This is a genomic window from Pseudomonadota bacterium (assembly GCA_030859565.1).
Lineage (GTDB): Bacteria > Pseudomonadota > Gammaproteobacteria > JACCXJ01 > JACCXJ01 > USCg-Taylor.
Map to the genome: position 1 here is coordinate 1 of JALZJW010000004.1, position 54,676 is coordinate 54,676.

General features: G+C 59.2%; 62 protein-coding genes, 1 tRNA gene and 3 pseudogenes (1 of these 66 cut by a window edge). 48 read left to right on the forward strand and 18 right to left on the reverse strand.

All coding sequences use genetic code 11. From position 1 onward, the window contains the following. Positions 1–161: 161 nt before the first annotated feature. A complete protein-coding gene (hemA, locus tag M3436_01200) occupies positions 162–1,430 on the reverse strand; it encodes a glutamyl-tRNA reductase (protein MDQ3562795.1) in 1,269 nt (422 codons plus the stop codon). Between the two features lie 462 nt (positions 1,431–1,892). Here hemA and M3436_01205 point away from each other — a divergent pair, with 462 nt between their 5' ends. The 10 genes from M3436_01205 to M3436_01250 all read left to right on the forward strand — a co-directional run bounded on the left by M3436_01205 (position 1,893) and on the right by M3436_01250 (position 11,322). Next, entirely contained in the window at positions 1,893–3,659 is a 1,767-nt protein-coding gene (locus M3436_01205; GenBank protein MDQ3562796.1) for a tetratricopeptide repeat protein, read from the forward strand. Then, on the forward strand, positions 3,656–4,258 hold the full coding sequence (gene lolB, locus M3436_01210) for a lipoprotein insertase outer membrane protein LolB (protein ID MDQ3562797.1): 603 nt from the start codon (positions 3,656–3,658) through the stop codon (positions 4,256–4,258). Before M3436_01205 ends, lolB begins: the two co-directional genes overlap by 4 nt. A gap of 3 nt (positions 4,259–4,261) precedes the next feature. Further along, positions 4,262–5,143 carry a 4-(cytidine 5'-diphospho)-2-C-methyl-D-erythritol kinase gene (gene ispE / locus M3436_01215; GenBank protein ID MDQ3562798.1) on the forward strand — a complete coding sequence of 294 codons (882 nt, stop codon included), beginning with the start codon at positions 4,262–4,264 and terminating at the stop codon, positions 5,141–5,143. Further along, positions 5,134–5,208, forward strand: a tRNA-Gln gene (locus M3436_01220). Before ispE ends, M3436_01220 begins: the two co-directional genes overlap by 10 nt. A gap of 24 nt (positions 5,209–5,232) precedes the next feature. After that, positions 5,233–6,186 carry a ribose-phosphate diphosphokinase gene (locus M3436_01225; GenBank protein ID MDQ3562799.1) on the forward strand — a complete coding sequence of 318 codons (954 nt, stop codon included), beginning with the start codon at positions 5,233–5,235 and terminating at the stop codon, positions 6,184–6,186. A gap of 65 nt (positions 6,187–6,251) precedes the next feature. Continuing rightward, positions 6,252–6,914 (forward strand): 50S ribosomal protein L25/general stress protein Ctc, encoded by a 663-nt coding sequence (locus tag M3436_01230; protein ID MDQ3562800.1) that lies wholly within the window; start codon positions 6,252–6,254, stop codon positions 6,912–6,914. Between the two features lie 12 nt (positions 6,915–6,926). Beyond that, positions 6,927–7,523: an aminoacyl-tRNA hydrolase gene (gene pth / locus M3436_01235; protein ID MDQ3562801.1), complete on the forward strand. Its 597-nt coding sequence runs from the start codon at positions 6,927–6,929 to the stop codon at positions 7,521–7,523. Between the two features lie 8 nt (positions 7,524–7,531). Next, the gene (gene ychF, locus M3436_01240; GenBank protein ID MDQ3562802.1) at positions 7,532–8,623 is read left to right on the forward strand and encodes a redox-regulated ATPase YchF; all 1,092 of its coding nucleotides are present in this window, start codon (positions 7,532–7,534) and stop codon (positions 8,621–8,623) included. Positions 8,624–8,859: 236 nt separating this feature from the next. Beyond that, positions 8,860–9,396: a hypothetical protein gene (locus M3436_01245; protein MDQ3562803.1), complete on the forward strand. Its 537-nt coding sequence runs from the start codon at positions 8,860–8,862 to the stop codon at positions 9,394–9,396. A gap of 1,497 nt (positions 9,397–10,893) precedes the next feature. Then, complete coding sequence (locus tag M3436_01250) at positions 10,894–11,322, forward strand: group 1 truncated hemoglobin (GenBank protein MDQ3562804.1); 429 nt, start codon at positions 10,894–10,896, stop codon at positions 11,320–11,322. 113 nt (positions 11,323–11,435) lie between these two features. Here M3436_01250 and M3436_01255 read toward each other — a convergent pair. Further along, positions 11,436–11,964, reverse strand: a pseudogene (locus M3436_01255) (transposase). A gap of 22 nt (positions 11,965–11,986) precedes the next feature. Between M3436_01255 and M3436_01260 the strand changes: the two are divergent. The 5 genes from M3436_01260 (at position 11,987) to M3436_01280 (ending at position 13,569) form a co-directional block, all read left to right on the forward strand. Continuing rightward, positions 11,987–12,136: a hypothetical protein gene (locus M3436_01260; protein MDQ3562805.1), complete on the forward strand. Its 150-nt coding sequence runs from the start codon at positions 11,987–11,989 to the stop codon at positions 12,134–12,136. Positions 12,137–12,215: 79 nt separating this feature from the next. Then, on the forward strand, positions 12,216–12,470 hold the full coding sequence (locus tag M3436_01265; GenBank protein ID MDQ3562806.1) for a hypothetical protein: 255 nt from the start codon (positions 12,216–12,218) through the stop codon (positions 12,468–12,470). 31 nt (positions 12,471–12,501) lie between these two features. Next, entirely contained in the window at positions 12,502–12,858 is a 357-nt protein-coding gene (locus M3436_01270; protein MDQ3562807.1) for a hypothetical protein, read from the forward strand. Continuing rightward, positions 12,858–13,109: a hypothetical protein gene (locus M3436_01275; GenBank protein ID MDQ3562808.1), complete on the forward strand. Its 252-nt coding sequence runs from the start codon at positions 12,858–12,860 to the stop codon at positions 13,107–13,109. Before M3436_01270 ends, M3436_01275 begins: the two co-directional genes overlap by 1 nt. A gap of 115 nt (positions 13,110–13,224) precedes the next feature. After that, on the forward strand, positions 13,225–13,569 hold the full coding sequence (locus M3436_01280; GenBank protein MDQ3562809.1) for a hypothetical protein: 345 nt from the start codon (positions 13,225–13,227) through the stop codon (positions 13,567–13,569). Positions 13,570–14,068: 499 nt separating this feature from the next. Here the strand turns inward: M3436_01280 and M3436_01285 are convergent, their stop codons facing one another. Further along, positions 14,069–14,305 carry a thioredoxin family protein gene (locus M3436_01285; protein ID MDQ3562810.1) on the reverse strand — a complete coding sequence of 79 codons (237 nt, stop codon included), beginning with the start codon at positions 14,303–14,305 and terminating at the stop codon, positions 14,069–14,071. Between the two features lie 130 nt (positions 14,306–14,435). Here M3436_01285 and M3436_01290 point away from each other — a divergent pair, with 130 nt between their 5' ends. The 6 genes from M3436_01290 (at position 14,436) to M3436_01315 (ending at position 17,737) form a co-directional block, all read left to right on the forward strand. Then, positions 14,436–14,804, forward strand: coding sequence for a helix-turn-helix transcriptional regulator (locus tag M3436_01290; protein MDQ3562811.1), 369 nt, complete (start codon positions 14,436–14,438; stop codon positions 14,802–14,804). A gap of 259 nt (positions 14,805–15,063) precedes the next feature. Continuing rightward, positions 15,064–15,294 carry a CopG family transcriptional regulator gene (locus M3436_01295; protein MDQ3562812.1) on the forward strand — a complete coding sequence of 77 codons (231 nt, stop codon included), beginning with the start codon at positions 15,064–15,066 and terminating at the stop codon, positions 15,292–15,294. Beyond that, positions 15,281–15,553 carry a type II toxin-antitoxin system RelE/ParE family toxin gene (locus tag M3436_01300; GenBank protein ID MDQ3562813.1) on the forward strand — a complete coding sequence of 91 codons (273 nt, stop codon included), beginning with the start codon at positions 15,281–15,283 and terminating at the stop codon, positions 15,551–15,553. The genes M3436_01295 and M3436_01300 overlap by 14 nt, the downstream gene beginning before the upstream one ends. A gap of 289 nt (positions 15,554–15,842) precedes the next feature. After that, entirely contained in the window at positions 15,843–16,244 is a 402-nt protein-coding gene (locus M3436_01305; protein MDQ3562814.1) for a VOC family protein, read from the forward strand. 211 nt (positions 16,245–16,455) lie between these two features. Beyond that, positions 16,456–17,343 (forward strand): alpha/beta hydrolase, encoded by an 888-nt coding sequence (locus tag M3436_01310; GenBank protein ID MDQ3562815.1) that lies wholly within the window; start codon positions 16,456–16,458, stop codon positions 17,341–17,343. A gap of 73 nt (positions 17,344–17,416) precedes the next feature. Then, complete coding sequence (locus M3436_01315) at positions 17,417–17,737, forward strand: DUF1820 family protein (protein ID MDQ3562816.1); 321 nt, start codon at positions 17,417–17,419, stop codon at positions 17,735–17,737. Positions 17,738–17,740: 3 nt separating this feature from the next. Here M3436_01315 and M3436_01320 read toward each other — a convergent pair whose 3' ends face one another. Next, positions 17,741–17,947: a DUF6494 family protein gene (locus tag M3436_01320; GenBank protein MDQ3562817.1), complete on the reverse strand. Its 207-nt coding sequence runs from the start codon at positions 17,945–17,947 to the stop codon at positions 17,741–17,743. Between the two features lie 183 nt (positions 17,948–18,130). Here M3436_01320 and mobA point away from each other — a divergent pair, with 183 nt between their 5' ends. Both mobA and M3436_01330 read left to right on the forward strand, forming a co-directional pair. After that, positions 18,131–18,763: a molybdenum cofactor guanylyltransferase gene (mobA, locus tag M3436_01325; GenBank protein ID MDQ3562818.1), complete on the forward strand. Its 633-nt coding sequence runs from the start codon at positions 18,131–18,133 to the stop codon at positions 18,761–18,763. After that, positions 18,760–20,025 carry a molybdopterin molybdotransferase MoeA gene (locus M3436_01330; protein MDQ3562819.1) on the forward strand — a complete coding sequence of 422 codons (1,266 nt, stop codon included), beginning with the start codon at positions 18,760–18,762 and terminating at the stop codon, positions 20,023–20,025. The genes mobA and M3436_01330 overlap by 4 nt, the downstream gene beginning before the upstream one ends. Here the strand turns inward: M3436_01330 and M3436_01335 are convergent. Continuing rightward, a complete protein-coding gene (locus M3436_01335) occupies positions 20,022–20,456 on the reverse strand; it encodes a molybdenum cofactor biosynthesis protein MoaE (protein MDQ3562820.1) in 435 nt (144 codons plus the stop codon). The genes M3436_01330 and M3436_01335 overlap by 4 nt on opposite strands. A 132-nt stretch (positions 20,457–20,588) precedes the next feature. Here M3436_01335 and M3436_01340 point away from each other — a divergent pair, with 132 nt between their 5' ends. Together M3436_01340 and M3436_01345 are read left to right on the forward strand one after the other, a co-directional pair. Continuing rightward, positions 20,589–21,851, forward strand: coding sequence for a valine--pyruvate transaminase (locus M3436_01340; GenBank protein ID MDQ3562821.1), 1,263 nt, complete (start codon positions 20,589–20,591; stop codon positions 21,849–21,851). Next, on the forward strand, positions 21,848–22,609 hold the full coding sequence (locus M3436_01345) for an SDR family oxidoreductase (protein MDQ3562822.1): 762 nt from the start codon (positions 21,848–21,850) through the stop codon (positions 22,607–22,609). The genes M3436_01340 and M3436_01345 overlap by 4 nt, the downstream gene beginning before the upstream one ends. A 187-nt stretch (positions 22,610–22,796) precedes the next feature. Here M3436_01345 and M3436_01350 read toward each other — a convergent pair whose 3' ends face one another. The 4 genes and pseudogenes from M3436_01350 to M3436_01365 all read right to left on the reverse strand — a co-directional run bounded on the left by M3436_01350 (position 22,797) and on the right by M3436_01365 (position 28,758). Next, positions 22,797–24,548 (reverse strand): CocE/NonD family hydrolase, encoded by a 1,752-nt coding sequence (locus M3436_01350; protein MDQ3562823.1) that lies wholly within the window; start codon positions 24,546–24,548, stop codon positions 22,797–22,799. Beyond that, positions 24,538–25,695: a hypothetical protein gene (locus M3436_01355; GenBank protein MDQ3562824.1), complete on the reverse strand. Its 1,158-nt coding sequence runs from the start codon at positions 25,693–25,695 to the stop codon at positions 24,538–24,540. Before M3436_01355 ends, M3436_01350 begins: the two co-directional genes overlap by 11 nt. Continuing rightward, positions 25,692–27,904: pseudogene (locus M3436_01360) on the reverse strand (GH3 auxin-responsive promoter family protein). Before M3436_01360 ends, M3436_01355 begins: the two are co-directional and overlap by 4 nt. A gap of 401 nt (positions 27,905–28,305) precedes the next feature. Next, the gene (locus M3436_01365; GenBank protein ID MDQ3562825.1) at positions 28,306–28,758 is read right to left on the reverse strand and encodes a hypothetical protein; all 453 of its coding nucleotides are present in this window, start codon (positions 28,756–28,758) and stop codon (positions 28,306–28,308) included. A 425-nt stretch (positions 28,759–29,183) separates the two neighbouring features. Here M3436_01365 and M3436_01370 point away from each other — a divergent pair, with 425 nt between their 5' ends. The 4 genes and pseudogenes from M3436_01370 (at position 29,184) to M3436_01385 (ending at position 32,868) form a co-directional block, all read left to right on the forward strand. After that, positions 29,184–29,837, forward strand: a complete 654-nt coding sequence (locus M3436_01370) for an XRE family transcriptional regulator (protein MDQ3562826.1) — start codon at positions 29,184–29,186, stop codon at positions 29,835–29,837. Positions 29,838–30,259: 422 nt separating this feature from the next. Beyond that, positions 30,260–30,449: pseudogene (locus M3436_01375) on the forward strand (hypothetical protein). A 474-nt stretch (positions 30,450–30,923) separates the two neighbouring features. Further along, a complete protein-coding gene (locus M3436_01380; GenBank protein MDQ3562827.1) occupies positions 30,924–32,276 on the forward strand; it encodes a transporter in 1,353 nt (450 codons plus the stop codon). A gap of 274 nt (positions 32,277–32,550) precedes the next feature. Then, positions 32,551–32,868: a hypothetical protein gene (locus M3436_01385; GenBank protein MDQ3562828.1), complete on the forward strand. Its 318-nt coding sequence runs from the start codon at positions 32,551–32,553 to the stop codon at positions 32,866–32,868. Between the two features lie 119 nt (positions 32,869–32,987). Here M3436_01385 and M3436_01390 read toward each other — a convergent pair whose 3' ends face one another. Continuing rightward, a complete protein-coding gene (locus M3436_01390) occupies positions 32,988–33,473 on the reverse strand; it encodes a sel1 repeat family protein (protein ID MDQ3562829.1) in 486 nt (161 codons plus the stop codon). Positions 33,474–33,605: 132 nt separating this feature from the next. On the opposite strand from M3436_01390, the gene M3436_01395 reads away from it, so the two are divergent. The 9 genes from M3436_01395 to serS all read left to right on the forward strand — a co-directional run bounded on the left by M3436_01395 (position 33,606) and on the right by serS (position 44,035). Next, the gene (locus tag M3436_01395; GenBank protein ID MDQ3562830.1) at positions 33,606–34,601 is read left to right on the forward strand and encodes an oxidoreductase; all 996 of its coding nucleotides are present in this window, start codon (positions 33,606–33,608) and stop codon (positions 34,599–34,601) included. A 23-nt stretch (positions 34,602–34,624) separates the two neighbouring features. Then, positions 34,625–36,025: a 3-isopropylmalate dehydratase large subunit gene (gene leuC, locus M3436_01400; GenBank protein MDQ3562831.1), complete on the forward strand. Its 1,401-nt coding sequence runs from the start codon at positions 34,625–34,627 to the stop codon at positions 36,023–36,025. Between the two features lie 53 nt (positions 36,026–36,078). Beyond that, positions 36,079–36,768: a 3-isopropylmalate dehydratase small subunit gene (gene leuD / locus M3436_01405; protein MDQ3562832.1), complete on the forward strand. Its 690-nt coding sequence runs from the start codon at positions 36,079–36,081 to the stop codon at positions 36,766–36,768. A 139-nt stretch (positions 36,769–36,907) separates the two neighbouring features. After that, on the forward strand, positions 36,908–37,348 hold the full coding sequence (locus tag M3436_01410; protein MDQ3562833.1) for a plastocyanin/azurin family copper-binding protein: 441 nt from the start codon (positions 36,908–36,910) through the stop codon (positions 37,346–37,348). A 142-nt stretch (positions 37,349–37,490) separates the two neighbouring features. Further along, complete coding sequence (locus tag M3436_01415; protein MDQ3562834.1) at positions 37,491–38,348, forward strand: quinoprotein dehydrogenase-associated putative ABC transporter substrate-binding protein; 858 nt, start codon at positions 37,491–37,493, stop codon at positions 38,346–38,348. A 65-nt stretch (positions 38,349–38,413) separates the two neighbouring features. Then, positions 38,414–40,696, forward strand: coding sequence for a DNA translocase FtsK 4TM domain-containing protein (locus M3436_01420; protein ID MDQ3562835.1), 2,283 nt, complete (start codon positions 38,414–38,416; stop codon positions 40,694–40,696). A gap of 30 nt (positions 40,697–40,726) precedes the next feature. Further along, positions 40,727–41,356: an outer membrane lipoprotein chaperone LolA gene (gene lolA, locus M3436_01425; GenBank protein ID MDQ3562836.1), complete on the forward strand. Its 630-nt coding sequence runs from the start codon at positions 40,727–40,729 to the stop codon at positions 41,354–41,356. A gap of 48 nt (positions 41,357–41,404) precedes the next feature. Then, a complete protein-coding gene (locus tag M3436_01430) occupies positions 41,405–42,736 on the forward strand; it encodes a replication-associated recombination protein A (GenBank protein MDQ3562837.1) in 1,332 nt (443 codons plus the stop codon). Positions 42,737–42,763: 27 nt separating this feature from the next. Continuing rightward, positions 42,764–44,035 carry a serine--tRNA ligase gene (gene serS / locus M3436_01435; GenBank protein ID MDQ3562838.1) on the forward strand — a complete coding sequence of 424 codons (1,272 nt, stop codon included), beginning with the start codon at positions 42,764–42,766 and terminating at the stop codon, positions 44,033–44,035. A gap of 55 nt (positions 44,036–44,090) precedes the next feature. Here the strand turns inward: serS and M3436_01440 are convergent, their stop codons facing one another. Next, a complete protein-coding gene (locus tag M3436_01440) occupies positions 44,091–44,762 on the reverse strand; it encodes a Bax inhibitor-1/YccA family protein (GenBank protein MDQ3562839.1) in 672 nt (223 codons plus the stop codon). A 237-nt stretch (positions 44,763–44,999) separates the two neighbouring features. Between M3436_01440 and M3436_01445 the strand changes: the two genes are divergently transcribed. Both M3436_01445 and M3436_01450 read left to right on the forward strand, forming a co-directional pair. After that, the gene (locus tag M3436_01445; GenBank protein MDQ3562840.1) at positions 45,000–45,395 is read left to right on the forward strand and encodes a hypothetical protein; all 396 of its coding nucleotides are present in this window, start codon (positions 45,000–45,002) and stop codon (positions 45,393–45,395) included. A gap of 18 nt (positions 45,396–45,413) precedes the next feature. Continuing rightward, a complete protein-coding gene (locus M3436_01450) occupies positions 45,414–45,824 on the forward strand; it encodes a hypothetical protein (protein MDQ3562841.1) in 411 nt (136 codons plus the stop codon). On the opposite strand, the gene M3436_01455 is transcribed toward M3436_01450, so the two are convergent. Beyond that, on the reverse strand, positions 45,821–46,657 hold the full coding sequence (locus tag M3436_01455) for a site-specific integrase (protein ID MDQ3562842.1): 837 nt from the start codon (positions 46,655–46,657) through the stop codon (positions 45,821–45,823). The two genes, M3436_01450 and M3436_01455, sit on opposite strands and share 4 nt — an antisense overlap. Before the next feature lie 654 nt (positions 46,658–47,311). Here M3436_01455 and M3436_01460 point away from each other — a divergent pair. Together M3436_01460 and M3436_01465 are read left to right on the forward strand one after the other, a co-directional pair. Then, positions 47,312–47,707 (forward strand): hypothetical protein, encoded by a 396-nt coding sequence (locus M3436_01460; GenBank protein MDQ3562843.1) that lies wholly within the window; start codon positions 47,312–47,314, stop codon positions 47,705–47,707. Position 47,708: 1 nt separating this feature from the next. Continuing rightward, positions 47,709–48,395, forward strand: a complete 687-nt coding sequence (locus M3436_01465; GenBank protein ID MDQ3562844.1) for a hypothetical protein — start codon at positions 47,709–47,711, stop codon at positions 48,393–48,395. Positions 48,396–48,915: 520 nt separating this feature from the next. Here M3436_01465 and M3436_01470 read toward each other — a convergent pair. From M3436_01470 to M3436_01485, 4 genes are all read right to left on the reverse strand, one after another. After that, a complete protein-coding gene (locus tag M3436_01470; protein ID MDQ3562845.1) occupies positions 48,916–49,182 on the reverse strand; it encodes a BrnA antitoxin family protein in 267 nt (88 codons plus the stop codon). Further along, a complete protein-coding gene (locus M3436_01475) occupies positions 49,166–49,459 on the reverse strand; it encodes a BrnT family toxin (protein ID MDQ3562846.1) in 294 nt (97 codons plus the stop codon). Before M3436_01475 ends, M3436_01470 begins: the two co-directional genes overlap by 17 nt. A gap of 85 nt (positions 49,460–49,544) precedes the next feature. Next, entirely contained in the window at positions 49,545–49,760 is a 216-nt protein-coding gene (locus tag M3436_01480; protein ID MDQ3562847.1) for a hypothetical protein, read from the reverse strand. Next, positions 49,736–49,891 carry a hypothetical protein gene (locus tag M3436_01485; GenBank protein ID MDQ3562848.1) on the reverse strand — a complete coding sequence of 52 codons (156 nt, stop codon included), beginning with the start codon at positions 49,889–49,891 and terminating at the stop codon, positions 49,736–49,738. Before M3436_01485 ends, M3436_01480 begins: the two co-directional genes overlap by 25 nt. Between M3436_01485 and M3436_01490 the strand changes: the two genes are divergently transcribed. Together M3436_01490 and M3436_01495 are read left to right on the forward strand one after the other, a co-directional pair. Beyond that, entirely contained in the window at positions 49,877–50,326 is a 450-nt protein-coding gene (locus tag M3436_01490) for a hypothetical protein (protein MDQ3562849.1), read from the forward strand. The two genes, M3436_01485 and M3436_01490, sit on opposite strands and share 15 nt — an antisense overlap. A 2-nt stretch (positions 50,327–50,328) precedes the next feature. Beyond that, on the forward strand, positions 50,329–50,517 hold the full coding sequence (locus M3436_01495; protein ID MDQ3562850.1) for a hypothetical protein: 189 nt from the start codon (positions 50,329–50,331) through the stop codon (positions 50,515–50,517). A gap of 3 nt (positions 50,518–50,520) precedes the next feature. Here the strand turns inward: M3436_01495 and M3436_01500 are convergent, their stop codons facing one another. Then, positions 50,521–50,712 carry a helix-turn-helix domain-containing protein gene (locus M3436_01500; GenBank protein ID MDQ3562851.1) on the reverse strand — a complete coding sequence of 64 codons (192 nt, stop codon included), beginning with the start codon at positions 50,710–50,712 and terminating at the stop codon, positions 50,521–50,523. After that, a complete protein-coding gene (locus tag M3436_01505) occupies positions 50,690–51,010 on the reverse strand; it encodes a hypothetical protein (protein ID MDQ3562852.1) in 321 nt (106 codons plus the stop codon). The genes M3436_01500 and M3436_01505 overlap by 23 nt, the downstream gene beginning before the upstream one ends. 60 nt (positions 51,011–51,070) lie before the next feature. Here M3436_01505 and M3436_01510 point away from each other — a divergent pair, with 60 nt between their 5' ends. From M3436_01510 to M3436_01525, 4 genes are all read left to right on the forward strand, one after another. After that, positions 51,071–52,696 (forward strand): S49 family peptidase, encoded by a 1,626-nt coding sequence (locus tag M3436_01510; protein MDQ3562853.1) that lies wholly within the window; start codon positions 51,071–51,073, stop codon positions 52,694–52,696. A gap of 150 nt (positions 52,697–52,846) precedes the next feature. After that, positions 52,847–53,404: a cytoplasmic protein gene (locus M3436_01515; protein ID MDQ3562854.1), complete on the forward strand. Its 558-nt coding sequence runs from the start codon at positions 52,847–52,849 to the stop codon at positions 53,402–53,404. 35 nt (positions 53,405–53,439) lie between these two features. Further along, entirely contained in the window at positions 53,440–54,381 is a 942-nt protein-coding gene (locus M3436_01520) for a Mu-like prophage major head subunit gpT family protein (GenBank protein MDQ3562855.1), read from the forward strand. Then, positions 54,381–54,676, forward strand: the 5' portion of a protein-coding gene (locus tag M3436_01525; GenBank protein MDQ3562856.1) for a hypothetical protein. Its footprint extends 88 nt past the window's final position; 296 of the gene's 384 nt are visible here — the first part of the coding sequence; the start codon lies at positions 54,381–54,383; its stop codon lies beyond the right edge, outside the window. The genes M3436_01520 and M3436_01525 overlap by 1 nt, the downstream gene beginning before the upstream one ends.

Sequence of the window (54,676 nt, forward strand, 5' to 3'; positions counted from 1 at the left end):
CCGTTACACTGTGTTTCCATAAGGCCGTCCTCGTCATTGTGCATAACATGCTGATCGAACACATATTATGCCACGAGATACGGCCTTTTTCTTGGCTATCGGTGAGAAATCCGGGCTAGATTGCGGCCGCATCCGCGCATCCCGCGATCGCCGAACGAGGATTAAATGGATGGGTCCGGCGGGCTTATATCGAAGATCTCTTGTGCCGCCCTTAGCACTTCTAGCCTTCCGGCGGCGCTCGCTTCACGCATTCTCACGCTCGGGATGTGAATTAGTTTATTGGTCAACTGATGGGCCAGAGACTCGATGACCGCCGTGGCGTCCGCCCCGCTTTCCAGGCGCTGGCGGGCGAGCTGCACTGCTTGTTCGCGGACGGTCTCGGCCTTGCCGCGTAAGGCGCGCACGCTCGCCACCGCATCCAAAGACTGCACCCAGTCCAGGAAGCGGTTGACTTGGGTGGCGATAATTTCGTCCGCCTGCGCGGCCGCCGTCTGCCGCAGCCGGAGGTTATCCTGAATGACGACTTCCAAGTCATCGACGGTATAGAGATACGCGTCGGCGAGCGTGGCGACTTCAGGCTCGATATCTCGGGGTACGGCTAAATCGGCTAGAAACATGAGGCGGTGTTTGCGGGACTGCAATGCCTCTTCGACCAAGGCCTTGGTCACGATCGGTTGCGCGCTGGCCGTGGCCGAAAGCACGATGTCCGCCTCTTTCAGATAATGGCGGAGGTTCGCCAGGTTGACCGGATAGGCGCCGAAACGCCCCGCCAGCGCTTCGGCGCGGGTAAGTGAACGGTTTGCGATCAGCATGTGCCGGATCCCGCGTTCGTGGAGATGTTGGGCGGTCAGTTCAATGGTATCCCCGGCGCCGATGAGGAGCGCCGTGCGCGCGCCGAACTCACCGAAAATCTGTTGCGCAAGGCGGACCGCCGCGAACGCCACGGACACCGGGCTCGATCCGATTGCGGTATCAGTCCGCACCTTCTTGGCGACAGAAAAAGCATGCTGAAACAATCTGTTCAGTAATTTGCCCAGGGTTTGATAGCGGCGCGCGATGCGATAGGCATTCTTGATCTGTCCGAGGATTTGGGGTTCTCCCAACACCCTCGACTCAAGTCCGCACGCGACCCGTAGCAGGTGGCGGACGGTGTCTTCTTGCGGTAAAGAAAACAGATAGCGTTTGATCTCCGCCGCATCGAGACCCTGATACCCGGTGAGCCATGCGAGGGGGCTGTGGGTATCGGGGTGAGTCTGGTGACAGTATACTTCCGTCCGATTGCAAGTGGACAAGATAAGGGCCTCGTTGACGCCTTCGACACGGCGAAATTCCGCGAGCGCTTGCGGGAGCCGATCGGGCGTGAACATGACGCGCTCGCGAATGGCTATCGGCGCCGTCTTATGATTGATTCCCACTACCAGGAGCGGCATGGGCTTCCCGGCTGCGATGGAGGCCGTGCTTGGCGGAGGAGGAAATTGAGTCTATGCATGCTGACTGGGCGATGGGCTCCACGAACCAAAGAACCCTCGCTTCTTAGTAATTACTAATACGAATGCAGTAGAATAGCAACATTAGCATAATCCCGGGGTTGGTCGAAGTCGCCATTCTGAAGTGCTGCCGAGATTTCGGACAGCCGTTTGCAAAACCTTACCAGGGGCGGTCAACGCGTTCTTCAGCCCACTGCTAAACCATGGATCTAGTGTTCTGTAACTCAAATAAGCCAGAATATACCGTCGGCGTCGAAAATCAGATTCGTCATTCCCGCGGAAGCGGGAATCCAGCGTCGGCCTATGCTCCGCATGGATTCCGGCTCGCGTCCGCTGCGCGGACTTGGTCGGAACGGGTCTGTGTTCTGCGGCGTGTTTCTGTGACAATCCACTAGCCATTCAGCCATGCTGTCTTCGCGTGATTCCTTGACGTTCGCGCCGTTTAAGCGGCGCCAATCTCCGTGCCCTGGGCTTGTGTGCCTACTCGCGGCGTGGCTCGCCGGTTGCGCTACGAGCCAGGTTCAGCCCCAGCCGGGGCCGCAAGCGGTGATGATCCCTTCCGCGAGCGCCGCTGCCGCCACGCCGAGGATCGAACTCACCGAAGAGATGTTATACAAGCTGCTGGTCGCTGAAATCGCCGGGCAGCGGGGGCATCCCGAGATCGCGGCAGAAAATTATTTAGAGATCGCACGTACAGTAGCCGATGCGCGCGTCGCGGAGCGTGCGGCCCGCATCGCGATTTTCGCCAAACGCGAACACGACGCGCTGGAAGCGGCCGAGCTCTGGGTCGCGCGCGCCGGGGATGATCCGGAGGCGCGGCGGGTGCTGGCGGCGTTATTGATTCGCGGAGGCCGGCTTGACGAAGCCTTGAAACATCTCGAAATCGTGACGGACTCGGACGATGAGCAGGCGAGTCATAACCTGCGGCTGATCGCCAATTTACTCAGCACCGAAAAGGACCAAGCCGCGGCGCTCAAGGTGATGGAGCGGCTGGTGGCGACGCGCCAAAATGACCCACAGGCCTTGTTCGCTTATGCGTGGTTGGCGCTTCGCGCCGACGAGGTTCAGGTAGCGCGGGAAACCATGGAGCGGGCGCTGAGACTTCCTCCTTTCGACACCAACATGGCGGTGGCCTATCTCGGGATCTTGCAAAAGCAGGGCGACATGCAAACCGCGTTGACCTGGATCGAGGAGGCCGTGAAGGAACATCCCGGGAACTTTCATCTGCGCATGGCTTACGGCAGGCTGCTCGCCGACAATAAGCGTTTCGATGCGGCCCGCGACCAATTCGAGATCCTTGCCAAAGAGCAACCCGAAAACCCCGATGTCCGCTTTGCGCTAGGGCTGCTCTACCTCCAAGGCCAAGACCTGGCCAAAGCCGAGCAAAGTTTTATGCGCATCGCGCGGAGCGGACAGTACACCGACGATGCGCGTTATTACTTGGGACAAATCGCCGAAGCGAAAAAGGATTACGCCTCGGCGCTCCATTGGTACTCATCGGTTGAGGAAGGACCGAATCATTTCGACGCGCAACTGAGCATCGCGCTGGCGCTGGTTAAGGACGGTAAGGTGAAGGACGCCGAGCGCCATCTGGCGACGATCAAACCCTCGAACGAGCAGCAGAGGATCAAGGCAATCCGGATCGCGGGGGAAATACTCACCCACCAAAGCCGGTACACCGAAGCCATGAAGCTTTATGACCAAGCGCTGGCCGGGGGCTATGATTCGGAACTGCTCTATACCCGGGCGATGCTCGCGGACAAGATCGGCCGCATCGATCTCCTGGAGCGCGATCTGAAGCACATTCTGGCGCGCGAACCCAAGAACGCCCAAGCCCTCAACGCCCTCGGCTATTCGCTCGCCGATCGCACCACCCGTTACCAAGAGGCTTATGCGCTCATTAAACGAGCGCTGGAATTGACGCCGAATGATTTTTTTGTCCTCGATAGCATGGGGTGGGTGCTTTACCGTTTAGGGCGCTTGGATGAGGCGGAAAGCTATCTTCGACGCGCGCTCCAGATCCGCAATGACCCGGAGGTAGCGGCGCATCTCGGGGAGATCTTGTGGGTGAAGGGCGACAGAGCCGAGGCGCGGCGGGTTTGGGACAACGCGCTGCGGGTAACGCCGGGGGACCCGAATCTACTGAAAGTGATGAGGCGGCTCAACCAGTGAAAGCAAGGCATGCCGCGCTTGGGCTGCTGTTGCTCACCGCATGCGCGCAGATGCCCGTCTACCACTTGGGGGGAAACGCGGCCATCGACCAGGCTTGGCAACGCCACCGCGGCGAGATCGATGCTTTGCGGCGCTGGTCGCTCCATGGGCGCGTCGCGGTGCAAACACCCCGAGACGGTTGGCAGGCGGGTTTGCAGTGGCGGCAGGCGGGTGAAGGTTTCTCGCTGCGAATCGTCGCCCCGCTGGGACAAGGAACCTACGGTCTGGATGGCGATGCGAGTGGCGTCGTCATGCGTACGCCGGACAATAAATCGTTAACGGCCCGCGATGCCGAGACCCTGCTCTCGGAGCAGCTCGGGTGGACCTTGCCGGTCGGGGGTCTGCATTACTGGGTGCGCGGGATCCCCGATCCCGAGGCGCCGGTATCCCGGCTTCAGTTGGATCCCTTGGGCCGCATGATCGATCTAGAGCAGTCCGGGTGGCGCATCAGTGTTCTGAGCTATGGCCGCAGCGGGGCGGTCGATCTCCCGCTCAAGCTCTTCTTGCACAGCGATCAGCTCAAGGTACGGATGGTCGTGCAAAGCTGGGAGATGGGTTGAAAAATGCTCGCCACACCCTGGCCCGCACCAGCAAAGATCAATCTTTTTCTCCACATTACCGGGAGGCGCGGGGACGGCTATCACGAGTTACAAACCGTATTTCAATTCCTGGATAGAGGCGATAGCATCGAAATCCATCCGCGCGAGGACGGCCGGATCCGACGTCTGTCGGAGCTGCCGGGCGTGCATGCCGACGATGACTTGGCGGTCAAGTCCGCGCGCTCTCTACAGGCGGCCACCGGTAGCCGCTTCGGCGCCGATCTCAGGGTTAAAAAGCGTTTGCCGATCGGCGCCGGACTCGGCGGAGGGAGCTCCGATGCCGCAACCACCCTCGTCGCCTTAAACCAATTATGGGGACTTGGATTGCCCGCCGAGCGCCTGATCGAATTAGGAGTAAAACTCGGCGCCGATATTCCCATTTTTATCCGTGGCCAGGCGGCGTGGGCGGAAGGCGTCGGAGAAAAGCTGACGACGCTGTCGCTCGATGAGCCCTGGTTTTTGATCATCCAACCCCCCTGCATGGTATCGACCGAGAAGGTGTTCGCCGATCCGCATTTGACACGGGATTCGACTGCCATCACAATCGCCGATTTCATCAACTCGGGCGGCCGCAACGACTGCGAACCCGTGGTGCGGGCGCGTTACCCGGAAGTGGCAAGAGCGTTGGACTGGCTTAACCAATGGGGCGACGCCCGGCTAACAGGAACCGGCGCCTGCGTATTCGCGCGCTTTAGCGCGGAAGGCCAAGCGCGCGATGTAATTCGGGCCTTGCCTGATGATTGGCAAGGGTTTGTAGCCAGGGGGTTAAACCGCTCTCCGTTGTTGGATCGGCTCGCCGAAGAGCACGCGCGGGGCTCGCATCGAGTAGGTGCTATTGGGGTGTAGCCAAGCGGTAAGGCACGGGGTTTTGATCCCCGCATTCCCAGGTTCGAATCCTGGCACCCCAGCCATGTTTAGGTGACCAAGGGGCAGGCATGTCGTTTGATTCGGTGATGCTGTTTACGGGCAATGCCAATCCTGCTTTGGCGCAGGCCGTGGCCAACCATCTGCAGATCCCCTTGGGGAAGGCGACGGTGGGCCGTTTCAGCGACGGCGAGGTGATGGTCGAGATCACGGAGAACGTGCGCGGGCGCGATGTCTTCGTGCTACAGCCTACCTGCGCCCCGACCAATGATCACTTGCTCGAACTTTTGGTGATGGCGGACGCCATCCGGCGCGCTTCGGCGTATCGCATTACCGCGGTCATGCCCTACATGGGCTATTCACGCCAGGACCGGCGCCCGCGTTTTGCGCGCGTGCCGATCACCGCGAAAATGATCGCCAATATGATTGCGAGCGTGGGGACCGATCGGGTCATGACGGTCGATCTCCACGCTGAGCAGATCCAAGGATTTTTCGATATCCCGCTCGACAACATCTACGCCTCGCCGGTGCTGCTCGGCGATGTGTGGAAACACGAATACCCGAGCGTAATGGTGGTCTCCCCCGATGTGGGCGGCGTTGTCAGAGCGAGAGCACTGGCCAAGCGGCTCGATGATGCGGATCTCGCGATCATCGACAAGCGCCGTCCCAACCCCAACGAAGCCCGGGTCATGAATATTATCGGCGATGTCGAGAGCCGGACCTGTGTCATGATCGATGACTTGGTGGATACCGCCGGAACCCTGTGCGAGGCCGCCAAAGCGCTTAAGGACCACGGCGCCACACGGGTTTTAGCCTACTGCACGCATCCGGTGCTTTCGGGCAATGCCGTCGAGCGTATTCAGTCGTCCGCCTTGGATGAGCTGGTGGTGACCGACACCATACCGCTAGCACCCGTGGCGGCCGCATGCCCGCGGATCCGCCAGCTCAGTGTCGCTGGGCTGCTCGCTGAGAGCATACGCCGGATCGCCTCGGGAGAGTCCTTGAGCTCGATGTTTATGGATTGATGGCCTCCCGGTCGCAGGGGCGCATGGCCAACCGCTAAAAACCGCAAACGAAAGGGGAAATCCAAGTGAAACAGTTCGAAATCAGCGCTGAAAACCGTGCCGGCGCCGGGAAAGGTGCGAGCCGCCGCCTGCGCCGCGCGGGCAAGATCCCGGCTATCCTATATGGCGCCGGTAAAGACCCGGTGATGCTGCAGTTGAGTCACGACGAGATGCAAAAACATCTGGCGCAGGAAGCGTTCTATTCGCATATTCTGAGAGTGAACCTGAACGACGCGATGGAGAAAGTGGTGCTCAAGGATCTGCAACGGCATCCCTATAAGCCTCGCATCATGCATGTCGATCTGCTGCGTGTGAGCGAGCATGAGAAGCTCACGATGCGGGTGCCGATTCACTTCGTTAACGCGGACAAGTGTGTCGGCGTTAAACAAGGCGGCGGCGTCATCAGCCACTTGATGACCGAGGTCGAAGTCGTGTGCTTGCCGAAAGACCTGCCGGAATTTATCGCTGTTGATCTTGCGGACATATCGGTCGGTACGACATTGCACCTCTCGGACCTGAGCCTGCCCGCCGGTGTCGAGGCCGCCGGGCTCCTGCATGGAGGCGATCCGGCCCAGCCCGTGGTCTCGGTGCATATCCCGCGGGTGGTCGTGCCCGAAGGCGAGGCTCTAGCGGAGACCGCCGAGGAGCCTGCGGCCGCGGCGGCGGCCGAACCGAAACCGAGCGCTTGATCTGGCTCGGACGTGTCGGACCACGCGGGGATCGATCTCATCGTCGGTCTTGGCAACCCGGGCCCCGAGTACGCGGAGACGCGCCACAATATCGGTTTCTGGCTGCTGGATCGGATCGCGCGCTCGTGCCGCGCCGAATTTCAGGAACAAAGGCATTTTTTTGGCCACATCACCCGGGTCCGTCTCGCGGGCCGTGAGTGTTGGTTGCTGAAGCCCATGGCGTTCATGAACCATAGCGGGCGCAGCGTCGCCGCGTTCACGCACTATTATCGAATGCCGGCGGCATCGGTATTGGTGGCCTACGATGAGTTGGATCTCCCCCCCGGAACGGTGCGCTTGAAATGCGGCGGGGGTCACGGCGGGCACAACGGCCTGCGGGATATTTTGGCCTGCGTGCCCGATCCCGGTTTCATTCGCCTGCGCGTAGGAGTTGGACACCCGGGAGCGCGCGAGCTGGTCACGCCGTTCCTCTTGAGCCGGCCCTCGAGCGCTGATCGGGAAGCGATCGGATCGGCGCTCGACGCCGCCCTCGATCTGCTGCCCCGGATCGTTAGCGGTGATCTTCCGGCGGCGATGAATCGTCTGCATCAGCGCGGTGACAAGCTTTAACTTTCCTGATGGGGTTTAAATGCGGCATCGTGGGTCTGCCGAATGTCGGTAAGTCCACGCTGTTTAATGCGCTCACCAAAGCCTCGATCGCGGCCGAGAATTATCCTTTCTGCACCATCGACCCGAACATCGGTCTGGTCGCCGTACCCGACCCTCGCCTAACGGCGCTCGCGGACATCGTCAAGCCGCAAAAAATCGTTCCGACCCAAGTGGAATTTGTCGATATCGCAGGCCTGGTGGCCGGGGCCTCCAAGGGCGAGGGCTTGGGCAACCAGTTCCTGGCCCATATCCGGGAAACACAAGCCATGGCCCAGGTCGTGCGCTGCTTCGAGGACGATAATGTGGTGCATGTGGCAGGTCGCGTCGATCCTCTGTCCGACATCGAGACCATCCATACCGAGCTTTGTCTCGCGGACCTCGAGGCGGTCGAGCGCGCCCTGGAGCGCGTCATCAAGCGCGCCAAAATCGGCGACAAGGAAGCCTCGGCCGCGAGGGAGGTTTTCGAGACCGCGCGCAGCCGCCTCGATGCGGGTCAAGCGCTGCGGTCGGTGGACTCGACCCCCCAAGAACGCGAGCTTTTGCGCGATCTGCACCTGTTAACGATGAAGCCCACGATTTATATCGGGAACGTCAAGGAGGCGGAGCTTCGCGGGAATCGCTGGACGGAGGATCTCGCCCAGCACGCCGCGCGTGAAGGCGCGGCCAGTCTCGTAGTTTGCGCCGCGTTAGAGGCGGAGCTCGTGTGCTTGAGCGAGGGCGAACGCCGCGAGTACTTAACGGCGCTCGGCCTCGAGGAACCCGGCCTCAATCGTTTCATCCGCGCCGGCTACGCGTTGCTGGGCTTACACACCTTTTTTACCGCCAGCCCGAAAGAAGCGCGCGCCTGGACGATTCCGGTGGGAGCGACGGCGCCTCAGGCGGCCGGGGTCATTCACACGGACTTCGAGCGCGGGTTCATCCGCGCCGAGGTCATCGCCTATGACGATTTTCTAACCTACCGCGGCGAGAACGGGGCGAAGGAAGCCGGCAAGTGGCGGCTGGAAGGCAAGGAATACGTCCTTCGTGACGGCGATGTCGTGCGTTTCCGCTTCAAGGTTTAGTGCACACTCGGACTCATTACTCGGTTTGGCGGAATTAAGCAGTTGTTAACCTGACCCTGAACTTCGTGCGTCATGAACACCACGATGTTGGGCTGATATAACTATAAACGCGCTGGCACTAAGGTTACTATGTATATAAACAAGTTTATAAACGTAGAAGCTGTTTCTACATATATATAACGAGGTCGAATTCTAGTTAAGTCTTTCCAGCTACCGGCTCCAGTAAGTTTCGCCCCATGACAAATTGGCGCTACGTCGCCCTTCTTCACAACCTTCAACTCGAGGAGGGCATCGGAAACGAGTACATCGCGGTAGTTCCGTCGGCCGACGAGCGGCTTTCCCACGAGCAGACGCAGTCAGGATTTCGAACGTTCGTCTCTCGTTTCCGAGATCAATTCGGCCGCAAGGTATGCCCTAGCGTCTTGATCGTCCGCGAAGACGTCAAACGAGACCTTGACTTGTTGGTGGGATTCAGAAACGCGCTCGCGCTGACCGCAGTGGTCCAGGCTTGGATGAAGTTCCTCTCTCACGGCGCCCAGCTCCAGTATTTCAACGTCTCCGACTACTTCTCGCTGTATCCCTACGTATTAATCAACGACGGGCAGCACGTCTTTGTCAACTCCCCTGCATTGCTTGGCCTGGACGGGGTCGAAGATTTCCACGGGCAAACCACGCCTGGGATTCCAACGGCCCCCCCCCACAAAGCAGTTCTACGACGCTTATTTGCTCGAAGCGTTGCTCGGCCGGTGGAAGAAAAGGTTCATTACCCGTAGTAATACGTGGGGAGAGACCGCACTCTTTCGATCGCTACAGATGGCGTATTGGGCGAGCGCGATGCCCTTTCAAAACAATGCCACCTTCTACGACTATGGCGCCCAGCTATCTCTTTGGGTAAGCGCCCACGAAATCCTTACCCGGCCGAAACAGGCTCAAGTAGGTCTCCCCGAAGTGCTGCGCGTCTTGGAAAGTGCACGATTCCTTCACCCACCTTCGCGCGCGAAGCGGTACTCCGCGATACTCCGCAAGAATCGGGTACGAATGACTCTTGTGCAAAAACTTTATTACGAGATGTACCAATCTCGCAATCACTTCCTGCACGGAAATCCGGTGACCCCGAAGGATATATTTCCGTGGTCGCGCCGCGATCGCGATCCCCTTACCTGTTTTGCGCCCGTTATCTACCGCTGCGCGCTTTACTCTTTCTTGGGACTTTGGAACCAAGACGTCAATACCCCAGAAATGGCGACAGAGCGTGATAGGCGAGCGATGTACGAGGACGCGCTTATTGCATCGACCAAGCCGGCAGCTAGGAGACGTGGGAAGCGAGCGTCGGGCGCGTGTCCGCGCCAACTCATGCGCCGAAGTCAGCACCGTTGAGTGGTTCAATGTTGCTTCCCCAATTTTCTGGCAGCCACCCCTGTTTGACATACCGATGGAAGCTCGAATACGGCCATGGCTCACCTGCGCCACGTACCCATGCTTCAATAATCTTCAACGAAAATCTGTCCAACTAATCGGAGCCACTTCTGTAATCGATATGCCGGTTGAAGTCGGCCTCATCGCCGATGAGATGTTCCCAAAATCGATGCTGCCATAAGGGTGCTTTGGTTCCGTTTACTGCGACGCGCGTTCATCCATTCGGTCGATTGAGTCTGGTTTGGCAGCGCTGCGTGACCATTCGCTTGATGACACGCCAGCGGTGGGAGAAATCCTCATCTCCGGGAGGCAATGTCCAGAGGGCATGCATGTGGTCAGGCAGCAACAGCCTCGATCACAAACGGATGGGTCAAACGAAGCGTTCCGATCGCATCCCGCAGGACGGATAGGTGTTGACGGTGAAAAAATAGCTGCCGCCCCGGCACATGGGTGCGGCGATAATCAGGCATGACGGAATCATAAAGCCAATGAATGGCGCGGGCACGCGCCCTACTCTTGCTATACCCCGCAGACCGATACCCCTCCAATCCGGTTCATCTCCCTGAGCCGACAATCCCTCTTGGCCACTCGCTTAAGACGCCATAATCCCCCCGATACTTGGAGAACCCAGTCGCCCAATTGCCCGATAATTCACCGATGCCGGACCGATACCGCGCACGTTTGACAGCCTACAGGTCCAGTCATATCCTCGCTCCTGAGGAAAAAGGGCTTTTGAAATTCTTATTCTCTTGTTTCATCCAAACTGCCGCTTAGCGCGAAGAGCCCGTGGCACCGGATGCGAAATAAGTTGTTTCCCAAGACAAATCCATCAATTAGTAACCGGAGGAAAAAAAATGCATCGCATTATATTGACCGTAATAGTCATGTTACTGGCCGCGTGCGCCGAGGAGCGGCGGCCCGACGCGCAAGCCAGTCTCTACGAGCGGCTGGGGGAGAAGGAAGCCATCGTCGCTGTCGTCGACGATTTCGTCGCTAATGTCGGCAATGACGCGCGGATCAATCATTACTTCGATAACACCGATATTCCCAATCTGAAAGCCAAGCTCGTCGATCAGATTTGCCAGGCATCGGGCGGCCCCTGCACGTATACCGGTCGCGACATGAAAAGCACGCACGCGCACATGGGCGTTTCGGAAGCTGATTTTAATGCCCTCGTCGAAGACCTCGTCCAGAGTCTTAATAAATTCAATGTAACACAGCGAGAACAGGACGATTTGCTCGCGCTGCTCTCACCGATGAAACCTGACATCGTTAGCCGGTGAGGCCCTGATCCACCAAGCGGGACTCAAACGTACCGAAGCGACACCGGCGCCGTCACGCTTATACAGCGCGCGAGGAAGGGAATAAGCGAGCGTAGGCGCGTGCCCGCGCCAACTCATTCGCCGAAGTCAGCGCCGTTGAGTGGTTCGATGTTGCTTCCCCAATTTGCTGGCAGCCACCCCTGTTTGACATACCGATGGAAGCTCGAATACGGCCAAGGGATCTCATGCTTCACCGGGTTCCAATGGATGTAATCGATATGCCGGTTGAAGTCGGCCTCATCGCGGATGAGATGTTTCCAAAATCGATGCTGCCATAGCGTGCTTTGGTTCCGTTTTCTGCGACGCGCGTTCATCCCTTCAGGTCGATTGAGTCTCGTTTGGCAGCGCTGCGTGACCATTCGCTTGATGACACGCCAGGCGGTGGAGAAATCCTCATCTCCGGGAGGCAATGTCCAGAGGGCATGCATGTGGTCAGGCAGCAACAGCCGCGATCACAAACGGATGGGTCAAACGAAGCGCGCCGATCGCTTCCCGCAGGACGGAGCGCACATTGGCATCGGTGAGAAACGTTTGGCGCCGATAGGTGTTGACGGTGAAGAAATAGCTGCCACCCGGCACATGGGTGCGGCGATAATCAGGCATGACGGAATCATAAAGCCAATGAATGGCGCGGGCACGCGCCCTACGTTTGCTCTGTCTCGCGGATTTCGAGACGGTCGAGCGCGCCTTGGAGCGCGTCGTCAAGCGCACCAAGATCGGCGACAAGGAAGCCTCGGCCGCCAAAGAGGTTTTCGTGACCGCGCGCTGGCGCTGAGATTTCTATGTATATCAACAAGTTTATAAAGTAGCTGTTTCTATATGGACAAACGAGGTCGAATTCAAGTTAGTGCACTATGAAAGACATTGCCGCCACACTCCTTAGATTCAGCATGTCTTTTTTACCAATCATGGCAATGTTTATTTTTGCACTACTGATTGCTGCGGTGGTCATTTATCTAAAGTTCCGTATTACTCCTGACGGTTCACGTCGTTCGATAGTTCAATTTGCTTTGGGTGGCTTAGCTGTTGGCATTGTGGCTGGTTGTTTAGGTATGGGTACAGGAATAGCATTCTTTTGCTCGTATTCAAGAAATGGAAAAGTACCCTAACTCTGCGTTAGGCCCGGAGGATTAGCGAACCATGAAAGAAAACTCATCAAGACTGGCCTATGGAATTGCGATTGTCGCGGGCACGGTTCTATGGCTTACCACGTCGGCAATCGGCGGGAGGGCTGAGCCTTGGGATTCGTCTATCTACTGGACAGTCGCCTATCCGGTCGCCATCGTGCTTGCTGGGCTTCTCGGCTATGTATTCCCACAAAGACCGTGGCGTTGGGCGGTGGTCGTGATATTTATGCAGGCAGCGGTCATGGTCATTGCTGGCTCCGGTTTCGGGCTGCTGCCATTGGGGTTGATTCTCTTGACCGTTCTTTCATTGCCGGCCGTAGCGCTCGCACGGATGGCAGCCAAAGTTCGCCTGCGCAGAGGGGATGTTTGATGGCGATTTTTCAGGGTGCGATGTTTCTCTTCTTCGGCGTCGGGCTATTGCTCACGAACTATCGTTCGCTCACTACGGGATGGTTGCCTTGCGGGCCAAACGGATTCAAGGGACGACTGGAGTTCAAGAGGAGTGAACAACCGATCGGATTCTGGCTGATGCTCGCCTTGTATGGCGCGGGTGGGGTATGGCTGTTGGTTTTTGGCCTGCGTCTGCTCGCAGGCCAGGTCGAGCCGCTGCCGCTGAACTAGAAGCCGAACAAACCGGCTCTCAAACCGGACGGGGTATTTAGTTAGCAAGGGGATGAATGGGTCAGGCATTGAAATATCAGGTCTCTCGTTCATTCACGATCTTGCTGACCGTGTAGTGCAAGCCCTGGTAGCGGGCGATGTCGCTCAAGGTATAGGCGTATTGGAGATGAGCCTGGCGGATACGCTAGTTGCGTTGCCACGACTCCGTGGCGGGCGCGGCTTAGCCGGCGTCGTTGGGCATCGGAGTAGCCAGTGGTACACTATTTACATGTCGAGGGCAGACCGCCTCAAGGAAGAAATCGGTTGGCTCAAAGTCGCCTTCGGAATCGCTGTGGCACTTGATGCGTCGCTCGTCGCGTGGCTTGCCGAGAACTATCATAATGGGAGCCGGCTTGATTGCTGTGTTGATCATCGCCGTCATGATCGTACTTATCAACCGTCGGGCGTACAAACGCATTGAGGAACTGGAGAACGTGTAATGGAGTGGATAGTCGTTATCGCACTGGCCGCGCTCGTAGGAGCACTCTGCTTGGTTGTGCGGGAAACCTCTCTGCACGGTCGCGAGTAGCGCCCAACCAAATGATGGGGCAGGTCTTGAAATATCAGGTCTCTCGTTCATTAACGATCTTGCTGACCGTGTAGCGCATGCCCTGGTAGCAGGCGATGTCGCTCAAGGTATAGGCGTATTGGAGATGGGCCTGGCGGATACGCTGGTTGCGGTTTCTGGGATTCTGATCCTCCCTGACAGCGTCTCCAGGCTGGGCCGATGGAGCGGGCCGCGAGTTGCCGAACGAGACTCCTCGCGCGCAAAGCGCCCTCGAGATCTCGTTCGCGTGGCACCGCCACGCTTACGGCTTCGGGCCAATGACGCGGTCGGAGCGTTCGCGTTCCCTCCGTCAACGAAAGAGGGCGCCTGCCGTAAGACAAGCGCCCTCGACGCTGCAACATGGATGAAGCGGTTATTTCAATGCCTCGATGCTGGCGCCAAAGTTGATGTGAAACGCGGTCCCATCCATAACGAGGGCAGGGACGGATTTGACACCAACGGCTTGCGCTTCTTTCAGACGCGATTTATCAGTGCCGAGATGGACGATTTCCAGCTCATATCTCGCAGGATCAAATGCGTTGGCTACATTTTGTTCCGCCGCGACGCACACAGGGCACCCAGCGTGGTAGAAAATGGCTTTGGTTTTCATAATAGGCTCCATATAGATGTTGGTTACGGGTTAGTGCTGCAGCACGCTAGACATAGTAGAAAAAACGCTATGTGCCGTATAGGAGGCACTTTTCGGTTCACCGGTAACCTTTTCGTGTAACTTGAGGAAAATGCAAGAAATAAAAAAATCATCGCCCCCGCTGCGAGCCACCTATCAGAAACTCGAAGACGTGGTAGGTTGCAAGTGGTCGGTATCGGTACTACAAGCCGTCGCCGCTGGAGTCACGCGCCCGGGAGCTTTGGAACGCCACATAGAAGGAATTTCCACCAAAGTTCTTTCCGAGCGGCTGCGCAAACTGACCGACTACGGCTTGCTGTCGAAGCATGTCTATGTAGAAGTGCCGCCCAGAACAGAATATTCACTCTCCCAAAACGGGCAGCAACTGGTCAACATCGTTGAGCAGATAAAACGCTTGGACGATGAAATCAGAATCGTCGAACAATACGCTCCAGCGGACGCCAAAAAGCGGCGTCGCTGAGCTTGGTTAGCCGTATGACAAGGGAAGGGAATCGTGAAGGTACAGTAGTACATAGACCACGAGACGGCATTAGCCCCTATCCACCTGGATGACGTCCTGGGCGAGAAGGATCTCGTGTTGCCATGGGGCAGACATCCAATGGCCGATACGTTCGCGTAGATATGTCCCGGATCCAGAACCCGACAGCGTTTTCGTGGTATCTGCCTATGAACTTCTGCGATGACTTGACGTTCCAACGTCTGGACGTTAGGCTAAGCCCATGGAAACTCAAAAGCGTGCCACCGTTTATTTTGATGCCGAGGTCCATCAAGCTCTTCGGCTGAAAGCCGCAGCTTCCCATCGCTCCATTTCCGAAATGGTTAACGAGGCGGTCAAAGTCATCCTAGCGGAAGATGCTGAAGACCTCTCAGCTTTCGAGGAGCGCAAAGGCGAGCGCAGCATTTCCTTCGAGTCCTTCGTACAAGATTTGAGACAGCGTGGCCGAATATAGGCTACTCATCAAGCCGTCGGCCGCGAAGGAGATTGATGCCATTGGCTCCAGGAGGGATCGCCGACGCATCATTGCTCGAATTGCGGCGCTCTCAGAGGAACCTCGCCCCTTGGGCAGTGAGAAGCTTGCAGGTTCCGAGAGTCGATATCGTGTTCGCCAAGGCAACTACCGTGTGGTGTACGCTGTAGATGACGCTGCGCGGGTCGCAGAGGTGGTCAAAGTCGGTCATCGCCGTGAGGTCTATCGCAAAGGCACCTAACTCCCGCCCCTGTGGGATCCCCACAAATATTGCACGAAAATTAGCCAGGCCAGCAGTGGCTCCGTATGATTTCATCGAGGGCTTTTATAGCGAGCGTATATATCAATCCTCACCTTGCAAACCGGGAGGAGTCCGGAGTCCATATATACGCTTGCTAAATGCCTAATCGGGTAGCCGGGCGTGTTTAACCTCCAGACCGGGTCACCGGCATCCCTATCGTAGAGGCATGTCGCTGTCAGTTGCATGCGGATATCATGGTTATACTTCAAATCAGTCAGGAGAATCTGAAGTGGCGGATGAAAACCCTACTATCCTTTCTCATATTTCAGTTGGCACCAACGACTTCGAGCGCGCCGTTGCATTCTACGACCAGGTGCTCCTCACGCTAGGTTGTAAACGAATCATGGAACACCCGGGCGCTGTCGCTTACGGCAAGCAATACCCAGAGTTTTGGGTACAAACACCAGTCGATGATAGACCGGCGTCAGTTGGCAATGGCACACACGTTGGCTTTATCGCACCAACAAGAGAAGCGGTACACGCTTTTCACGAGGCTGCTATAGGTGCTGGGGCTATGGATAACGGTGCACCTGGGCCTAGACCCCAGTATGGTGCTCCCTACTATGGTTGTTTTGTTCGCGACCTGGATGGGCACAACGTTGAGGCTGCATTTTGGGACGAACGAGCTTAGGTTTTGAGTGTGTACAAAATCGAGGGAAGATCCCGGGCCGCAAGCGGCCCGCCCCTCACTGTAAACGTTTATGTGCTCATGAAAGCTCCTGGAAAAGAAGGGGTGGGTATTGCCGAGGACACAGGGCAGTCATCATCTCTACGTTAAGGAGGGTAATCCGGCGCGTATTTCCGGTGACTCTTAGGCCGACGAAAAAACTCAACGCAATCCGATGCAAAACCTGTTGGTCACGTTTTTTACGATCCTGGTCATCACGTGGTTGCTGCTGACGTTCGCCTTGTACGCGCTTCAACCCAATTTCATCTATTTTCCCACGAAAAAACTGGTCGCGACGCCGAAGCAAATCGGGCTTGCGTATGAATCGGTTTATTTAAGCACCGGCGACGGCGCGCGCATCCATGGCTGGTATGTGCCCGCGGACAAAGCGCGCGCTACGGTACTCTACCTGCACGGGAACGGCGGGAACATCTCTCACCGGCTCGCGGCGCTGCAAGCATTCCACGCCCTGGCGCTCAACATTTTCATCATTGATTATCACGGCTATGGCTTGAGCGAGGGCGATCCGAGCGAAGACGGCACCTACCAAGACGCCGAGGCCGCCTGGGAACACCTGATGCGCACGCGCGGCCTCGCGCCCGAGGAAATCATCGTCTTTGGCGAATCGCTGGGCGGGGCCGTCGCAGTCTGGCTGACCACCCGCGGCCGGCCGGCCGGTGTCATTCTCGAATCGGCCTTTACCTCCTTGCGGGATCTGGCAAAGCGTTACTATCCGTTCGCGCCGGTGGACCTGTTACTGCGGTTCCACTACCCCACCTTGGAACGCATCACTAAAGTCGCTTGCCCCATACTCATCGCCCATAGCCGCGACGATGAGATCGTACCCTTCGAGCACGGCGAGCGGCTGTATAAAGCGATCACCGCCCGCAAGATGTTTCTAGAACGCACCGGCGGGCACAACGACGCCTTCAGCGCGGACGTTAATCACTACATGCCGGCCCTCGACCGTTTTATCACCGGGGTGCTCTCGCGTCCGCGGACGACGCGAGCACGGTGCCGTCTTCTTTACCCTAGATGCGTTGCGGCACCGGTTTTGCCTTAGATGCCGGTAGCGGTTGTGCTACAATCGGCCGCGAAACTCGCTCCTGTTCATTACGCCCATGCGGAAACGTCGTATGTATAAGGTGATCTTTCATAACCAAGGCCGGGTCTACGAGATATACGCAAAGAACGTCGTGCAGAGCGGTATGTACGGGTTTATCGAGGTCGATAAGCTCGTGTTCGGAACGCGCTCTACGCTGGTCGTCGATCCTTCCGAAGAGCAATTGAAATCGGAATTCGGTGGCGTCAACCGCACCTATATTCCGCTGCATGCCATCATTCGTATCGATGAGGTCGATAAGGAAGGCCAGGTTAAGGTGACACAGGCAGACGCCGACGGTGCCAATGTTACCCCGTTTCCAATATTCACTCAAAAGGACACGACGAAACGCTGAGAGCTATTCAAGCGCGATGGTGTCGGCAATCGTGTGGCGTAGTCCCAATCCGCCCACCTCCAAGGTCATCGTCACCGCTAGCCGCTCCGCACCACTGAGTTCACCCGCGGCGATGCCCTCCCGCACGGCGCGCTCGAGCTCGCGTTGGGAGCTAACGCCGACCTTCTTTAGAAACTTCCGCACTTCCAGGTTGAATGTGTCCTCGTTCATGACTGGCCTCCGAGTTCGTGAATAAATCTACTGCGCATCCCGATCGCGACGATTGATTCACCACCTTACCGCAATCGTCTATACCCGTTCGAACGGGGTTTTCTTGTCAATCCCGCCCCCTCAACCAATAATAGCGCATGGCCACCGGCACGCACCTAAAACGCTGTCTACGATTTGCCTGAAATGACCGAAACTCGCACCCAGATCACGGGACTGATCCTGGCCGGCGGGCGCGCGCAGCGGATGGGAGGGCAGGACAAGGGGCTGTTGCCTTTGGCGGGCCAGCCGCTGGTTGCTCACGTCATCGCGGCGCTCGCGCCCCAGGTTTGCGACATCGTCATTAACGCCAATCGCAATGCGCAGGCGTACTCGAGCCAAGGCTACCGCGTCTTTGCGGATGCGGTCGGCGGGTATTGCGGACCCCTGGCGGGGATCGAAAGCGGCCTGGGCCTCATGGCCACCCCCTATCTGCTGAGCGTGCCGTGTGATTCTCCGTTCTTGCCCCCGGTGCTTTGTCAGCGGCTTTATGCCGCCCTCCTTGATGCGGACGCCGAGATTGCGGTGGTCCACGACGGCGAGTGGATGCAACCGGTATTCGCGCTCATCACGCGTGGCTTGCATTCGTCTTTGGCGCGTTTCCTCGCGAGTGGTGGCCGTAAAATCGACCGCTGGTACGCGCAGCACCGGCTTGCGATTGCGGACTTCTCCGATGCCCCCGAGGCCTTTGTCAACCTCAACACCCCCGAGGAACTCGCGGCCGCCGAAGTAACGCTGGCCGGCCGGCGGCCGGCCGCGGCCGGAGCTATACAACCATGAGCGCGAAGACCCCGCTGCCGCCAAGCTGCGCGGATGACCACGATCCGGACTCGCTGGCGCCCGATCTGGCGCTCAAGCGCATTCTGTCGGAAATTACGCCCTTAAAATCGCCCGAAGTCGTCCCAGTGCGCAGCGCGCTCGGACGGGTATTAGCGCGCGAAATCGTGTCCACCCTCGACGTGCCTGCGCACACCAATGCCGCCATGGACGGCTACGCGCTCAAAGCGGCCGATCTGCCCCGCGCGGGCGTCGCGGCGCTCAAACTTCGCGGCACTGCCTGGGCCGGCAAACCTTTCGAGGGCGAGGTCACGGCCGGTCATTGCGTCCGCATCTTCACCGGGGCGCTCATGCCTGCCGGCGCGGATACCGTCGTCATGCAAGAACAGGTCGAAGCCGCCGGCGATGTGATCCGGGTGCGCCCGGGTCAAAAACCGGGTCAGAACGTGCGCCCGGCCGGCGAGGACATTGCGCGGGGCGAGCATGTGCTCAGTGCCGGAAAACGGCTCATGCCCGCCGATCTCGGGCTCATCGCATCCTTGGGGATGGGCGAGGTCGCGGTCACGAGGCGGCCGCGGGTGGCTTTTTTTTCGACCGGCGATGAGCTGCGTTCGATCGGCGAGCCCCTGTCTCCCGGAGCGATCTACGACAGTAACCGCTACACACTCCACGGGGGTTTGACGCGCCTTGGCGTCGATCTCATCGATATGGGCGTGGTCCGGGACGTGCGCGAGGCATTGGAGCAGGCCTTCGCCGAGGCCGCGGCGAGCGCGGATGTTCTCATTACGACCGGCGGGGCATCGGTCGGAGAGGCGGATTACATCACCGAGACGCTACGGAGCGCCGGCCGGGTAGCATTCTGGAAAGTAGCCATAAAGCCCGGCCGCCCGCTCGCCTTCGGGCGCGTGCACGGCGCGTATTTCTTCGGTCTCCCCGGCAATCCCGTGTCCGTGATGGCGACGTTTTATCAATTGGTCCAGCCGGCGCTTCGCTACCTCATGGGTGAAACCGAAATCACCCCCTTGCTCATCAAGGCGCGCTGCATGAGCCCGCTCAGAAAAAAACCGGGACGGGTGGAATACCAGCGCGGGGTGGTCGAGCGCGGCGACCAGGGCGAGCTCGTGGTCCACAGCACCGGATCCCAGGGCTCGGCGATCCTTCGTTCCATGAGCGCGGCCAACTGTTTTATCGTGCTCCCCACTGATTGGGGCCGCGTCGAGCCGGGAACGCTGGTCGACGTGCAGCCGTTTTTCGCGTTGGTCTAGCCGGTGTTTTTTTCGACCCAGCGGGCGCCTTCCGCCAATGTCTCCTTCTTCCAAAAAGGCGCGCGCGACTTGAGGTCTTCAATTACGAACCGGCAGGCTTCGAAGGCCGCCGACCGGTGCGCGGACCACACCGCGATGACGACGATCGGATCGCCCGGTTGCACCTCCCCGACCCGATGAATGATGAGGCCATCGAGGATCGGCCAGCGCGCCTTCGCCTCCTGGCCAATCTGTTCGAGATGATTTTCGGTCATCCCGGGATAATGCTCAAGCGTCATGGCGCGGACGGAGGTGTCTTCGTTGAAGTCGCGCATCGTGCCCGCGAAAACGGCGCACGCGCCGTAAGAACCCCGTTCTCGCGCCAGCACCTGCTCGTAACGGGTCACCTCGGCCCAGGGATCGATCGCTTGATGACGTATCTCGATTTTCACCAGATTTCAGCAGCAACGATTCGCGGCGAGCGAAGCCCGGCGCGGCGATCCATTATAGGCCAGGATTTCAGGAGTTGCGCGGCCCCGGATCGGCGCCGGAACCCGCGCTGACAGTGCGTTAATATTTCGGCGATGCGGCTTTCACTGTTCGGACATCGGTTTACACAGCCTTCGGGGATCCTCCGGCTCATGGAAGATCTCGGGCAGGCGCTCGCCGTCAACAAAGGCATGTTGATGCTGGGCGGCGGTAATCCTGCGCATATCCCGGAGGTCGAGTCCGTGCTCAAATCCAGGATGCAAAACCTACTCGATGCACCGGGGGCGCTCGGCCGGGTGATTGGCGACTATAGCCCGCCCCAAGGAGATCCCGCGTTCATCGAGGCCGTGGCCGATCTCCTGCGCCGCGAGTACGGTTGGAACATAGGGCCACGGAATGTCGCTTTAACCGGCGGCAGCCAGTGCGCTTTTTTCATGCTCTTTAATATGTTCGCGGGCGCCGCGGAAGACGGACGGAACAAGAAAATCCTGTTACCGATGGGCCCCGAATATATCGGTTACTCGAACCTTGGCCTCGGGCCCGATTTCTTCGCCGCCAGACTTCCGAGCATGGAGCTCATCGACAAGCATACGTTCAAGTACCATGTCGCTTTAGACAGCATCGAGTGGGCGGATGAAATAGGCGCTATCTGCGTATCGCGACCGACCAATCCCACCGGTAACGTCCTGACCGACCGCGAGATGCAAGCCCTGATCAAACTTGCACGGGCGCATGACATCCCCCTCATCGTGGACAGCGCCTATGGCGCGCCGTTTCCGAACATCCTCTTCAGCGAAGTGCAACCGCTATGGGACGAGTCCGTTATTCTGACGCTGAGCCTCTCGAAGTTCGGGCTTCCGGGGACGCGCACCGGCATCGTCATTGCCCGCGAGGAGGTGATCGATGCCATCGCGCGCATTAACGCGATCATCAACCTGGCTCCGACCAATGTGGGATCGGCGTTGATGCTCGATCTGTTCCGGAGCGGCGAGGTGTTGCGGCTCGGCCGCGAAGTGATCAAACCCTACTATGAGTCCAAGGCTAGGGAAGCGGTCGCGCAACTGACCGACGAGCTGGATGCATACCCTTTTCTCCTGCATAAGCCTGAAGGCGCGATCTTCCTTTGGCTGTGGTTCAAGGATCTCCCGATCACGAGCGAGATCCTGTATCAGCGGCTCAAGGATCGGGGTGTTCTCGTCGTCCCCGGACACTATTTTTTCCCGGGGATGGGGACGGAGGCCCAGCAGGGCCGGGAATGTCTACGGATAACCTATGCGCAAGCACAAGAGGTGGTTGAGCAAGGGCTTGCGATCGTCGCGGACGAAGTGCGTAAGGCCTATGCCGAGAGACGAGCATGAGCAGCCAGCGGCTTCTCAATAAAACCGCCGTCATCACCGGCGCCAGCTCCGGGATCGGGCGAGCCATCGCTCGCCTGTTCGCGCGGCATGGGGCGCGGGTGGTAGTGAACTATCGGCGCTCGCGTGCCTTGGCCGAGGAGTTGGTGCGCGAGATCACGGCGGGGGGCGGGGAGGCCCACGCCCTTCAGGCCGACGTTTCCAGCCCCGATGAAGTCGCCCGCTTGATCGAGAGCGCGCGTGCGCTCTTCGGCCGCATCGACATCTGGGCCAACATCGCCGGGGCCGATATCCTCACCGGCGAGGGCGCGTCACTACAACCATCGGATAAACTCGAGCGGCTGATCGAGGTCGATCTCAAGGGCACGATTTACTGTTGCTGGGGTGTTGCGCCGCTCATGAAGGCCGCGGGATCGGGGATCATCCTCAACATGGCCTGGGACCTCGCGCTCCATGGCATGGAAGGCCGCAATCCGGAGATGTTCGCCGCGGTCAAGGCCGGGGTTCTCGGTTTCAGCAAGTGTCTGGCGCGATCCTATGCGCCCGAGGTGCGAGTCAACGATCTTGCGCCTGGCTGGATCGAGACGGCGTTCGCAAAAGAGACCATGCACCCGGATGCCTACGAACTGGTCATCGAACGCACCCCCTTGCGGCGCTTCGGCGCCCCGGAGGACGTCGCCAACGCCGCGCTCTATCTGGCCTCCGACGAGGCCGCGTTTATCACCGGTCAGACCTTGCGCGTGAACGGCGGACTCGTATAATCGGATAGGAATTCCAATCTCTTCAACGGCCCTCAATGGCGTGTTTGGGCCCCAGCCAAAATCGTAGCCAGGGTGTCGTGTTACGAATGGCTTCGGGCAGTCTGCTATAGAGCCAAAATTCCTATACCCCCGACACCTTTAGCCGGGAGTATCGGCAGTAACTGTGATCTGGGCCGGTTTTTGTTAATCAGCGTGGAATAATGGGCAACAGGATGTGCGACGCAGCACCGGGACGATGAAATACTGTTTGATTCGCCGTTAAAGGATTGCTTTCAGTAGCCATGAGTCGACCCGTATTCGGATTGCGATCGTAACGCGGAAAATTGCTGCTGGTGATTTCGACACGTACGCGGTGGCCCATTCGGAACAAGGTACTTGTCGGCCATAGATCGATGCTGATCCTGGTTGGCTGATTTCGAGAGTTTTCTCCAGTCTCATAGTTTCGACGCAAGATCCCGTCAGACACGTTGTATGCCCGCCCATCCGGATAGACATCAACCAGCTTGACCGTGAAATCCGTACTCGGTACTGAGGTGTACACGAACAACTCAGCCTTGATCGGTCCTGTTACTTCCATTTCGTGCTGCAATACATCGGTGGTGTAGACGAGCACATCAGGACGACTTTCCACGTCCTCCTGCAAATGAACCCCGGCGCGTGGACCCAGAATCGCGCCACCTCGCGTAGGAACCGGTGAATGGGGATCGTAGCGATAAAAATCGGGCGGCTCAGAGTCCGTAGGCGGCATCACCGTGAGTTTTCCATCTCCCGAAATAGAATTGGCGCCGCCTCGACTGCTCAAATAGTACGGCGTATAGACCGTTCGCTTGAGCGGCCATTCCTGTTCATCGCGCCATTCATTTTCACCCAGCACAAAAAGGCGAATCGGCGCATGAAATTGCGATTCAAGAGGTTCCCCGCGCAAGTGATGATCAAACCAGGCGATACTCGGTGCCAGGCTCGCCTGGCGGTAGCTACCGGCATCACCGCCATCCGGAAAACGGATCGGGTCAGCGTGTGTCCATGGGCCAATAATCAGACGAGTGCCACTCGCGACTTTCGGATTGGCGTACCGCTGGATCTCGTCGAAATCCCGCAGTTGCGTCGGCAGGAACGGATCACTCCAGCCCGCCATCAACAACACCGGCGCTTTGAGCGTTCGTGCACGCTGATCGCCATCAATTGCCAGCCAGTAGTCATCCTTTGTCGTATGCGTAACCCAATCGTCGAAAAAGGGGATCTGTCCAACAGCGCGATTGTCCGCCTCCAGCAGGGGAAAGCCGTTGAACCCGCGCTCAAGGTCGTCGAAGGATGGATCGACATCCTCGGCCCCACGACTGCGAACCGCCCAGAACAGCGCCGACTCGAGCGAGAATGCACCACCCGGATGAAACATGCCATGAAAGTCCGTGCTCGCAATTTGAATGAGCAGCGTAGACGGGCCGGGCGACTGCTGATCCGCCAATACCCACTGCGTATAACCGAATGCCGAACCGCCCCACATGCCCAGGCGTCCGTCGAACCACGATTGCTGTGAGAGCCAGCGTAGTGTTTCGATACCGTCGCGACGCTCATCGCGCAGCGGATAGAACGTTCCGCCGGACTTGTACCGGCCACGGGTCCCCTGAATCACGACGTTATAACCACGACTCGCCCAGAAATGCCCGATGACATCCGCACCAAGACTGTTCTTCCATGTTTGAGTGAACCGTATCCGGACGAGAATTGTCGGGGATTTTTCAGTCGTCTCAGGACGATAGACATCCGCGACAAGTCTTACACCATCCGAAGTTGTCATTACTGCATCGCGATCTATCTGCACGCGGTATTCGCTCTCGCGGACACCCTCCTTTGGCAACACGAGAGCGCCGACAACACTCTGGCAACCGGCAAGCAGCAGTCCGACAATTACTATTGGCCCAAACTGTCTAATCGCCACGAACACCTTCTTTTGCCTCGTGCTTGAAATAGCGCTTGGCAAGATCCGGCGCCGGCACCAAGCCGAAGCCCGGTGATTGGTCGAGCCGTAATGAATCGATATCGAGCCCACCCTTTGCGCCGAACATGAGCGCCGGCTGCACGGCATCGGACTTCAACAACATTGTGCCGAACGCGCCTTCCTGCCCGATCACGATGTCGCGTGCCGCCTGCACTACGATGAGCGCCGCGCGCGTGAGCAGGCTGGTTTCGCCTACCTGGGCGCCGACAACCAGAGCAAGCCCCATTTCGCGGCAACGGTTCGCTACACTGAGCGAGCGCAGCAGGCCACCCATTTTCGAAACCCGAAGATTCACGATCCACCGCCCAGGCGCCCCTGGCAACTGCGAAAGTTGGTTCTCCCGCGTGATGCTCTCGTCCAGCACGATGCGAGTCGCGAGTGATTCGGCGAGGACTGCCAGATCGGCAAACTGTCCGGGCCGCAGCGGTTCCTCGATAGCAGCAAAGGGGTAATCGAGCGATTCGAGATAGTCTTGCGCCACCTTGAGGTCGGACCAGAGATTGTTCGCGTCGGCCCGTACGTTCTCCGGCGCAATACCGACGGATGGCAGGATGGCGAGATTCCCGCGGTCGCGGCCGGCATCACCGGTAAGCTTGATCTTATAATCGCGCAACCCAACCTTCTGGTAGCGGCCTAGGGTGTCAGCAAACTGTTCTGCGCCCATGGCACCGAGCACAGCGGTGTAAACAAACGGTCCTGCCAGCAGTGGCATGCCCAGTAATGCTTCCACAGGTTGTTTGTTTTGCCGGGCGAAAAGATCTAGCAGCGCCAGCTCTAGTGCACACCACGCCGCCGGGTTTTCGTCGATGCCCCGCTCATGAACCTGGCGCCATTCTTCCAGAGTCGACAGGTCTATGGCCTTGGCCAAGAGGTCTACCCGATGCCGTTCGAAAAACGCAGCAACACTGGCGTCAGTTTCGCCCGTGACGTAATCGCGCGGGCATCCCTCGCCATAACCCGTCAAGCCTTCATCTGACCGCGCCATAACCAGGACGCTTTGAGTGACGTTGCGGTCGGCCGAGGCGTGTTTGAAGGAAACGCGGAAGGGAATGCGCAGCGGTTCGAGGGAAAGGCTCGCGATTTTCACGTTTGTATTAAACTTTCGCGAGGTGTTGGCTGGAAATCGAAATCGTCATCGTCTTTATAGGCCAAACACTGAGCCTTAAACTGTCCTTCTTTTTGGCCACGTTTAACCAGGTGTTCTCGAAATCGCGTGGCGGTTCCGGGGTTGAGCAGCCTGGCTTCCGCGGGCTTGAGGCGGCCGCTAGCGCGCTTCTGTTTGTATTCCTCGTTCTGCTGACAGAGGTTGTCATCAAGCAGGCGGCTCAATTCATGGAGATCCGGCGCACTGGAGTCGGCCAGTTCCAGATAAAACTCATAGCGGCTGGCGCTGCGATCGGCGAGAGCGATAAAGAAAGGAATGGTTAACGAACACTGATGCGCCGTGTCCGCCGTGGCCCGGGTCGCTTGTTTCTCGTAAAGCTTCTCGCCGGTGATATTGGTCACGCCCCGGCCTTTTTGAATGAACTCGATCAACGGGGCCTGATGCAGCTGTCCGGTCACGGTCACGATGTCATTCATGTCATAGCGATAGAGTCCGCCCGTGGTCGTGACAAAAATGTAATACTCCTTGCCGTTTTCCAACCGATCCAGCGTGAGAAATTCAGGAACCTTGTTGTCCCATTTCGCGCGCTCGACAAATTCAAAGAAATAATCCTGAAACGCCGGCAAACCCGAGGAAGAATTCACTTCCACGGCGAAAGTGATCCGGCATTCACTCGCCAGAAAACGAGGTCCAGGGTCAAGGTCTTCGCGGGTAGCTGCGCCTTGACCGCTTGCAACGGGATGCGGCAATTGCCACCGGTCCACGTCGCCACCAGCGCGATGTGCGGCCAGACATCCTTGATCGTTAGCTGGTCCTTGGCGGCAAACAACCTTCTCAACTCGGCAGCTCTTTCCCGATTCGGCCGGAGTTTGTTTTTTATCGCGTCAGCCACCTCGGGGGGCAGCGCGTGGTTGGCAGGAAATTTTCCTGTCTCAAGGCTGGTTAACAGCAAATCGCGATGCTTGTGCAAAAGCTCCAGCAGCAGCACGAACGTGGAAGGATTCGCGGTCGCGATGTATGTAACGTCTTTCTCCGCCAGCGCCAGGCGGAGTATCAACAGGTACTTGGTCAGATGATCTTTAAGACCGAACACAACGGCCGGAATGATAAATTTCTTTTTCATCGGCAACGGCAGTTTTTCGTGCATGACTCCCGAAATCGAACCGACTAGTTTTCCGGCCCCGGTTCGTTCCTCCTCCGCGGCTCCCGTGATTCCCAGCAGTTTCCCGCGGAAGGCGCGCGGGCAGGCACGATACTGCAGATAACCGGCGATGGCCTGCTGGCGTTTGATCTGCGCGAACATGGTGGGTGTCACCGGCAACAACTTCGCCGCGCCGGTGGTGCCGCTGGTCTTGGCGTAGAGAATCGCGTTCTCCGCCGTGATGGCGGGTTTGCCGGTATTCTCCTGTTCATCAATAAAGGGATGAAGGCTGTTGTAGGTTTGCACCGGGCATAGACGCTGGAAATCCTCAACCGTTGCCATTTCCGCGAAACGGTAGCGCTCGCCAAAGGTGGTGGATCGATTCAGTTTCAGGATTCTGCGCAACACCTGTTTCTGCACGTCCGCGACCTGGTGCGTGGCCTTTTCCAGGGAAACCCAATTCATGTATTTGATCCTGGCGAAGCCGAGCCTGAGCAGGAAATTCATCGCCACCTGGCGCAACGAGGGCACGAACACCTCGCGGCTTTCCAGGCCCTTCACGAACGGTCCGAGCAATTGCCGGCCGAAGCTCTGCGGATAACTGTCATTCTGGATACCGGTGCGCCCTAGATGATGGTCTCGCGGGCGATAGTAAGTACCGAACACGATGTCCCAGATTATCGTGGTATTGCTGTAGTTATGGTTGGCTTCCCGCAAAATTTTCGAGTGATGCCAGCGGTGCAGCTCGGCGGTGCTGAACATGTAATTGAGCAGGCCGAGCCGGAGATGGACGTTGCTGTGCTGATAGAAACCGTTCACCGAATAACAGACGAAATAGAACGCCAGCACGTATTCATTCACGCCCAGAAAGATGAACGGCATCGAGTCGAACGCAAACTGCAAGACCTTCTCCAACGGATGAAAGCGCGAAGTGTTAAGCCAGTAGAGCTTGGCGGGCGAATGATGCACCGCATGCAACCGCCACAGGATGGGATTGGTGTGCGCGTAGCGATGGACCCAGTAGCGCAGCAGATCAACAAGCAGGATCATCAGTATGCCTTGGGCGAGAATCGGCCATTCATGCGGCCACAACGAAGAATGCAGATACGGGTGGGCCAAGTCACTCAATCCGAGCACCACGAGCAGCGCGAGTAACGGCGGTAAAGCAATTTGGATGACGATGGTGTACAGCGCGTCCGTGAACCATTCCTTGGCGTCCGGCCGCCAGTCGCGGCGATAGGGTGTGATACGTTCCAGCAAAGGGAGAATGATGGCCGCGCAGAAAATCACCGGAAGATAGGCACTGACCCACTTCGGATATCCGTTTGCGTTGGCCCAGAGAAATGCCGCGATGGCGAGAAAAAACGAGGCTGGATAGGCGACCACGGCGATAAACTCCTGCCACGCCGGGCGCGGAGTATTTGTCGGTGCGCTGGAAATTACGAAACTCATTATCGTTGTGCCGTGGCCTGGATATGAAAATAACCGACAACTATCAAGTAACCGGAAACTACAAAATGAAATAGCGTGGGCAGATAACTGCGGAACCAGGTGTGCTGGGAAAGGCCGGTCACGCCTATGACAAGTCGCATCACCATACCAAGAAAATAAATCAGGCCGATGACAAAAAATACCCAACCTTGCACGCGGCTCGGTGGCATGCGATTAACCGCCAAGCGCCAAAGTATCCAGCCATAGCACGCGATGATGAGAATCTGCGATGACAATAAAAACGGGTACGGTGCGGCCCCGCTTTGCCACGCATCGAATGGCGGCAGGAACGGAAGCTCGATATACAGTTGCGTCAATTGCGCAAGAACGCGGAAGCAGAACAGCGAGAACAGAATGGACAGGACAACTACAAAGAATTGGTGGTGATGCCTTGCTTGGTCCATGTGCGCCATATCCCCTTGACAATACCCAGTTTGGTCAACGAGGCCAGCGTCTTCTGCATCCTGCCGCAAGAGCCCGTCTGGCCGGACTGCACAACGCGCGGTTTACCAAACAGGCTAACCCATAGATAAGCTCTTATACGCATCCGCAATCTTTATACCTAACACCGAGACCTTGCTCGTTGACCCGTTCGACTTTGCAATCGCCGGAAAGGGCCTTCATCCCGGTCGGTCGCCCGTTACGATTGCTCTCGATGCAAGTCTAGTCCGCGGCGATCACAAAGCAAGACGAATCTTTTATAGTATTATAAAAAGATACCTGTCGTATAAACAAAAGGGGGAGACTTCTGAACCAGCTTGGTGCCATCACAGGTACGTTGAAGAAGCTGCTCAAGGCCAGGGGGATAACTTACCAAGAGCTTGGGAGGAAGCTGCGTTTGAGTGAAGCCTCCGTTAAGCGGCTCTTCTCGCGAGGATCATTCACCGTTAAACGGCTTGAAGACATCTGCCATGCGCTCGATGTCGATTTTTACGAGCTCGCGAGGCTTTGCCGTAATCAAGCGGATGCTGTTCAGGTATTGTCCCTCGGTCAGGAAACGGGACTGGCGGAAGAACCGAAGCTGCTCATGTTGCTTCACTTGCTGCTCAGTGATTGGAGCGCCGAGGATATCTGTCGGGAGTACGAACTGAGTCGGGCCGAGGCGGTCAAGCTGCTGAACAAACTGGAACGCCTGAAGCTCATCGAAACTCGTCATGGCACTGAAGTGAGGCTGCTGACATCCCGACGTATCGCGTGGCGGCGAGGAGGCCCCGTGCGTAACCGCTTTGAGGCGCAAGTCCGAAACGAGTATTTCGATTCCCGATTTGCGAATGACGACGAAATCCTGCGGTTTGAGCCGAAAGAGATCAGCCGCGCTTCCCTGGCCGTGATGCAACGTAAGATCGACCGGCTCGCCGCGGAATTCTTAGAGCTTGCCGAGCTGGACCTGAACCTGCCTCCCGCGGAGAAGATCAGCGTGGGATTGGTGTTGGCGATACGGCCTTGGGTGTTTTCGGTCCTTTCGCTGTTGAAGCGCAAGCCTTCTCCGTAGCTCGCGCTTGCGGTCGGAATCTTCGGACGCTCTGACCAATGGGCGCTGCCTCGTCCTTCCTTGCTATACCCAAGCGGATAAGCGGGCACGAGGGTCAGGATCTGTCCGCTACTACCCTGCCCGGACCCACGACCCACTCCGAGCAGGGCGTTACCGACCTCAGCCGCGTTTTATCCGGTGCTCGAAGCACTCGCAAAATGCGGGATTCCCCTCCCGGTGCACGGCGAGGTGGTGGACCCCGACCCGGAAACCCGCCGAACCGACCCGCCGTAGCGGGTCTCATTGAACCTCTTGTGCATAAGGAGTCGTCGCCGCCGACGTATTCGGCGGAATACGCTGACGCTATTCCGTGGGGAGACGACGATGCCGATGATTCGGTGTGCTATGATTGAGTCGGCGAATCCCCATGAAGAGGACGGCATATGGCGGCAAAGGTGCAATTTCTGACGAACGAAAAGGGAGAACGGGTTTCCGTAGTCTTGCCAGTGGCAGAATACGAGGAGTTATTGGAAGACCTGGGAGGATTTGGCACGTATCGCAGAACGCCGAGAAGAAACTGCCATAACGCATGATGAACTGGTGGCCCGGCTAAAGGCGGATGGCCTTGTATAAGCTGACGTAGAAAACATCGGCTGAAAAAGACCTACGACGGCTCCCGCGCGAGGCCATTGGACGCCTCATTACTATCGCTGAAGGGCCGTAAACCATTCTGGTTTAGCTAGGGTCCCATCGCACCCCCTCTGGTGTTATTAACGACAACTAAGGCGTCTTTTGCGAGTTCTTCTGGTGCGTACAACTTTTCGGATCGTGATTGTGTTTGGGTTTTAAGTAATCTGGACTTCTTTTTCTTCGGGGTAGGCTGCCACGTGATTCAATAGTGGTACCGTTGCGAATATTCTTAGCGCAGTCTTCCATTTTTCGATCTAGAATTCGATGGCTTAGGGTAGCGATATCGTCTGAAGGCTGAGAACGCTTTTCAGCCAAAGGGAGGAACGAATGAAAAAGAACAGGACCCTCGCTAGACGCGCACGAGTTTCTCGCCATTTGCCAGTCCGCCGAGACGCAGGAGGAAAAAGGCATACGATTTTGACCGTCTTTCACGTGCTTATCGCCTTTGTCTTGGTGGGTCTGATCTTGATCCATCTGGGCGAAGGGACTGACGCGGGCGCTGCTTCTGGGAGCGGAGATAGGAGGCCGGATATCGATGGCGGAAGGCCGGTCATCGGAGTAGGTGTCAAGGAGGTTTCATCTGCGACAGACAGCCGAGTGGATGGTTATGTCGCCAAGGCGGATTATGAGAAACTTAAACGGGAGGTGGAAACTCTCAAAAGCCAAATGCAGCGGCTGTTAGAAGCAGCGCCCGCTAGGCCGGAATCAAAACCTGCCGCCTCAGAACCCGCTACGCCGAAATCAAAGCCTGCCGTTGCAGAAACCAAAAGGGAGAAAAAACCGGTAACGAGTGCGCCCCCCCCATCTAAAAAGAGAGTTGGCCGGTCTGACCAGGAACAATTTGCAGCCAAGAAAGGGGACCGCCGCAAGGAAGCGGAGGAGGCCAAAAGGGAATTGGACCAGTTTTTACGCGCCCAAAAGCTTTTATTCAAGCCTGGAGAGGTCCAATTGGAGTTTGGGGCCAATTACGCTCACGATACTGCGGTGGGGTCATTCGCCAACAAGATTAGATTTCGCTCCGCGAGTGCAAATTTCCTGATGCGGTATGGTCTTGCAGAGGACCTGGAATTCAATTTTGCCGTCCCATTGGTCTACACGGAAGTAGAACGTGACGCTGGAGTACTTGGCCAGATTCGTGTCGGATCAACTGAAACAACTGCAACAACTACTGTCTTCCCACCCACGCGGCAGGCTGGTGTGGGATTAGGGGACATCGACTGGGCACTCAGATATGCAGCCATACATGAAAAAGGGGCGATCCCGGAGGTGACCCTGAACGTGCATGCCAAATCTGACACCGGCGATGCGGACCGGTTTTTGGGCACCGGGTTCTGGAACGTGGGGACCGGGGTGTCGCTGGTCAAGACCATCGATCCCGTGGTGTTCTTCGGCTCACTGGGATACACCTGGACCCTGGAAGAAGAGGATGTCGATTTGGGGATGTCGATTTCGGGGGATGTCGATCCCGGGGATCAGATTCTCTACTCTATCGGCATGGGGTTCTCACTCAATGACCGGGTGAGCTTTTCCATGGCGATGGCCGGTGCGGCGATTAGGCGCTCAGAAGTAAACGGAAGAGAGATCAGCGGTTCCGGACTAGACATCAATAGCCTCCAGTTTACGACCACCGTGCAACTGGCGAAGCGAGTGTATGTGGAGCCCGTTGTAGGTTTTGGTCTGACTGACGACGCTGCCGATTTCATCGTGGGGATCAATGTACCGTTTGGGCTTGAAGGACGTTTTCCCTTACCTTTTTTTCATGACTTGTGAAAGCCCAGGCTCGACCCCCCAGAGTTTGAGGGCCTGACGGCTCGCTCCCGCATGTGATAAGCTCCGATCTAGAAATAGATTGCCTACCCACGGGGAACAGGGGAGGTGATGCGCGTGGAGGGCGATATCCACCGTCTGGCGGAAGCCGGCTCGAAATCGGTAGCCAGCCGGCGTCCTGAGAGGCGCGAACCGGGCCAATCGAACGAGGTGGTCGGGAACCACCGAATGAGGTTGAGTCATGGATTCCAACTCGGCATGGATTAGGAGGAGTACAATGATAAAAACCACGTTGCTAGGTTGTGCGTTGGCCGTCGCGCTGTCGGCCGCCCCCTCTATGGCGGCTGACTTCCACGCCCTCGCCGGATTACGAGGAACTACTCCCATTCCCCTTGATGACGAGGTGTTGGCCGCCACGGAAGGGGGGGCGGCCTGCACGGTGACTCTCGGACCGATTAGCGTGACGGCGGACTCGGGTACAGCAGGAGGCGTTTGCCTAATTGGGATCCTCATCACCCCGACAGGAGGCTTAGCGATTTTCGCGGTTGCCAATGCGTTACCCATAACGGCCGCGAATTTCCTACAGGTTCTCTGATCTGACGTTCAGGCTCATCACCTGTACGCCGTGGATGAGGTAGTCACCGGGGTGAGGTAATGTCCCCGGCGGGCGGGGGATAGTCGGCGCGGGGATTGATGGGCCTCCGTGCATGGCTGCTAAGGTTCTTGCTTCTTGCCGTAACGCTTCGACAGATCGGCGGCGAGCCGTTTCGCCGCTTCGAGGCTTTCGGGCGATAACTTGCCGCTGGTGTCCGTCAGGGCGGCCGCCGCCTGCGAGTGGCCCGACTGCGACGCGACGCTGAACCAGGCGTAAGCAGATCCCAAATCCCGCGTCACACCTTGACCCTGGGCGTAGATCTCCCCGAGACGGAATTGCGCCTGCGGAATACCCTGTTCAGCCGCACTCTTGAACCAGCGGCCGGCCGCGCTCAGATCCTTTTCGACCCCTTGGCCGTTCGCGTACATGATCCCGAGATAATATTGAGCATAAGGATCGTTGGAGGACTGAGCGAGCGGGAGCAGGACCTGTAGGGCGCGCTCAAAATTCCCTTGGGCGTGTGCGACCACAGCTTCGGTTAAGTCGGCTTGCGCGGCGGTGGTGAGCGCGAATAGGAACAAGGACATGAGGAATCGGTGTTTCATGGTTACGCTGGCCTTTCCATTGCGGTACACGATTGAGTTAAAATTGCCGCCTTTATAGAAGCTAACACGCCGAATGTACAGCCGGGCGTTGGACGGACGCGACAACCGCCGAATATCTCCCCGAGAAGACCGATGAGCGGCTACAAGGCCTTTCGGGTCCGCCAAGAGGACGGGAAGATCCACGCCCGGATCGAAACCCTGCAGCGGGGAGATCCGCGCCCCGGCGAGGTGCTGATCCGCGGGATTTATTCCAGCGTGAATTACAAGGACGCGCTGGCCGCCACGGGAGCAGGAAAGATTATGACGCGCTTTCCCTTGGTGGCGGGGGTCGATATTTCCGGAATCGTCGCGGAGTCGGATGATGCTCGCTACCGGCCCGGCGACAAGGTGCTGGTGACCGGCTATGACTTCGGCGTAAGCCGCGATGGGGGCTACGCGGAGTTTGCGAGTGTCCCGGCCGAGTGGGTGGTGCCTCTGCCCGCGGGATCCTCCTTATACGAAGCGATGGCGATCGGTTCCGCGGGGTTTACGGTCGCCATCTGCGTGCAGCGCTTGGAAGACAACGGGCAAACGCCGGCCGGCGGCCCGGTGGTGGTCACGGGTGCGACCGGGGGTGTGGGGAGCCTCGCGATTGATATCCTCTCCGGACGCGGATACGAAGTGGTTGCGGTTACCGGCAAGATGGCGGAAGCTCTCTATCTGCGCAGCCTCGGCGCGCAAACGGTCTTGAACCGCAATACCCTCGATCTGGGATCGCGGCCGCTCGAAAAAGGCCAATGGGCGGGCGCCATCGATAACGTCGGGGGGGAGCTGCTCGCCTGGCTCACCCGGACCCTGCGCCCGTGGGGGAATATCTGCGCGGTGGGTTTAGCGGGCGGCAGCGAGCTGCATACTACCGTCATGCCTTTTATTCTGCGCGGCGTAAGCATTCTAGGCATCAGCTCCGCGGGCTGCCCGGCGGCGCTGCGGCATGCGCTGTGGCAACGGCTGGCCGCGGATCTGCGGCCGCGTCATCTCGACAAGATTGCCGCGCGCACGGTGGGATTGGAAGATCTGCCCGCGGTTTTCGGCGCGATACTCCAGGGGCAAGCGCGAGGGCGGACGGTGGTTAAAATCGCGGGCGAATGACGGCCCGGAACAGAACGCGCTCCATGGTTGCCAAAACCTTATACGACAAACTTTGGGACAGCCACGTTGTGCGGGACTACGGCGACGGGACGGCGCTCATCTACATCGATCGGCATCTCATCCATGAGGTGACCTCGCCTCAAGCCTTCGAGGGATTACGGATCGCACACCGAAAACCGTGGCGTATAGACGCGGTTCTCGCGGTTTCCGATCACAATGTTCCAACCACCGACCGGACGACCATCGACGATCCGGTCTCGCGCCTGCAACTCGAAACCTTGGATCACAACTGTGCAAGCTTCGGTATCCGCCAGTTCAAGATGAGCGACGTCCGTCAAGGGATCGTGCACGTGATCGGGCCGGAACAGGGGTTTTCCTTGCCCGGCATGAGCATCGTGTGCGGCGACTCGCATACCTCCACGCACGGTGCTCTGGCGGCATTGGCTTTCGGCATCGGCACCTCCGAGGTCGAGCATGTCCTGGCGACACAATGTTTGATCCTCAAGAAATCGCGCAATATGATGGTTCGGATCAACGGCGCGCTCGGCCGCGGCGTGACCGCCAAGGACATGATCCTCGCGGTCATCGGACGAATCGGCACGGCGGGCGGCACAGGGCACACCATCGAGTTTTCCGGCGCCGCGATCCGCGCGCTCTCGATGGAAGCGCGTATGACGGTGTGTAATATGAGCATCGAAGCAGGCGCGCGAGCCGGGCTTATCGCGGTGGACGAGACGACGATCGATTACCTCGCGGACCGTCCGATGGCGCCCACGGGGGGGCTCTGGGATCAGGCTATCGCCGCCTGGCGCGATTTGCGTTCCGATCCCGGCGCCGGGTTCGACCGTGTGGTCGAAATCGATGCCCGCGGCATCCAGCCTCAAGTGTCCTGGGGCACCTCCCCGGAGATGGTTGCATCCGTCGATGGGCGGGTCCCGGACCCTGGGGCTGAGAGCGATCCCGTCAAGCGCGACGGTATGGTCAAGGCGCTGGCCTACATGGGCTTGCAAGCGAATGTCCCGATCACCGATATTCCCTTGGATAAGGTGTTCATCGGGTCGTGCACCAATTCGCGCATCGAGGACTTGCGCGCCGCCGCCGAGGTCGTGCGCGGTAAGCGCCTCGCAGCGAATATCATGCAAGCTCTGGTGGTGCCGGGTTCGGGGCTCGTGCGCAAGCAAGCCGAGCAAGAAGGTCTGGATCGAGTGTTCATCGAGGCCGGGTTTGAATGGCGCGAGGCGGGCTGCTCGATGTGCTTGGGGATGAATCCGGACCGATTGTCACCGGGCGAGCGTTGCGCTTCGACCTCGAACAGGAATTTCGAAGGCCGGCAGGGCGCCGGCGGACGGACTCATCTGGTGAGTCCGCCGATGGCTGCCGCGGCGGCGATCTTCGGACATTTTGTCGATGTACGGGAATTCTGAAAGCCAATGGGGCGGCGTGGAACCAGCGTTGGATATTTTGCCAGGTGGGGGACATGGAACCGTTTAACAAACTGACGGGGCTGGTCGCGCCGCTCGATCGCCACAACGTCGACACCGACGCGATCATACCGAAACAGTTCTTGAAATCGATCCACCGAACCGGATTCGGACCGAACCTCTTCGACGAATGGCGCTATCTCGATCGGGTTGAGCCGGGCCAGGACTGCGCCCATCGGCCATTGAATCCGGATTTCGTGCTGAATCATGAGCGCTATCGCGGAGCTGAAATTCTCCTGGCGCGGGACAACTTCGGCTGCGGGTCCTCGCGCGAGCACGCGGTATGGGCGCTGTTGGACTTCGGGATCCGCTGCGTGATCGCGCCGAGCTTCGCGGATATCTTCTTCAGCAACGCCCACACGAACGGTCTATTAGCAGTCATGCTCGCGCATGCAACGATAGACCGGTTATTCCAGGATGTCTTGCGCGCGCCCGGCTATAAGCTCACTGTGGATCTCGAGGCGCAGAAGCTCGTTACGATGGAGCAACGAGTTATCGGCTTCAGCATCGACCCGGTCATTAAGCGGCGGTTAATGGAAGGTCTGGATGATATCGGCATCACGCTGCAAACGGCCGAGCGCATTCGCGCCTACGAGAAGCGGCGCCGTCAGGATGCGCCGTGGTTGTTCCCGGAGGAGATAAGCAACGCCGATTCATTGACAGTGCTGAACGAATCGACTACGTAGCGGTCTTTCGTGTCCGCGTGACGCTTGAACTTTGCGGCCGACGGTACGTCGAAGGTGGTGGCAATGCCAGGATGCACAAGCCTGTTTAACCCGCCAGGGCTGGTGAGAACTTTGTAATAGAAAATTGGAGAAATAAAGCATGCAGATCAATAAAACGCTTATTGCCGGGTTAGCCGTCTCTGGGCTGGTGTTATCGGCTAACGTGCTCGCCGGAGACACGGTAGAGATCAAGGCCTTGCAGACGAAGTTTGAACCCGCCGTGGTCTTCGTCAAACCGGGCGATACGGTGAGGTTTTCCGCCATGGTCGGGCACGACTCTGTGACTCTCGATGGCATGATCCCCGAAGGGGCGAAAGGCTGGAAGTCGGCGATGGGCGAAGATCTGGCCGTGACCTTGGATAAAGAAGGCGTGTATGTTTACAAATGCAGCCCGCATACGGCGTTGGGGATGAACGGCGCCGTGGTCGTCGGTGAACCCACCAATCTAGAACAGATTCACAGCCACCCCGAGAACAAGAGCATGATCGGGCGTACTATCCGGCAGCTTGATGAGGAGATAAAGGCGCGTGGCGGCGAATAGCGCTGGTTCTTAAGATGGCGAGGGCCTGCTCCGGTTCTCGTCCGCACGCTTGCGATTGGGCCTGATTTACCAGGCCCAATTGCTTTCGTAGTCAGTGCTTCCGAGCCGGCAATAATAGTAGATATAATTATCGGTGAGAGAAATGAAAAACGATTCCGCCGCTAGTCGGTGCCTTCCAGTTAAGCTCGTCCTGCTCTTGGGTGGCCTGTTGGGTGCCGATGCGGTTGGCGCCGAGGAATCGGTAACGCGCGCGGCCTTTCGGGTCTGTGCGGATCCCTACAGCTTGCCGAGCTCGAACAAGGAGCAGCAAGGCTTCGAGAACAAGATCGCGCACCTCTTCGCCGGCGATCTTAAACTCCCCCTGGAATACACCTGGTTTCCGCAGCGGATCGGCTTTATTCGCAACACCCTGAGAAGCAATGATGCGGCCGACGGGCGGTACAAGTGCGACATCGTGATGGGCGTACCCGCGAACTTTGAGCTTGCGGCCACGACCAAGCCCTATTACCGTTCAACCTGGACCATGGTCTATGTCAAAGGCCGGGGATGGGATGACGTCAAGTCTCAAGAGGACCTCGTCAAGCTCCCGGTTGAACGCAAAAAGGCCTTACGGATCGGCCTCTTCGACCGGAGTCCGGCGGCCATGTGGCTCATCAAGAACGACATGATGGAAAACATCATTCCATACCAAATCATGTCGGGTGATGCCCGTGCCTATCCCGGCGAGATCATCGAGAAGGACCTCGTCAACGACAAAATCAATCTCACCTTCGTTTGGGGACCGATTGCCGGTTACTTCGCTAAGCGAGTGCGATCCCCCGAGGTTGTCGTCATCCCTATGCGCTCGGAACCCGGAATTAAATTCGACTTCAGTATTGCCATGGCGGTGCGTTTCGGCGAGAAGGACTGGAAGCAACAGATCCAAGCGCTCATCGACAAACACCGTGGGCGGATCCGAACGATACTAGCAGAGTATGCCGTCCCGCTATTGGAAGATTAACGATGGACGAGAGGAGCTTAAATACAATATGTTATCATAATGTTTGAATAGACTTCTTTTACTACGTGACTCAAGCAATTCGGAAAAAAGCGGCGCCGGCGTTCTATATCGCCGGCCCGGTCCTCCGGCACCTCAAAGAGGGTGGGGTACTGGCGCTGGTTGCCCTCGCGGTTTTCTTGTTCACGGCCTTAATTTCCTACCATCCCGCGGATCCTGGCTGGACCCACACCGGGCGAGAAGAGATCATTTTGAACCGGGGAGGTATGGTTGGAGCATGGTTCGCGGACATCGCCTTTCACCTCTTCGGCTACCTGGGCTATCTCCTACCGGCCAGTGTGGCATTTACGGCCTGGCTGATTTTTCGTGGTCTGAACAATCACGGCGTCGCCGATTATGTGCATGGGCTCACGCGCTTTGTCGGCTTGTTGCTCATGGTGACCGTGGGCTGCGGCTTGATTTGGATCCATTTTGATGCGGCCGGAAGTTTCCCATCCCGCGGCGCCGGATTCGTCGGCAACGTGGTCGGGAAAGAAGCCACGGAGATCTTCGGCTCCCTCGGCGCCACGGTGCTGATGCTGGCCATGTTCCTGACCGGGGTGACTTTGTTGACCGGCTTATCGTGGTTCTGGCTCATGGACACGGTCGGAATCGGCATGCTTTGCATAGTGGCGATGGGACGGCGCGCCGCGGCGGCCGTGACCGACCGCGCCTCCGGGATGCAGGCGCGCAAGGCGCGTGAGGCGGTCTACGAAGAGCAGATCGTCAAGATCGCGGAGCGTCCGAAGTCGCGCATTGAACCCTCCCCGCCGCCGCTCGCGACGCCGCCCCTGCTCAAAGAGCGACAAACCTCGTTTTTCGATGCACCGAATACGCATCTGCCCCCGATCGCACTGCTCGATCCTCCGCCTTCGCCGAAAGGAGGATTTTCTATCGAAACGCTCGCGGCGATGTCGCGCCAGGTGGAGCTCAAACTGCTCGACTTCGGGATCGAGGTCAGCGTGGTGGCCGTGCACCCCGGACCGGTGATCACCCGCTTCGAACTGCAACCCGCCCCGGGCATGAAAGCCGCGCGCGTCACGAGCCTCTCCCGGGATCTGGCGCGCTCGCTCTCCACCGTGAGCGTTCGGGTGGTTGAGGTGATCCCCGGTAAGTCCGTGATCGGCCTTGAAATCCCCAATCACCAGCGGGAACTGGTTAGTCTGCGCGAGATCCTAAGCTCACAGGAATACGAAGCCAATCAATCGGCATTGACACTCGCGCTCGGCAAGGACATCGGCGGAAAGCCGGTGATCGTCGATCTCGGGCGCATGCCCCACCTGCTGGTCGCGGGAACGACCGGAGCGGGTAAATCGGTGGCCTTGAATGCGATGATCTTGAGCCTGCTGTACAAAGCGCCAGCCAAGGACGTGCGGCTCATCATGATCGATCCCAAGATGCTGGAGCTTTCCGTCTACGAAGGGATCCCCTCGTTGCTAGCCCCGGTCGTGACCGACATGAAGGAGGCGGCCAACGCCTTGCGTTGGTGCGTCGCGGAGATGGAGCGCCGCTACCGGCTGATGGCCACGCTCGGCGTGCGCAACCTGAGCGGCTACAACCGCAAGGTGAAAGAGGCAATCGTCCTGGGCGAACCGTTGCCGAACCCGTTTTTCGGCGATAAATCGGACGAAGAGACGCTCGCGGCCTTACCCAATATCGTGGTCATCGTCGATGAGCTGGCCGACATGATGATGACCGTCGGCAAGAAAGTCGAAGAGCTGATCGCGCGGCTGGCGCAAAAAGCCCGTGCCTCCGGGATACACCTGATTCTGGCCACGCAGCGCCCATCGGTAGATGTGATCACCGGGCTCATCAAGGCCAATATTCCGAGCCGGATCGCGTTTCAAGTGTCATCGCGCATCGATTCGCGCACGATTCTCGATCAGATGGGCGCGGAGAGTCTGCTCGGACACGGCGACATGCTGTATCTACCTCCAGGCACCGGGGTTCCGGTCAGGGTGCATGGCGCCTTCGTGTCCGATCAGGAAGTGCATAAGGTGGTCGCGCATCTGAAGCACAGCGGTACGCCCGATTACGTGAGCGACATCCTCCGCGGCGATGACGAAGCGGCGGATGGCGACTTTGCGGGCGTTATCGATGAGAATGGCGACGTCGATGATCTCTATGACGAGGCGGTGCATTTCGTGACCGAGACCCGCCGCGCTTCGGTCTCCGGCGTACAACGGCGTCTTAAGATTGGGTATAACCGGGCAGCGCGGATGATCGAGGAGATGGAACGCAGCGGTGTCGTCGGGGCGCTCCAATCGAATGGCTTTCGCGAAGTCTTGGCTCCTCCGCCGCCCAAAGATTAAGCATTTCGGCCGGCTTTCCGCGGAAAAAGAATGCGTTACAGCCTTGTGCTCGCGCTCCTCACCGGGCTATGGATGGCCACGGTAGAGGCTGGCAATGAAGGGACATTACTTAGCCGCTATCTGGAAGGCCTCATCACGCTCAAAGCGGCGTTCGAGCAAGAGCTGATCGACGAAAGCGGCGTCACCCGCGAGCGCTCACACGGCACATTCTACCTTCATCGGCCCGGTAAGTTTCGCTGGGAATACGATCGTCCTTATCAACAGTCGATCGTGGGTGACGGGCAGCGCGTATGGATCTACGATAAGGACTTGGAGCAGGTGACCGTCAAACCGCTCGGTACGGCGCTGGGCAGCACGCCTGCCTTGTTGCTCGGGGGCAAGGTGGACCCGAAGGAGGAATTCGTCGTCACTGAGCGTGGCGAGCAGGGCGGGATAAAGGTCCTCCATCTGCAGCCGAAACGCGACGAAGGCCAATACACCGGGATCCAACTGGGTTTCGAGGGCTCGATGCTGCGGCTGATGGAATTGCGCGACAATTTTGGTCAAACCACACGCATCAGATTTGTGACGCAAAATCGGAATGCAGCGATCGAACCGTCGTTGTTCGTGTTTACGCCCCCTCCGGGGGTCGATGTCATCGATGCGGCCGAAAACCTGTGAAACGTCTATCCTAACGCCGGTAACCTGGTACTGCGATCGCCGGCGATGATGTTAGCGCCCCGGCCACTGGCGGACCGCATGCGGCCCCGGCACATCGACGCCGTTGCCGGTCAAGAGCATATACTCGCTTCGGGGAAACCGTTACGGCTCGCGATCGAGTCGGGGCGTTTGCATTCGATGGTCTTCTGGGGACCCCCGGGGACCGGCAAGACCACCTTGGCGAAGCTCGTTGCATGTCATGCGGATGCCTTGTTTCTCTGCATCTCCGCCGTGTTGGCGGGTGTCAAGGAGATCCGCGCGGCCATCGACGAAGCCCGCGCCTTGCGTGAGGCCGAGGGCAGGGGAACCGTGCTTTTCGTCGATGAAGCGCATCGCTTCAATAAGTCACAGCAGGACGCCTTCCTGCCTTTTGTCGAAGACGGCACGGTAACCTTCATCGGCGCGACCACCGAGAACCCTTCTTTCGAGCTGAATAACGCGCTCCTCTCACGCCTGCGGGTTTACGTGCTCAAACCCCTTGCGCTTGATGCCATTCGCGCCCTCATCGATCGAGCGCTCACGGATAACATACATGGCGTTGGTGAGCGGCGACTGACGATGGCGGCCGAGCTTCGGGACCAACTGGCAGCCGTGGCCGATGGTGATGCGAGACGGGCGCTGAATCTTCTCGAAATCGCCGCGGATCTCACTGAGACCGGCGCCATCGACGCGGCGCTTTTGAAACAAGTGATCGGAAGCGGCGCGCTAAGGCGCTTCGACAAAGGAGGCGATGCGTTCTATGATCAGATCTCCGCGCTGAATAAGGCGGTACGCGGATCGGCCCCGGACGCATCTCTGTACTGGCTCGTTCGCATGCTCGATGGCGGCTGCGATCCGCTTTATATCGCGCGCCGGGTCGTGCGCATGGCCTCCGAAGACATCGGTAATGCCGATCCGCGGGCGCTGCGGCTCGCGCTCGATGCCTGGGAAACGCAAGAGCGCCTGGGAAGCCCGGAGGGCGAGCTTGCGATCGCTCAAGCGATCGTTTATCTCGCCTGCGCCCCGAAAAGCAATGCCGTGTACAAGGCATTGAACCTGGCGAAGGAAGATGTGACGCAGTCGGGATCGCTCGAAGTGCCATTACACCTGCGGAATGCTCCCACGCGCTTGATGAAGGCACTGAGTTACGGAGAAGGCTACCGGTATTCTCACGATGAGCCGGAGGCTTATGCGGCAGGCGCAAGCTATATGCCGGAACCGCTTAAGGACAGGCGTTATTACGAGCCGGTGGATCGTGGCCTTGAAATCCAGATCCGGCAGAAACTCGAGCGCCTCCGTGCCTTGGACGCGAACGCCGAGGGGATCAAAAACGATTCCGGCACGCGCGTCCGCTCGCGCTAATGCGCGTGGCTCGAAGCGCCTAACGCGATGCTTGATCCCAACCTATTGCGCACCCGACTAAGTGAGACCGCCGCGGCGTTGCGGCCGCGCGGGTTTGAGCTGGCCACGGAGGAATATAGCGGACTGGAAACCGAGCGCAAGTCCTTGCAAATCATCACGCAGCAACTGCAACAAGAACGCAACAGCAAATCGAAGGCGATTGGCCTCGCAAAGGCGCGGGGCGAGGACGCACAGGGGCTGCTCGATGAAGTGGCGGATCTCGGCGATCGGCTGAAGCAAGCGGAGATCAGACTTGCCGGCGTGCAAAGTCAAATCGAGGCGTTCAGCCTGTTGATCCCGAATTGCCCCCATGCCAGTGTCCCCATCGGGACGAGCGAGCACGACAACCGGGAGGTGCGCCGCTGGGGTCATCCGCCCCAATGCGACTTCGATCCCAAAGACCATGTTGACCTAGGGACCGGGCTCGGGGCCATGGATTTTGAAGCGGCCGCGCGCATTGCGAGCGCGCGTTTCGTGGTGCTGTCCGGATCGCTGGCGCGCATGCACCGGGCTCTCATCCAGTTCATGCTGGACGTGCACATCCGCGAGCACGGCTATACCGAAGTCTATGTACCCTACCTGGTCAACGCCCGCAGCATGCAAGGCACCGGGCAACTTCCTAAGTTCGCTCAAGATCTGTTTGCGATTCCGGAACCGGGTTTTTTTTTGATCCCGACCGCCGAGGTTCCCGTCACCAATCTCGCCCAGGATCGGATCCTTGAGGCCGCGGAGCTACCGCGGCGCTATGCCTGTCACAGTCCGTGCTTTCGCAGCGAGGCGGGTTCGTACGGAAAAGATACCCGCGGGATGATCCGGCAACACCAGTTCGAGAAAGTGGAGCTGGTCCAACTGGTGCCGCCCGTGTCGTCGTATGATGCCTTGGAAGCGTTGACCCGGCACGCGGAAGTGATCCTACAGCGGCTCGAACTGCACTACCGGGTGGTGGCGCTATGCACGGCGGATCTCAGTTTTTCGGCGGCGAAGACCTATGACCTTGAAGTGTGGCTCCCAGGGCAACAGCAATTCCGCGAGATTTCGTCTTGCAGCAACTTCGAGGCTTTCCAAGCCCGCAGGATCAAGGCGCGGTGGCGTAACCCGGAAACCGGTAAACCGGAGTTTCTACACACCTTAAACGGCTCGGGTCTCGCGGTCGGCAGAACCCTCGTCGCGATCATGGAAAACTATCAGGACGCGACGGGACGCATTCGCGTACCCGAGGCATTGCACCCCTATATGGGGGATATGACGGAAATCGCATAAAAAACCCCAGGGATCTTGCGATCCTGGGGTTTCATGGACCCTAAAGCTTGGGTGGTTATTCGTCGCCGGAAAATACGCCCAGCAAATGCAGCAAGCTGGTGAAAAGATTGTAAATCGATACGTACAATCCCACCGTCGCCATGATGTAATTGGTTTCGCCTCCGTGGATGAGTTCGCTCGTCTGATAGAGGATCATCCCGGCCATCAAGGCGACGAACATCGCAGAGACCGCGAGCGCCAGCCCCGGGAGCGAGAAAAAGATCGCGCCCAAACCGGCCAAAAAAGCGATCAACACGCCTGCCATGAGGAAACCGCCCATGAAACTAAAGTCCTTGCGCGTAGTAAGCGCGTAGCCGGAGAGGCCCACGAAGGTGAGGCCGGTGCCGCCCATCGCCATCATGACCAACTGCGAGCCATTCGCGAAGTGATTGACATAGGCATTCAAGATCGGGCCGAGGGTCAGGCCCATGAAGCCGGTCAACGCAAAGACCGACGCGAGCCCCCACACACTGTTTCTGAGCTTCACTGTCAAGAACAGCAACCCGAAGTAGCCTATTAAGGTAATTATGACCCCGGGGTAGGGAAAATTGAGGGCCATGGCCAAACCTGCCGTCATCGCGCTGAACAGCAGGGTCAGCGACAACAAGGCGTAGGTGTTGCGAATTACTTTATTGGTCGCCAGTACCGACGTTGTAGGTTGGGTTACTGGGTATTGAATCGTTTTCATCAGACGATGTCCTCCATCGATAAAGGGTTTCTCACCTAACTAAGACTTACAGAAGCGCGTGAGGTTCGCTCCCATGATACTGACAGGCAGTAAAAAAGCAACTCCGCCAGGTATTCGTGCGCCGCGGGCTTTCGGTTATGCTGGCGCGAGGAGAGGTGGCTGAGCGGTCGAAAGCGGCGGTCTTGAAAACCGCTGTGGGTTTCGGCTTCCGGCTCACCCCATTCGGAGGTGAGAGAGATGTACGACGCAACTATCAGGGACCGCGTGAGAAAGGAAGTCAGAGCCCAACGTAAAGAGTTACAGGATCACCGGCGGCGCCGGCTCATGCGCGTCATCGTCGAGCGCTACAGTGGGTTTCAGGCGGCCTTGGCGCGGGCGGCTGGGGTAAGTGCCCAAGACCTAAATGCGGCCCTGAGCGCTTTGATCCAGTTTGGCGACTACCGCGCGCGCACGATCGAACAGGCGATCGGCCTGCCCTCGGGGTGGCTCGATAGGGACGATCCCCATCTCCCTAAAAATCTCAGTCCCGATCCGAAGCCGGTGGGTAAGCACACCGGAGTGCCCTCCAAACTTATCGCCAAGCTCTATCCAGAGAAGCGCAAGTTCAAGCGACCACAGCGCGTAGCGGCCTGAGCTTCGGGCGCACGCGCGATGCGCGCTCGACTGCGCGAGGGCTTCGCGCAGTTCTTTGCCAAACTCAAAGACCGCGCCTTAGAATGGGCCGCGACAGCTACCCTTGCGTCCATCCTTTCTGCCGTGTTCTTGGTGGAAGATTTCCTGGTTTCCTGGGTTGTGACCGTCGATTCGATCTGGATCGTGCGCGCCTTCATTGCGCTTCTGGCGGCCTATTTTGGGTTGGCGCTCTGGCTTATTTGGACGGTTCCGAGGCCTCAGTTCGACGAACTGAGCGGCACCTACATCGATCGCCACACCGGTTTGCACTACTGCACTCAATGTCGCAAGGAAGGCCATCGCGTGGAGCTGCGGAAATCGAAGACCGGCTGGCGTTGCTTCGGCTGCGGCACCTACTATCCAAAACTCCGGGACTCTAGCGAGGCCTAGCTTCCAAACACCCGCTCCAACGCCGCGCGCTTGGTCTCAATGCTCAGGTGCGCGTAGCGGTTCGCGGCCTGGACGGAGCGGTGGCCCAACACCTCCTGCACGATCTTGATGCTATGGCCGGCGTTGACCAAGAGGCTCGCTGTCGTGTGGCGCAGGTCGTGAAAGCGCAGATCCTCTAATTTCGCTCGTCGGCAGGCGCGCTTGAAATAATCGTACATCGTGCGGGCCTTGCATGGCAGGGGCAGACGCGCGACGGTATCAATCATCGCGGGCAGGATCGGGATGAGTCGGGGATCCCGGTTCTTCGAATCCCGATCCGGCAGCGATAGGCAATCTCCCCGAACGTTCGTTCGGTCGAGCGCGAAGATCTCCCCCTGACGCATGCCGGTGTAAACCGCCAACAGCACCGCATCGCGCGTTGGGCGGTGATCGCAGGCATCGAGTAGGCGTTCGACCTCGGCGAGCGTCAGATAGCGGTGCCGGGCGTTGTGTTCGGGATGGAGCGAGATGTAAATCGGACGCGCGAGCCATCCCCATTGCCGGTGAGCCAGCCGGGCGATGCGCCTCAACCAGGCGATACGCCAGTTGCAAGTCGCGGTGCTGAGATGTTGGTGGGCGGCGCGATAGTCCCAGGCGACCTCGGAAATCTCGGTCAGCCGCCGATTTCCGGCGAACCGCCGCACGGCCTCGAGGTGCGAGCGAGCCTTGCGGGGTTGCCGTAGCCGCGGCAGCTCCTCCGTGATGACTTTTTCGATGGCAGCCTTGATCCGATGCGGGTTTCCGCCCCGCCGGGCGCGCGCGAGCAGCGCTTCGATCTCGTGCAACACGTCCATGTTTCATCCCTGATGAGCAACGACATAGCGTCCCTCCTTAGACGATACCTTGAATTATTTGAATATTTGTCAAATAGTATGCATCAGAACCCTGCCCCGAAGGCGCGAAACGCCCGGGCGAATTAACGAGAGGGGAGGAAATTTACGGGTGCTGCCGCCGGGGGCCCAACAAAATTTCGCTACGCGCCTACCGAACCACGGTCATCGGACTGCGGGCGGAGCGTGGGGCAGAAATAGAAGCGGCAGCCGATCGGACAAACCGGCTGCCGCAGTACATGGATCGCTCTACACAGGATCATGAAACCGGCAAAAGGCTCATGAACACAAACTCCGCCACCCATCGCCGGGAGGGCAAATAGATGAAAAAGCCTATGCGGTTTAAGCATACCACGCTTCCGGCGCCGGACAATAGATCCCGGCGCCCTCCCCTCCCCCACGTCCCCCAGTTGCGCGGCCACCCTCCCGGCCCCCCAGCCGATTGGCCGCGCTTTTCGCCCGGCCGCGGTCCAGCTGCGGTGTTGTCCGCGGCCGGGCTTTTTTGGAGTCCTAGCGTGACGCAAAGGCCATGAGATCGAAGCGCAGGGATAAGCTCACGCGGCGGGCGCGGCGGAAGGAGACGCGGCGGCGCCATCCGAGCCGCAGGGCGGGGCGAAAGTGAGCGCGAAGAAGCGCCCGTGGACCGTGGAGCGGGAAACCAAGTACCTGATCAAGTTCATCAGCTCCGTCGGCTCGACCAGCAGATACGACGGCGCGTTTATCGACTTCCATGACGGAAGCACCGGAGTAATCAATAAGGCTGAGGGTGTTCGTTTCCTCGCCCTACCTGATGACGAGAAATATCGGCTCGTGCGCGCCCTTGTCCTGGCGATGCGTGACTGCAAGGCAGGAGTGACGACGACTTACGCGCGCAGCAAGACCGAGCTCGACCGCGCACAAATCCTGGCGCACATGTTCCGCGGCATGGACAGCCTTCCGCCCGTACCAACGGACTTCCCGCTCCTCGATTTAACCGGCAAGCCTGCCGTGCTGCCCCCCGGCCGGATCGCGTGAGATGCACGGCAAGGATCTATTCGCCGGCATTCCTTTCATCCGCTCGCAGCGCGGCATCCCGAAGATCCTCGACGAGACTAGGCGGCGGATTAAAAAATATGAGGACGACCCACTCGCGGTATTCCCTGAGCTAGCCAAGATCCGAGGCGGCAACCGCGTGCAATACAAGCAGCGCCGCCGGGCCTGCATGCGGGCGCTCGACTCGCTGCTCGAATTCATGCAACTGGTTTGCATGCGCGTCGGCGACTACAACGACGACGGCACGCTGACCGGCCGGCTGACTGCGGAGCTGCTGAAAATAAACGAGCTGCTCTCGGCGCGCTTCTACCGTGCGATGCGCGATCTGATAAAGGCCGGCCTCGTGACATCGACACAGCAGCGCATTCCGCAACCAGACGGCACGTGGACTTGTTTACCCGCCATTCGCGTGATCCTCGATGTGGTTTTCGCCAGGGTGGGCATGCTGGGGTGGCTCAACCACGAGCGACGGCGCGCCGCGCAGCGCTTATTCAAGCGAGTACGGAAGGCCGCCATCAAGGCCGCGAATGCGCTCAAGAAAAGAGCACAGACGTTTTTCCGCAAGGCAAAGAAAAACGCCACCCACATCCTTAAGGAGCTTCGCGCCAAGCACCCCGAGTTGTCCGCAGAGCAATTATTCGATCTCGTTAAGCTCGCGCAAGCGCCGTAAGCGGCGCGTCCCGTTCCGTTCCTTTCGGTTTTTTTCTTCGAGGCCCACCCCTCTATAGGCCCCGCTTGGCCTGCTGCCGTCTAACACCTTTTGCGGCGCCCTGGCGTGCACTTTTTGCCGGTGATCGAAGCGCGTTTTCCCATCAATCGAGGCGGCCGGACGGCCGCCGCTTAGCCTCGGCTTGTGTTTTGGCACACTAAAGTGATCTACCGGCTAGGCCGGAAACGGCCATAACTGATCGTCCGGCTGGCTGAGGAAATTAGAAGGTGATCACGAAGGTGATCTTCATTATTCAGATCAATACATTACAAAAGAAAAGGAACCGGCCAGGCGGTGACAGGCCCCCGGCTTACGACAAAGCCACCGGCCCGCCTGCCGGTAAGTATTCAATTCAGCCTACGGGGTTGATATGACGAGAGAGCACGAGGCCGTGCCCAGCCGCCTAAGACGACGGCAAGGCCGCCGGCGCGACTACCGCCGGCAGTAGAAGCAAATCAGGGCGCCGGCGGGCGGCGTGGGCTCAAGTCGTCACGGCCTGTTCCAGAGCCTCACGGATGAACCGCTGATAAGGAATGCCGCGCTTCCTCGCGTGCTCTTTCACGGCAGTAAGCAACGGCTCCGGCAGGCGCATGTTGACCCGCGCGTCCTTTTTCTCGAACTCGAACCGCACTGGCTTGAAACCGGACAGGTCATAGTCGGTCAGGTCCGCCTCTTCGATGAAGCGCTCGGCTGCCTTGTCCGTTCTCAGGAGCGGCAACTTCTTCAGTTTTTTACGTTTGTCGTTCATAGTGGTCTACCTCTCGTTGGTGCATGTAGCGGGCGCTGATGGGCCGGATCAGGGTGTTGTCGCCGTGCTGCCGGAGCGTGAACGCAACCAACAGCCATCGCCCGGCTTTCGTCGTGCCGATGGCTCGCAGGCGCTGTTCCTCCAAGGAGTGGTTGGGATCGGCGTAAACAGCCGGCCCGTCGCGGAACAGCCCTTCGATCTCAGCAATGGAAACGCCGTGCTCCTCACACTTGGCCCGGTTCCCCGTATCCCATTCAAATCCCGCAACGATGCTCATAATCTAGTATGCACTTATGTATGTACGTTTGTCAACAGGCGTGCCCGACCGACACGGGCATACCCATGCTTAAACGCAGCGAAGATCAGGAAACCGGCGGCCGCCGGCAGCCAAAGCAGATCAAGGTGCCGGCCGGCACCCTGACGTATTCGCTCAGCACCCGCTCCTCCGTGAGAGTCTCGCCGGTCTTAGAACTCCCGTCCGGCCGCATCCGATGCTTGCGGCCGCAAAGAACGCAGGGGCGATACACCGGGGCGGGTGGTTTGAAGCGATCGGTCACGGCCGCGCGGCCTGCGGCCACACCTTCATGACCTTCAGCCGCGAGGCGTGCTTTTCGGCCTGCGCCAGGTCGTAGTCCATCTGCATCCCAAGCCATAAGTCCGCCAGATCGGGATGGGGCTCGAGCTGCCCTACGAGGTGTTGATCAAGCATTACACGAGCTCGTATTCGGCCGCCCGCGCGGCGCTTCTCGAAGCCTGGGCGTTTTTCCGCTGCCGCCGGGACTGGCTCGCGACCGATCTTTGCCAGCCGATCTACGAGACTTGGATGGATGAGGCCGTGGCGCGCGGGCGCATCGATGCGCCGGGCTTCTTCGACGATCCCATGCTGCGCCATGCCTGGCTCGGCTCCCAGTGGGTCGGCGATGGACCGGGAGCGATCGACCCCTTGAAGGAGGTCGGCGCCGCACGCGAACGCGTCGAGCTCGGGATTTCGACCTTGGCCGAGGAGACCATGCTCCACGACGGCGGTGACTGGGAGACGAAACACGCCCAGCGGGTGAAAGAACACAAGCTCCGGCAGGACGGCGGGCTCGTCGCGCTGCCCGCGCCGGCGGCACAGGAGACGCCTGAAGAGGAGGCAGCTTAGGAATGGACGTCATCAAACGGTACTTGCGAGCGCGGCTTAAAGAACCGTCCAGTTGGAGGGGCCTGGTCCTGCTCTTGACCAGTCTCGGGGTCGGGATCTCCCCCGAGCAAGCGGACGCCATCGTGGCCGCCGGCCTGGCCGTCGCCGGCGCCATCGGGGCGCTCGCGCCGAGTAACCCTGAATCGAAATAAACGCTACCGCGATACTTCTTTCCTCGGCCAACCCTTCGGCCGATCCGGGGGCAGAATTTTGAGCGGCTGGCGATACCACCAATCGCGGCCCCTTAATTCGGCGCCGGGAATGCGCCCGGCAGCCGCCAGCCGCCGCGTCTGCGAGGGGGAGAGCTTGAGGGCCACGGCGGCCTCAGTCGTGGTGAGCAGCTTCATCGCGGCTAAGCCGGAATGCCCACGCTAGGCAGCGCTCGAAGTCACCGAGCCATTCCGTCGCGTCCATGTGCTGGGTGATCCCCGCATCCAGCGCCACCGCGACCCAGGGCTCCGGCGGGCAGCGCTCGGGATCGGTGACGACCGGGGTCTTGCCCCAGCGGTGTAGCTCCCGCCAGAGCGCGGCGCCGCAACGGCTGTGAGCCGCCACACCCGGCGGTCCCGGGATCGGGACGGTCCGAGTCGGATCCGCGATGAGCGCATCAATGAGGCCGCGGCATGCGGCCGCTAGCGCGCACAATGTCAAGGATTATTTTACTGAGCCCGCCGACGCGGGTTTTTTATTTAGCGAGGCCCAAGAATGAAAGAACGACGCGACGCAGCGTGGAAGAAGGCCGCGGCAGCGTGGCTCGAAGCCAGCGCGGCAATCGATGCCGCGAAGGCCAAGATTATCGAGCTGGCAAAGGCAGAGAGCTGCTACGGCGCGGGGGTGAAACACCAGCGCACCCCGCAGGCCGGTCGAGTCGATTACACCAAGGTTCCGGAACTTGACGGCGTGGACCTCGAGCCCTACCCAGGGCGCGGGCGGATTTCGGACCACCGTCTCGGCTATCTGGAGGCTGATATGGAACATCGACGCATTTTAGATTTCGTGCTAGCTCAGCACTGGGCAATTTGCCCCGAGGTGCTCGAGCAAATCCTCGCCATTGCGCGGGGCGAGAACGAGTCTCCCGAGGCGGTCGCCGACAAGCTCGGCCGCCCGCTCCAGAACACCCGCACGGTGACACACCGCGACGGGGTGGCCGTGATCCCGGTGACGGGGCCGGTCTTCCGCTACGCGAATCTGTTCACGGAAATTTCCGGCGCGACCTCGGTCGAGGTCCTGGCGGCCGACTTCCGGGCCGCGATCGATAACCCCGATATCCGGGGTGTCGTGCTTGAAATCGACTCTCCGGGCGGGCAGGTGGCCGGGATCTCGGAATTCGCCGAGCAGGTCCGCGCGGCGAGCAAGCCCGTCGTGTCGTACATCTCCGACCTCGGGGCCTCGGCCGCCTACTGGATCGCGAGCGCCGCCGGGCGCGTCGTCATGCGGGACACCGCCAGCGCCGGATCGGTGGGGGTGGTCGCGACGTTGCGCCGCGGGAAGCAAGACAACACCATCGAAATCGTCTCCTCGCAGTCCCCGAAGAAGCGCCCCGATCTCGATACCGAGGCAGGCCGCGCCGAGCTGCAAACGGTGATAGACGACATCGCCCAGGTGTTCGTGGAAAAGGTGGCCGCCTATCGCGGGGTCAAGGTCGAGCACGTGTTAGCGCACTTCGGTCAAGGGGGCGTGATGGTCGGCGCGAGCGCCGTCCGCGCGGGCCTCGCCGACGAGATGGGGTCATTGGAAAAAGTCATCGCCGGATTGACCGGCAAATCAAACTTACGAGGAAAACTTATGGCAACGAATAACGACCAGGCGTCGGTGGCGCCTGCCGCAGATCACCCGGAGCGGATGACCCGCGAATTTGTCGCGACCAACCACCCCGAATTGCTCGCCGCTCTCCTCGAGGAGGGCCGCACAGAGGGATTAAAGCAGGGCTTGACCGAGGGCCTCGATGCCGGGGCCGAGATCGAGCGTGGGCGCATCCAGGCCGTCAAGGCAGTGTCCCTGCCGGGCCACGAGGCGCTCATCGAGGCGCTGATGTTCGACGGCAAGACCAGCGGGCCTGACGCCGCCGGCCGCGTCATAGAAGCCGAAAAGGTCAAGCGCGACGCCCGGCTCCAAGCCATCGCAGCCGATGCGCCGAAGTCAGTGCCGCATGCGGTCGCGCCGGTTTCCGGCGAGGCGGCTGACGCGAGCCTGCCGCTCGAGGAGCGCTGCAAGCGCGCCTGGGAGCGCGATCCCGAATTGCGGGGCGAGTTCCGCGATAATTTCAAGGCCTATCTCGCCTGGAGCAAGGCGGAAGCAGCTGGCACGGCCAAGGTATTGCGCCGGGGCTAACCATCGGGCAATCCACGGTAAGGGCAACCACAAGGGTTGCCCCTACAGGCTACAGGCCGGCCCATGTGTAGGGGCGCCTCTTGTGGGCGCCCTGTTACAGAATCCGATTAACACCCGCCTCGGCGGGTTTTTTATTTCTAGGAGAACCATATGACCACACTCGCAGTAGACAAGCCCCGCGCCTACGAGCTCGGGGATGTAAACGAACTACCCGTCGTCGCCGCGGACATCATCTACGAAGGCGCGGCCGTCGGAGACAACGGCTCAGGCATTGCCCGGCCGCTGGTCGCGGGCGATCCCTTCCGCGGCTTCGCCGTCGAGAACGTCGACAACTCCGCCGGGGCCGCCAGTGACAAGACCGTCAAGGTCAAGAAAGAGGGCGAGCTGGTGCTCCCCATCACCTCGCTTGCGATCACCGATGTCGGTAAGCCCGTCTATGCCTCCGATGACGACACCTTCACCCTGACCGCGGGCAGCAACAGCCACATCGGGCGGGTGGTGCGGTGGATCGCCACCGGCTCGGGCGTGATCGCATTCTCTGCGGTCCGCGGGGCGGCTGGGCTTATCACGCCGCTCACCGACAACTCGGGCGGCACCGCGTCCAACACGCTCGCGGCTATCGAGGGCACCTACACCGAAGCGACCATCGAAAACACGGTCGCCTCGCTGGCCGCGAAGGTCAACGCACTGATCGCGATGCAGAAGTAATTCAACCCAAACACAAGGAATAGAGGACTTACACCATGGGTGCAAAATCACTAGGCAGCCGAGCCATCATCGGCGAATTTTACGCTCGGCTCGAGCAGAACCTCGGCAATACCTGGGTCCCGCAAGTGTCGATGCTGTTCCAATCCGACCAGGAGTCGGAGAACTACAAATGGCTGGGCCAGGCCCCGGCAATGCGCGAGTGGATCGGCGGCCGCCAGGCGAAAGGCTTCCGTGAGAACGGGATGGTCATCGCCAACAAGAAGTACGAGTCCACGCTCGAGGTGCCGGTGGACTGGCTGCGGCGCGATAAGACCGGCCAGATCATGGTGCGCATCGACGAGCAGAGCGAGCGGGCCAATGCCCACTGGGCCAAGCTCCTCAATCAGCTCGTCCTCGATGGCGAGTCAAAGGTCTGCTACGACGGCCAATTCTTTTTCGATACCGATCACTCCGAAGGCGACTCCGGCACGCAGGACAACGACATCGCGGTCGATGTCACCACGACCACCGCGCCCACCACGGGCGAGATGGAAACGGCGATCCTCAAGGGCGTCCAACAGATCATCGGGTTCAAGGACGACCAGGGCGAGCCCATGAACGAGAACGCTCAGAAATTCCTCGTCATGGTGCCGGTGCCGTTCATGTCGGCGGCCGCCGCGGCGCTTGGCAGCAGCATCATCGTCGATGCCTCGACCTCACGCTCCAACACCATCCTGACGCTCTCCTCGATGGCCGGATTCCAGATCGCATTGGCGGTCAATCCGCGCTTGACCTGGACCACGAAGCTTGCGGTGTTCCGCGCCGACGGCTCGGTGGCGCCCTTCATCCGCCAGGAAGAAGAGGGGATCACGGTGGACGCTATCGCCGAGGGCTCCGAGGAGGAGTTCAAGAACGATCGCCACCTCTACGGGATCAAGGCTATCCGCAACGTCGGCTATGGCTACTGGCAGAAGGCCTGCCTCGTCACGTTAACCTGATGGCTAACTACCGAGTCATCGCTGCCTCGGTCAACATCCATGCGGGTGTCCTGGGCCTGGAACCTCACCAGGCCCGGGCGCGCCTGCACCGGCTGAAACCGTGCGGGGGCAACCGTTACGAGGTCATCGATCCGCCCGTGGCATTCAAGCGCGGGGAGATCTTCGAGTACGAAGGCGAGCTGCCGAAGTCGCTTGTTGAAAGCGTCGCCGAAGAGGGCAACCACGAGGGTTGCCCCTACACCCTGACGGCCGGGGACCGACCAGACGATCCTTTCCCGGTGATCGATGCCGAGCT

Excerpts from the sequence above, each read along its gene's own strand:
- M3436_01395 (MDQ3562830.1), top strand. The coding sequence starts at position 33,606 with ATGAGCGGCTACAAGGCCTTTCGGGTCCGCCAAGAGGACGGGAAGATC.
- M3436_01205 (MDQ3562796.1), top strand. The coding sequence starts at position 1,893 with ATGCTGTCTTCGCGTGATTCCTTGACGTTCGCGCCGTTTAAGCGGCGC.
- leuD (MDQ3562832.1), top strand. The coding sequence starts at position 36,079 with ATGGAACCGTTTAACAAACTGACGGGGCTGGTCGCGCCGCTCGATCGC.
- M3436_01410 (MDQ3562833.1), top strand. The coding sequence starts at position 36,908 with ATGCAGATCAATAAAACGCTTATTGCCGGGTTAGCCGTCTCTGGGCTG.
- M3436_01500 (MDQ3562851.1), bottom strand. The coding sequence starts at position 50,712 with ATGAAGCTGCTCACCACGACTGAGGCCGCCGTGGCCCTCAAGCTCTCC.
- M3436_01470 (MDQ3562845.1), bottom strand. The coding sequence starts at position 49,182 with ATGAACGACAAACGTAAAAAACTGAAGAAGTTGCCGCTCCTGAGAACG.
- M3436_01265 (MDQ3562806.1), top strand. The coding sequence starts at position 12,216 with ATGAAAGACATTGCCGCCACACTCCTTAGATTCAGCATGTCTTTTTTA.
- ispE (MDQ3562798.1), top strand. The coding sequence starts at position 4,262 with ATGCTCGCCACACCCTGGCCCGCACCAGCAAAGATCAATCTTTTTCTC.
- M3436_01415 (MDQ3562834.1), top strand. The coding sequence starts at position 37,491 with ATGAAAAACGATTCCGCCGCTAGTCGGTGCCTTCCAGTTAAGCTCGTC.
- M3436_01510 (MDQ3562853.1), top strand. The coding sequence starts at position 51,071 with ATGAAAGAACGACGCGACGCAGCGTGGAAGAAGGCCGCGGCAGCGTGG.
- M3436_01320 (MDQ3562817.1), bottom strand. The coding sequence starts at position 17,947 with ATGAACGAGGACACATTCAACCTGGAAGTGCGGAAGTTTCTAAAGAAG.
- M3436_01270 (MDQ3562807.1), top strand. The coding sequence starts at position 12,502 with ATGAAAGAAAACTCATCAAGACTGGCCTATGGAATTGCGATTGTCGCG.
- M3436_01440 (MDQ3562839.1), bottom strand. The coding sequence starts at position 44,762 with ATGAAAACGATTCAATACCCAGTAACCCAACCTACAACGTCGGTACTG.
- M3436_01275 (MDQ3562808.1), top strand. The coding sequence starts at position 12,858 with ATGGCGATTTTTCAGGGTGCGATGTTTCTCTTCTTCGGCGTCGGGCTA.
- leuC (MDQ3562831.1), top strand. The coding sequence starts at position 34,625 with ATGGTTGCCAAAACCTTATACGACAAACTTTGGGACAGCCACGTTGTG.
- M3436_01365 (MDQ3562825.1), bottom strand. The coding sequence starts at position 28,758 with ATGGCGCACATGGACCAAGCAAGGCATCACCACCAATTCTTTGTAGTT.
- M3436_01385 (MDQ3562828.1), top strand. The coding sequence starts at position 32,551 with ATGATAAAAACCACGTTGCTAGGTTGTGCGTTGGCCGTCGCGCTGTCG.
- M3436_01495 (MDQ3562850.1), top strand. The coding sequence starts at position 50,329 with ATGGACGTCATCAAACGGTACTTGCGAGCGCGGCTTAAAGAACCGTCC.
- M3436_01455 (MDQ3562842.1), bottom strand. The coding sequence starts at position 46,657 with ATGGACGTGTTGCACGAGATCGAAGCGCTGCTCGCGCGCGCCCGGCGG.
- M3436_01295 (MDQ3562812.1), top strand. The coding sequence starts at position 15,064 with ATGGAAACTCAAAAGCGTGCCACCGTTTATTTTGATGCCGAGGTCCAT.
- M3436_01475 (MDQ3562846.1), bottom strand. The coding sequence starts at position 49,459 with ATGAGCATCGTTGCGGGATTTGAATGGGATACGGGGAACCGGGCCAAG.
- M3436_01430 (MDQ3562837.1), top strand. The coding sequence starts at position 41,405 with ATGTTAGCGCCCCGGCCACTGGCGGACCGCATGCGGCCCCGGCACATC.
- M3436_01330 (MDQ3562819.1), top strand. The coding sequence starts at position 18,760 with ATGAGCGCGAAGACCCCGCTGCCGCCAAGCTGCGCGGATGACCACGAT.
- M3436_01450 (MDQ3562841.1), top strand. The coding sequence starts at position 45,414 with ATGCGCGCTCGACTGCGCGAGGGCTTCGCGCAGTTCTTTGCCAAACTC.
- serS (MDQ3562838.1), top strand. The coding sequence starts at position 42,764 with ATGCTTGATCCCAACCTATTGCGCACCCGACTAAGTGAGACCGCCGCG.
- hemA (MDQ3562795.1), bottom strand. The coding sequence starts at position 1,430 with ATGCCGCTCCTGGTAGTGGGAATCAATCATAAGACGGCGCCGATAGCC.
- M3436_01345 (MDQ3562822.1), top strand. The coding sequence starts at position 21,848 with ATGAGCAGCCAGCGGCTTCTCAATAAAACCGCCGTCATCACCGGCGCC.
- M3436_01465 (MDQ3562844.1), top strand. The coding sequence starts at position 47,709 with ATGCACGGCAAGGATCTATTCGCCGGCATTCCTTTCATCCGCTCGCAG.
- mobA (MDQ3562818.1), top strand. The coding sequence starts at position 18,131 with ATGACCGAAACTCGCACCCAGATCACGGGACTGATCCTGGCCGGCGGG.
- M3436_01315 (MDQ3562816.1), top strand. The coding sequence starts at position 17,417 with ATGTATAAGGTGATCTTTCATAACCAAGGCCGGGTCTACGAGATATAC.
- M3436_01390 (MDQ3562829.1), bottom strand. The coding sequence starts at position 33,473 with ATGAAACACCGATTCCTCATGTCCTTGTTCCTATTCGCGCTCACCACC.
- M3436_01445 (MDQ3562840.1), top strand. The coding sequence starts at position 45,000 with ATGTACGACGCAACTATCAGGGACCGCGTGAGAAAGGAAGTCAGAGCC.
- M3436_01285 (MDQ3562810.1), bottom strand. The coding sequence starts at position 14,305 with ATGAAAACCAAAGCCATTTTCTACCACGCTGGGTGCCCTGTGTGCGTC.
- lolA (MDQ3562836.1), top strand. The coding sequence starts at position 40,727 with ATGCGTTACAGCCTTGTGCTCGCGCTCCTCACCGGGCTATGGATGGCC.
- M3436_01520 (MDQ3562855.1), top strand. The coding sequence starts at position 53,440 with ATGGGTGCAAAATCACTAGGCAGCCGAGCCATCATCGGCGAATTTTAC.
- M3436_01225 (MDQ3562799.1), top strand. The coding sequence starts at position 5,233 with ATGTCGTTTGATTCGGTGATGCTGTTTACGGGCAATGCCAATCCTGCT.
- M3436_01485 (MDQ3562848.1), bottom strand. The coding sequence starts at position 49,891 with ATGCTTGATCAACACCTCGTAGGGCAGCTCGAGCCCCATCCCGATCTG.
- M3436_01340 (MDQ3562821.1), top strand. The coding sequence starts at position 20,589 with ATGCGGCTTTCACTGTTCGGACATCGGTTTACACAGCCTTCGGGGATC.
- M3436_01515 (MDQ3562854.1), top strand. The coding sequence starts at position 52,847 with ATGACCACACTCGCAGTAGACAAGCCCCGCGCCTACGAGCTCGGGGAT.
- M3436_01260 (MDQ3562805.1), top strand. The coding sequence starts at position 11,987 with ATGGCGCGGGCACGCGCCCTACGTTTGCTCTGTCTCGCGGATTTCGAG.
- M3436_01250 (MDQ3562804.1), top strand. The coding sequence starts at position 10,894 with ATGCATCGCATTATATTGACCGTAATAGTCATGTTACTGGCCGCGTGC.
- M3436_01310 (MDQ3562815.1), top strand. The coding sequence starts at position 16,456 with ATGCAAAACCTGTTGGTCACGTTTTTTACGATCCTGGTCATCACGTGG.
- M3436_01245 (MDQ3562803.1), top strand. The coding sequence starts at position 8,860 with ATGACAAATTGGCGCTACGTCGCCCTTCTTCACAACCTTCAACTCGAG.
- M3436_01290 (MDQ3562811.1), top strand. The coding sequence starts at position 14,436 with ATGCAAGAAATAAAAAAATCATCGCCCCCGCTGCGAGCCACCTATCAG.
- ychF (MDQ3562802.1), top strand. The coding sequence starts at position 7,532 with ATGGGGTTTAAATGCGGCATCGTGGGTCTGCCGAATGTCGGTAAGTCC.